35 protein-coding genes and 2 pseudogenes are annotated in these 44,247 nt (G+C 50.2%); 8 read left to right on the top strand and 29 right to left on the bottom strand.

Annotation, left to right across the window (positions count from 1 at the left end):
• Nucleotides 1–221: 221 nt before the first annotated feature.
• Entirely contained in the window at nucleotides 222–839 is a 618-nt protein-coding gene (locus A3849_RS26005) for a nitroreductase family protein (protein ID WP_074113997.1), read from the top strand.
• Nucleotides 840–923: 84 nt separating this feature from the next.
• On the opposite strand, the gene A3849_RS26000 is transcribed toward A3849_RS26005, so the two are convergent.
• The 4 genes from A3849_RS26000 to A3849_RS25985 all read right to left on the bottom strand — a co-directional run bounded on the left by A3849_RS26000 (nucleotide 924) and on the right by A3849_RS25985 (nucleotide 6,213).
• Nucleotides 924–3,113 carry an alpha-galactosidase gene (locus A3849_RS26000; RefSeq protein ID WP_074113996.1) on the bottom strand — a complete coding sequence of 730 codons (2,190 nt, stop codon included), beginning with the start codon at nucleotides 3,111–3,113 and terminating at the stop codon, nucleotides 924–926.
• A gap of 248 nt (nucleotides 3,114–3,361) precedes the next feature.
• A complete protein-coding gene (locus A3849_RS25995; protein WP_074113995.1) occupies nucleotides 3,362–3,982 on the bottom strand; it encodes a hypothetical protein in 621 nt (206 codons plus the stop codon).
• 601 nt (nucleotides 3,983–4,583) lie between these two features.
• Entirely contained in the window at nucleotides 4,584–5,276 is a 693-nt protein-coding gene (locus A3849_RS25990; protein ID WP_074113994.1) for a class I SAM-dependent methyltransferase, read from the bottom strand.
• A gap of 37 nt (nucleotides 5,277–5,313) precedes the next feature.
• Nucleotides 5,314–6,213: a LysR family transcriptional regulator gene (locus tag A3849_RS25985; protein ID WP_372237797.1), complete on the bottom strand. Its 900-nt coding sequence runs from the start codon at nucleotides 6,211–6,213 to the stop codon at nucleotides 5,314–5,316.
• Between the two features lie 136 nt (nucleotides 6,214–6,349).
• On the opposite strand from A3849_RS25985, the gene A3849_RS25980 reads away from it, so the two are divergent.
• Entirely contained in the window at nucleotides 6,350–7,090 is a 741-nt protein-coding gene (locus A3849_RS25980) for an SDR family NAD(P)-dependent oxidoreductase (protein ID WP_074113993.1), read from the top strand.
• A 179-nt stretch (nucleotides 7,091–7,269) separates the two neighbouring features.
• Here the strand turns inward: A3849_RS25980 and A3849_RS34035 are convergent, their stop codons facing one another.
• From A3849_RS34035 to A3849_RS25915, 15 genes and pseudogenes are all read right to left on the bottom strand, one after another.
• Nucleotides 7,270–7,707, bottom strand: a complete 438-nt coding sequence (locus tag A3849_RS34035) for a cellulose binding domain-containing protein (protein WP_372237798.1) — start codon at nucleotides 7,705–7,707, stop codon at nucleotides 7,270–7,272.
• A gap of 60 nt (nucleotides 7,708–7,767) precedes the next feature.
• Nucleotides 7,768–7,992: pseudogene (locus A3849_RS34120) on the bottom strand (X2-like carbohydrate binding domain-containing protein); the annotation flags it as partial.
• A 30-nt stretch (nucleotides 7,993–8,022) separates the two neighbouring features.
• Nucleotides 8,023–10,887, bottom strand: a pseudogene (locus A3849_RS25975) (X2-like carbohydrate binding domain-containing protein); the annotation flags it as partial.
• 452 nt (nucleotides 10,888–11,339) lie between these two features.
• On the bottom strand, nucleotides 11,340–11,999 hold the full coding sequence (locus A3849_RS25970) for a YcnI family protein (RefSeq protein ID WP_256700911.1): 660 nt from the start codon (nucleotides 11,997–11,999) through the stop codon (nucleotides 11,340–11,342).
• Nucleotides 12,000–12,046: 47 nt separating this feature from the next.
• Nucleotides 12,047–12,712, bottom strand: coding sequence for a response regulator (locus A3849_RS25965; protein WP_074108212.1), 666 nt, complete (start codon nucleotides 12,710–12,712; stop codon nucleotides 12,047–12,049).
• A complete protein-coding gene (locus A3849_RS25960) occupies nucleotides 12,709–13,506 on the bottom strand; it encodes a sensor histidine kinase (protein WP_074113990.1) in 798 nt (265 codons plus the stop codon). Before A3849_RS25960 ends, A3849_RS25965 begins: the two co-directional genes overlap by 4 nt.
• Nucleotides 13,507–13,749: 243 nt before the next feature.
• Nucleotides 13,750–14,691 (bottom strand): hypothetical protein, encoded by a 942-nt coding sequence (locus tag A3849_RS25955; RefSeq protein ID WP_074113989.1) that lies wholly within the window; start codon nucleotides 14,689–14,691, stop codon nucleotides 13,750–13,752.
• A 26-nt stretch (nucleotides 14,692–14,717) separates the two neighbouring features.
• On the bottom strand, nucleotides 14,718–15,641 hold the full coding sequence (gene cysK / locus A3849_RS25950) for a cysteine synthase A (RefSeq protein ID WP_074113988.1): 924 nt from the start codon (nucleotides 15,639–15,641) through the stop codon (nucleotides 14,718–14,720).
• A 211-nt stretch (nucleotides 15,642–15,852) separates the two neighbouring features.
• Complete coding sequence (locus A3849_RS25945) at nucleotides 15,853–16,296, bottom strand: flavodoxin domain-containing protein (RefSeq protein WP_074088480.1); 444 nt, start codon at nucleotides 16,294–16,296, stop codon at nucleotides 15,853–15,855.
• Nucleotides 16,297–16,439: 143 nt separating this feature from the next.
• On the bottom strand, nucleotides 16,440–17,024 hold the full coding sequence (locus A3849_RS25940; RefSeq protein WP_074100525.1) for a TetR/AcrR family transcriptional regulator: 585 nt from the start codon (nucleotides 17,022–17,024) through the stop codon (nucleotides 16,440–16,442).
• A 183-nt stretch (nucleotides 17,025–17,207) separates the two neighbouring features.
• Entirely contained in the window at nucleotides 17,208–21,053 is a 3,846-nt protein-coding gene (locus A3849_RS25935; protein ID WP_074113987.1) for a galactose-binding domain-containing protein, read from the bottom strand.
• Nucleotides 21,054–21,378: 325 nt separating this feature from the next.
• Entirely contained in the window at nucleotides 21,379–22,437 is a 1,059-nt protein-coding gene (locus A3849_RS25930; RefSeq protein WP_143191902.1) for an HAD family hydrolase, read from the bottom strand.
• A gap of 253 nt (nucleotides 22,438–22,690) precedes the next feature.
• Nucleotides 22,691–24,385, bottom strand: coding sequence for a methyl-accepting chemotaxis protein (locus A3849_RS25925; protein ID WP_074113986.1), 1,695 nt, complete (start codon nucleotides 24,383–24,385; stop codon nucleotides 22,691–22,693).
• A 243-nt stretch (nucleotides 24,386–24,628) separates the two neighbouring features.
• A complete protein-coding gene (locus A3849_RS25920; RefSeq protein ID WP_074113985.1) occupies nucleotides 24,629–25,324 on the bottom strand; it encodes a Crp/Fnr family transcriptional regulator in 696 nt (231 codons plus the stop codon).
• Between the two features lie 117 nt (nucleotides 25,325–25,441).
• The gene (locus A3849_RS25915; protein WP_074113984.1) at nucleotides 25,442–26,977 is read right to left on the bottom strand and encodes a DUF4153 domain-containing protein; all 1,536 of its coding nucleotides are present in this window, start codon (nucleotides 26,975–26,977) and stop codon (nucleotides 25,442–25,444) included.
• 112 nt (nucleotides 26,978–27,089) lie between these two features.
• Here A3849_RS25915 and A3849_RS25910 point away from each other — a divergent pair, with 112 nt between their 5' ends.
• Nucleotides 27,090–28,763 (top strand): ABC transporter substrate-binding protein, encoded by a 1,674-nt coding sequence (locus tag A3849_RS25910; protein ID WP_074113983.1) that lies wholly within the window; start codon nucleotides 27,090–27,092, stop codon nucleotides 28,761–28,763.
• An 89-nt stretch (nucleotides 28,764–28,852) separates the two neighbouring features.
• On the opposite strand, the gene A3849_RS25905 is transcribed toward A3849_RS25910, so the two are convergent.
• The 6 genes from A3849_RS25905 to A3849_RS25880 all read right to left on the bottom strand — a co-directional run bounded on the left by A3849_RS25905 (nucleotide 28,853) and on the right by A3849_RS25880 (nucleotide 35,651).
• Nucleotides 28,853–29,344, bottom strand: coding sequence for a DinB family protein (locus A3849_RS25905; protein WP_074113982.1), 492 nt, complete (start codon nucleotides 29,342–29,344; stop codon nucleotides 28,853–28,855).
• Nucleotides 29,345–29,482: 138 nt separating this feature from the next.
• Nucleotides 29,483–30,307, bottom strand: a complete 825-nt coding sequence (locus tag A3849_RS25900; RefSeq protein WP_074113981.1) for a carbohydrate ABC transporter permease — start codon at nucleotides 30,305–30,307, stop codon at nucleotides 29,483–29,485.
• Entirely contained in the window at nucleotides 30,307–31,191 is an 885-nt protein-coding gene (locus tag A3849_RS25895; protein WP_074113998.1) for a carbohydrate ABC transporter permease, read from the bottom strand. Before A3849_RS25895 ends, A3849_RS25900 begins: the two co-directional genes overlap by 1 nt.
• A gap of 115 nt (nucleotides 31,192–31,306) precedes the next feature.
• On the bottom strand, nucleotides 31,307–32,626 hold the full coding sequence (locus tag A3849_RS25890; protein ID WP_074113980.1) for an ABC transporter substrate-binding protein: 1,320 nt from the start codon (nucleotides 32,624–32,626) through the stop codon (nucleotides 31,307–31,309).
• Between the two features lie 158 nt (nucleotides 32,627–32,784).
• A complete protein-coding gene (locus A3849_RS25885; protein WP_074113979.1) occupies nucleotides 32,785–34,602 on the bottom strand; it encodes a cache domain-containing sensor histidine kinase in 1,818 nt (605 codons plus the stop codon).
• A 5-nt stretch (nucleotides 34,603–34,607) separates the two neighbouring features.
• A complete protein-coding gene (locus tag A3849_RS25880) occupies nucleotides 34,608–35,651 on the bottom strand; it encodes a helix-turn-helix transcriptional regulator (RefSeq protein ID WP_074113978.1) in 1,044 nt (347 codons plus the stop codon).
• A 588-nt stretch (nucleotides 35,652–36,239) separates the two neighbouring features.
• Here A3849_RS25880 and A3849_RS25875 point away from each other — a divergent pair.
• From A3849_RS25875 to A3849_RS25865, 3 genes are read left to right on the top strand one after another with little or no spacing between them, the layout of a single operon-like run.
• A complete protein-coding gene (locus A3849_RS25875; RefSeq protein WP_074113977.1) occupies nucleotides 36,240–37,055 on the top strand; it encodes an ABC transporter ATP-binding protein in 816 nt (271 codons plus the stop codon).
• A 20-nt stretch (nucleotides 37,056–37,075) separates the two neighbouring features.
• Nucleotides 37,076–37,906, top strand: a complete 831-nt coding sequence (locus tag A3849_RS25870) for an ABC transporter permease (RefSeq protein WP_074113976.1) — start codon at nucleotides 37,076–37,078, stop codon at nucleotides 37,904–37,906.
• Nucleotides 37,907–37,914: 8 nt separating this feature from the next.
• Nucleotides 37,915–38,706, top strand: coding sequence for an ABC transporter permease (locus tag A3849_RS25865; protein ID WP_074113975.1), 792 nt, complete (start codon nucleotides 37,915–37,917; stop codon nucleotides 38,704–38,706).
• Nucleotides 38,707–38,793: 87 nt separating this feature from the next.
• Here the strand turns inward: A3849_RS25865 and A3849_RS25860 are convergent, their stop codons facing one another.
• The 3 genes from A3849_RS25860 to A3849_RS25850 all read right to left on the bottom strand — a co-directional run bounded on the left by A3849_RS25860 (nucleotide 38,794) and on the right by A3849_RS25850 (nucleotide 41,407).
• Nucleotides 38,794–39,237 carry a GNAT family N-acetyltransferase gene (locus A3849_RS25860; protein ID WP_074113974.1) on the bottom strand — a complete coding sequence of 148 codons (444 nt, stop codon included), beginning with the start codon at nucleotides 39,235–39,237 and terminating at the stop codon, nucleotides 38,794–38,796.
• Nucleotides 39,238–39,349: 112 nt separating this feature from the next.
• Nucleotides 39,350–39,892 carry an ATP-binding protein gene (locus A3849_RS25855; RefSeq protein ID WP_074113973.1) on the bottom strand — a complete coding sequence of 181 codons (543 nt, stop codon included), beginning with the start codon at nucleotides 39,890–39,892 and terminating at the stop codon, nucleotides 39,350–39,352.
• 105 nt (nucleotides 39,893–39,997) lie between these two features.
• Complete coding sequence (locus tag A3849_RS25850) at nucleotides 39,998–41,407, bottom strand: NAD-dependent malic enzyme (RefSeq protein ID WP_074113972.1); 1,410 nt, start codon at nucleotides 41,405–41,407, stop codon at nucleotides 39,998–40,000.
• A 162-nt stretch (nucleotides 41,408–41,569) separates the two neighbouring features.
• Between A3849_RS25850 and A3849_RS25845 the strand changes: the two genes are divergently transcribed.
• Nucleotides 41,570–42,511 (top strand): tyrosine-type recombinase/integrase, encoded by a 942-nt coding sequence (locus A3849_RS25845; protein WP_074113971.1) that lies wholly within the window; start codon nucleotides 41,570–41,572, stop codon nucleotides 42,509–42,511.
• A gap of 29 nt (nucleotides 42,512–42,540) precedes the next feature.
• Complete coding sequence (locus A3849_RS25840; RefSeq protein WP_074113970.1) at nucleotides 42,541–43,779, top strand: aminotransferase class I/II-fold pyridoxal phosphate-dependent enzyme; 1,239 nt, start codon at nucleotides 42,541–42,543, stop codon at nucleotides 43,777–43,779.
• Here the strand turns inward: A3849_RS25840 and A3849_RS33380 are convergent.
• The coding region (locus A3849_RS33380) for a hypothetical protein (RefSeq protein WP_218619259.1) at nucleotides 43,763–44,247 on the bottom strand (485 nt) is incomplete at its 5' end. The two genes, A3849_RS25840 and A3849_RS33380, sit on opposite strands and share 17 nt — an antisense overlap.

Genomic DNA, 44,247 nt, shown 5'->3' with positions numbered 1-44,247 from the left:
TTTTTGTCTCTATACCCTTATTTTGTGTTTAAAATCACTTCTTTTCTTCTGAGTTCGATATACCCCTCGTTTGTGTAAAAAAATTTAGTGCTGCGTTACATTTAGTCATTTACGGAGGCAAAATGCCGTGATATGTTTAGCAAGTAACAAATAGTAAGTTTATTTATTAATATTAGCTATTAATAATTATTAACCACTACATACACAATGGAGGAATACACATGAGTACTTTTTCAGAATTGGTTCAAGCACGGAGATCGGCAAATAACTTCATAGAGGGCATCAAAATTCCCCAGAGTGAGCTGGAGGAAATGTTCTCGCTGGCCCGTCTTGCCCCTTCAGCCTATAATTTGCAACATGCGCATTATAAGGTGGTTGCCAATGAAGACTTGAAAGAAAAAGTCCGCGAAGCAGCCTACGGCCAATATAAAATCCACACGGCATCAGCCGTCATCGTCGTGCTTGGAGACAAGCATGCGTATCTGCAGGCACCGGAAATCTATAGCGGCCTGAAAATGCTAGGAGCCATGAGTGAGGAAGAATTTGACGGCACCATTGAAGCCATCAATGGCGCCTACAGTGGAAATGACGCTTTTCAGCGCGATGAAGCGATCCGCAATGCCTCCCTGTCCGCGATGCAGTTCATGCTGATTGCCAAGGACAAGGGCTGGGATACCTGCCCGATGATCGGTTTCGACACTGAAGCCCTCAAGGCAACCCTAAGCCTGCCTGAGAATTTGGTGCCGGTCATGCTCATTACCATCGGCAAGGACAACAAGCACAAGATCAGACCCCGCGGATACCGTAAGCCGGTGAATGAGTTTGTAGAGTTCTTTTGAGTGATGCACGCAGCAAAAACAGAGCCATCCGGGACACAGCCCGGATGGCTCTTTTGCTTAATCAGCAGTAATAATCTCTAAGCTCTACACTCTGCGGAAACGCCACAGGATACTTTGAAAATCACCATGCAATGCAGGCAGCGGCAATCCCGCATACATCAGATGATCGCCTCCGTATACACCGCCGCCTTCCAGCCATTCATAATCCGCATTAGGATCAAGACCCTTAAGACGCAGGTAATACAGCTTATCATTAGGCTCTGCCAGTGTACGGACATAGACGACTACAGCCTCTGACTGATCTTCTGCCGCAATCAGCCACGCCGTCTCATTCCCTTCAAAGGGGCTCAGGAGCCGGTATTGCTCCCCAAACTGAACAAGCGGACGCAGTTCTTTGTACAGCGCTACCTGTGCTTTTACCGCTGCTTTTTCTTCTTCTGTGAACTTCGTCAAATCCAGCTCATAGCCGAAATTGCCTGACATGGCCACATGGCCACGGAGTTCCAGGGATGTATTGCGCTGAACCTGATGGTTCGGAACCGCAGACACATGACTGCCCATAGCGCTCAGCGGGTAGACCATACTTGTACCATACTGGATTTTGAGCCGGCTGACGGCATCGGTATTGTCACTCGTCCAGGTCTGCGGCATGTAGAAGAGCATCCCGGGATCGAAACGTCCCCCGCCTCCGGAGCAGCTCTCGAACAGCACAGCCGGGAATTCCGAAGTGATCCGTTCAAGCACACTATATAGACCAAGCATATAACGGTGCGCCGTTTCGCGTTGTCTTTCCGGCGGCAGCTGTGCAGATCCGATCTCAGTCATATTACGGTTCATATCCCATTTGACATAGGTGATCGGCGCTGACCGCAGCACAGCAGCAATGCGGTCACCGATCGCCTGACAGACATCCTCGCGTGAGAAGTCCAGCACCAGTTGCGTACGGGCCAGCGTTCTGCGGCGGTCCTGTACATGCAGACACCAATCGGGATGCTGCCGGTACAACTCACTGTCCGGCGAGATCATCTCCGGTTCAAACCACAGGCCAAACTGCATGTCGAGCTTATTCACCCGCTGCGCCAGATCCTCCAAACCCTCGGGCAGCTTGTTCGGATCAACCACCCAGTCCCCAAGCGAGCTGCGGTCATTGTCCCGGTGGCCGAACCAGCCGTCATCCAGGACGAACAGCTCCATGCCCAGCTCACTGCCAGCACGGGCGATATCTTCAATCTTACCGGCAGTGAAATCGAAATATGTAGCCTCCCAGTTATTCACAAGCACAGGACGCGTACGGTCACGGAAGGTGCCGCGGGCCAGCCGCGTACGATACAGCTTGTGATAGGTTCTGGACATCGCGCCAAGGCCAGCCGCAGAGAAGACAAGCACCGCCTCAGGAGTCTGGAAGGATTCTCCCGGCTTAAGCAGCCAGTTGAAATCAAAGGGATTGATGCCCATGGACACACGGGTTGTCTTATACGGCTCAACCTCTGCCTGAGCGGTAAAACTGCCGCTGTAGACCAGACTGACGCCATATACCTCCCCATGATCTTCATCTGCCCCCTTGGAAAGAAGGGCTATAAACGGGTTATGGGCATGGCTGCTTGCCCCTCTGCGACTCTCCACTCCTTGCATCCCGGAAGCGAGCGGCCGGCGTTCTACATAGCGTTCTCTTGCCCATGAGCCTGACAAGTGCAGAAGATCGTAGCTGGAATCGCGCAGGTCTACACTCATACTGAGTCCGCGCAGCAGCTTCAGCTCCCCTGCACCTTCATTTATGAAACGCACTGATCGTGTGATCGCATTCAATTCATTAAATACAGTATAACTAAGGATGATCCGCAGCCCGGCTACCGCATCAAGCAGCTCCAGCTCCAGAGTCTCCGCTTCATCCTCATGCTCGGCATAAGTCGCGGGGAGGCCTTCAAGTGCAGGTTTGCCGTGATATATCCGATGGGTATCGTACACAGCCTCAGAGGCTGTCGTTCCGTCAGGAACCTGAATCTGGTAGGCGGGATGCCTGAAATCCCCAACACCATAAGATGGATATTCCTGCGAAATCGTGTCAAAGGAGATCGACATATCTTCAGGATAGGGGCTTGGCGAGAAGGAGCAGCGCTCCGTCCGCTGCAGGATAGAAGATAGCGCCGTTGCCCGGATAGCTCTCCCCCAATAGACATGAACCGGAACTCCTGTTGGCAGGAGCTGGAGAACATAGCTGGTTGCACGGCTCTGAATATGAAATATACGTTCCCCCGAATGATATTGAATTCCCATCTGATCCTCCTAAATTAGCTGGCGAGGCTTCGCAGTAATTGTTCCAACTTGCACCGGAAGCATCGGCCTGGATTTGTTAGCATTCAATCTTTACAGAACACTTAATTCATAAGCACACATCTCATTTTTGTTAGCAAAATTCATGCGAAAGTTCAACGAAATGGGCTTATCCCGCAAGTGTAGACTGAATTTTGTTAGCGCTATCTTAGTATACTATGAAATCGTTTTAATTTCATTAGTGCCTGCGATCATTTTGCATACTGCAGGATGGCGATTGCCGCCCGTTCCCTCCGCTCCGCGTCCTCACTCTGCAAAGCAGCCTTCAATACTGTGAGAGCCTCGGCAACCAGCTCATCCTCCACATATCCTATTTTCCCACTGACAAGACCTTCAGTTGTTGACTCTGTGATCCATAAATCAAGCCGGGCGCCGGGCAGTATCCCTGTGTATTGCGAAACAACCGCCGCCTCTGTTAACCACTCTCTCAGCGTGTGATGAAGCATCGCAAGGGGTACGCTTTTTAGCCAGGTTACTCCCCGTCTGTGGCATCGCCCATCTTCAGCCGAATCATACGTATCCGCATAAAAGTAATCGCCCAGATCGCCCAGATAAGCCCACTCTTCATCCGTTATCAGCACATAATCCCCATCCTGCATATCGTGAACGAAGATTTGAAGATGATCCAGCGCGGCATCCAGCTCAGCACCTTCCGGAGTCCCGGTAAGAACCAGACGCTTACGCATCTCCTCCTTGCCTGCATTCTCCAGATCCCCCACACCGGTATAACCGATGCATACATAATTGTCCTCTAAAAACTCCTGAACCCGCTCCACACCCAGCGGCTCCGTTTTGACCTGAAACAACTTCATCGTTGGTCATCCTTCCCTTAAATCTCCGCAAGCCTAAGTATAATTAATTATACCTCAAGAAACTAAGGATACCGGAGTATAATAGCGCTTACATTAGATTGTTTTTCAAAACAGCCCCAAATTTAAAGGTTTCGCCTTTTTACGAATCGGGGAAATGACGGTATAATTCAGGTATCAACTCAAGGAACCATACACTGCTGAAAGGAAGCCGGAGGGCAGAAACATTCTCTCCGAAAATAATCTTTGGCAGATGTACTCCCTGAGATTGAGACTATATCTTTGATCCTGTTGCTGAAACTTTCAATCCATCCCGGGACGAAAGGGTATGAGCTTCTTAAAGCTCAAACATTGAACCATGAAACCAATCGTTAGCCAGCGGATGAATTAGAGAAGAATCATAAGCAGGATAGGCAAATTGAATGCCGCCTCGGACGATTTCTACCCGGCTGAGAACAAGGATAGGATAAGGAGTCTGAGAATAACATGGGTATAGTATCTACACCATAAACCCCTATTATTGATGCAAATCAATAATAGGGGTTTATGTGTGTTCCAGTCTTAGGTTCAGCCTAATAAATCCATGGGTACTGCGCAGGTCCGCTTAAGCACGCAGCAGCCGTAGCATAGAGTCCGCTCCCCTCTGAAATTCATAAGGGACCAACCTCTCTTCAGCAGTCCAGCCTTGGTCCTTAACCGCACAGAGCAGTCTCTCCAGCTCCTTGTATCTTTGGCAGGATAAGTCCACCAGCGGAAAGATCCGAATCTCCGACTTCGTAACTCTCATCAATTCCTCAATAGTCCTGAGATGGAAATCATAGTCCAGCCGGTCCCCGTACATAAACAGAAAATGTGCGGACAATGTAAGATCAAAGGTCTGGTCGGCAAACGGAAGCATCGGCAGCTCGACCGGAACATACCGTTCACCAAATTGTTGCCGGTCCAGGGTACTGATCGTTAAGGCTGACGTCCTTGCCTGCTGTAATTCCTGCACTGAAGCGAACTCTTCCCACACAAAGCTGTCCTTGACCTTACTCAGCTGCTGCACGGTGTGATCAATATCTCTCAGCCCTTTGTCCCTCAGCACTTCAGCGGAATAATCATACGCAATGTCTGCGGCAACTGATGCCGCACCAAGCTTGTTTGCCCCGGCAGTAAAAGAGCAGGCTCCCGCCGGGCAGTCCAAAATACTCCGTCCCATCAGCTCCTCACGCTGAAGATCGAACATCCGTAAATACTCCTCAAACGTGCGGCCAATAAAAACAATACGCTCCAAATCCAGTTTGTTTCTGCTCATCTCCGCTCAGCTCACCTTTCCTGGTTCCTATTCTCGGCTAAATGACCGGCAGCACCGCCAGTTCCTGCCTAATGAAATCATACAAGCTGCGGATGGCTGGTTTCAAGGGATAATCACCGATCCGGCAAATGATGCCGCAGGTCATGTCCACAGCTTTGCCCTCCAGCCTTCGGAATACAGTTCCGGGAGGGACGGGGTCGAGAGTAACCTCGGGTACAAGCGCAATTCCAAGGCCGCTCTGCACATAGAACTTCAGTGCAGACATGCTGCCGATTTCCATCGTATTCAGCGGCGGTCCGGCAGATTCCCTCAGCACGCTCTCCAGTTTTTTGCGGTAGGGGCATGTAGGTGCTGTAATCAGCAGGCGGTGGCCGCGCAGATGATCCGCAGTAATGACGGGCGCGGAAGCCAGCGGATGGCCTTCCGGCATTAACAGCACAAATACCTCTGTAAACAGCGGTTCGAAATGCAGCTCCTTCCCTAGCTCCGGAGCGGAACAGAGCACAACATCCAGTTCCCCGCGCAGGAGCCGCTCACAAAGCGCACCTGAACCGGAGATATCCACGGACAGCTCCATTTTGGGAAACCGTATCAAGAATTTCTTCAGGATGACAGGCAAACGGTAGCTCGCTGTGGGATCAGCAGCGCCGATACGGACATTCCCTGCTTCACCTGATTTTAAATCCGTAATGCTGCTCTGGAGCCGTTCCATATCCTTTACAATTCTGAGGCTCTGTTCATGAAACAACCGTCCCGCTTCGGTGAGTGTAATACCCTTGCCCCGTTCCAGCAATTGAACACCCAGATCCGACTCCAGCTTCTGAATTTGCATCGTGACCGTAGATTGGGCATAATTCAACTCTTCCGCTGCCCGGTTGAAGCTACCACTCTGGACGATTGCTTGAAAGGTTTTTAGAGTTTTCAGATCCAGCTTCATTCCCTCCCTTCACCTCAAGCCTACGCATTAATTCAACCAAATTGAACTTATCCTTCAATTCATTCAATTATACAAAATCGAACGTGTTATATAAACTGTTGATAAGGATAAAAACACAATCAAGGAGTGAATACGAATGGAATTGTCAGGAAAAGTCGCACTGGTTACAGGTGGAGGGACAGGGATTGGCCGAGCGACAAGCCTCGAACTGGCTGCACGCGGAGCTATAGTCGCCGTCAATTACTCCCGCTCGGAAGTAGAAGCGCTGGAAACGGTTCAAAGAATCATTGAAAAAGGCGGAAAGGCCCTTGCGGTTCAAGCAAATGTAGCCAGGGATGCAGAGGTACGGAATATGGCTCAGCAGATCGCCGGAACCTTCGGAACCATCGACTTGCTTGTGAATAACGCGGGCATCACCAGGCACATCCCTATGGACGATCTGGAAGCGGCCACGGAGGAGGTGTGGGATGAACTGTATGATGTCAACGTCAAGGGTATGTTTTTCTGCGCTAGAGCAGCGGCGGTATATATGAAAAAGTCCAAGCAGGGAGCCATTGTCAACCTCGGCAGCATTGCGGGGAATACAGGAGCCGGCTCCTCCCTTCCCTATGCTGTATCGAAAGCGGCCATTCATGGTTTAACCCGATCCCTGGCCCGCGCGCTCTCTCCTGACATTCGGGTCAACTGTGTAGCGCCGGGGGCAGTCGCTACCCGATGGTGGACTGGGCGGGAAGCACAAATGCGCCAGCTCGCGCCGAATCTGCTGCTCCAGCGGATTGCCGAACCGGAGGATATCGCCGGGTTCATCTGCGCCGCTCTGGAGCAGGAAGCCATGACCGGGCAGATTATTACAGTGGACAGCGGACAGACATTGTAAATGCCGAAGCAGTATCAACATAAGTGCTTCGTGTGGCGCAAAGCTGTGTGTAAAACCGCCAATGACCCAAAAATGCAGAGCAGTGATCCTCCCCGATAACGGGATGATCACTGCTCTGCTCCTTTTTCCAGCTATAACCCTCTCAGATAAACCTCTTCTAATTCAGGTATGCGGTTGAGTTATGAAGGTTCATTTCCCCACACCAGATTGCCGGAAAGATACGCCGGAGCTTTGGTCCAGTCTGCATAATTGGTACCCGCCCCATTGAAGGAGTAGTCCCCTGTCTGCGTATAGGTGCTCCAGTTTGATTTTACAGCCTGCATCTGGATGTCAATGCTTGCCCCAGCCGCCAGAGATCCTGCTGCGCTGGTAAATCCAATTTCCAGGTAGTAATCTGCACCTGTCTTGGCAGACGGCATTTTGACAAAGCTGCCTGTCACATTCGCACTGCCGACCTGGGACCAGTCACAGAAGAAGTTCTGTGTCTGCTCACCGTCGATAGTGTAGTAGTATCTTAATTTCACATCTGACAGCGAAATACTGCTAGTCCCTGTATTGACCAGCTTAAACCTTGGATTGAGGGATTGCACCGATGCTGCTGTAGCACCATTAAACATCTGTACTTTAAGCGCTCCGGCAGGTGCGGCGGTTGTATCCACGACACTTACGGCCAACGATTGCGCAGCTCCGGCACTGAAATTGAAGCTGAGTGTAGTTGTGCCTACCGCCTGTGCTGCCAGATACTCCTTCTTGATCGTTACGATTGTCCCGCCCAGTGTATAATCCGTTCCGGACACCAGGGTGGCAGCACCGTTCTTGATCGAGCTGAGGCTGTTGCCATTCAGTGTCAGTGTGACTGGAACATCGGCCTGGTTCCCAGCTTTCTTATCGAAGCTGGCGCTCACCGGAGCAATGGCCGAATTGGCTGCGACGGTTGTATCTGCAATAGTCACAGCCAGTGATTGCGAGGCACCGGCGCTAAAGTTGAAACTCAGCGTAGTCGTGCCCACCGCCTGTGCTGCCAGATACTCCTTCTTGATCGTTACGGTTGTCCCGCCCAGTGTATAATCCGTTCCGGACACCAGAGTGGCAGCACCGTTCTTGATCGAGCTGAGGCTGTTGCCATTCAGTGTCAGTGTGACTGGAACATCGGCCTGATTCGCTGTCTTCTTGTCAAAGCCCGCGGTGACCGGTGTAATCACCGAATTGGCCGTTCCAGTTGTATCAACGACAGCTACGGTCAGCATTTTTGCAGCACCCGCACTGAAATTGAATGTTAGCTGGGTAGTGCCCACTGCCTGGGCAGCCAGATAAGCCTTCTTAATCGTTACCGTTGACCCGCTTACGCTGTAATCCGTTCCAGCTGTCAGTGTTGCCGCACCGTTCTTAATGGAGCTAAATGTAGTGCCGTTCAGTGTCAATGTGACTGGGATATCGGCCTGGTTTGCAGTCTTCTTATCGAAACTGGCGCTCGTTGGTGTAATCGACGCGCTGGCAACTGGAGGATTTACCGGATCCGCATAAAGTGTGCCTCTGCCGTTCGTCCCAAGATAGACACGGCCGTATACTCTGGGGTCACCGGTAATTGCCATGTTGATTTTGGCATATTGATGGGCGTCATCATTAATCCGTACCCATGATGCACCGGCATCATCGGAACGGAAGACACCTCTGACGCCATCGATTTTGGCTACCGTGTAGAGGGCCATGTAGCTCTGGCCTGGTGCGGCCATGCCGAAGCCGATCAGATCGCCTTCCTCAACGTTCGGCAGCTTGGTGAAGCTTGTACCTGAATTCGTAGAGTGCCATATACCATATTTGCCCTCAACTGCATTGCCGCCGGCAAACCAGATATCGCCTTCGATGCCGGGCATGGCCTTCATACTGATCTGTGCCTGATTCGGCTGGAGACCAGCTACATTATTAGTTGGGAACCCCGTTGCCGCAGTAGCGCTGAAGGTAGCTCCGCCATCTGTACTGATATAGAAGGTTCCGGCATAGAACGCATAGAATTTGTTCGGGTTCACCCGATCAGATGCCACTTTGGCGCCTGCCGGAACGCCGGTGCTTGCGGTCCAGGAGTTGCCTGTAGTTTTGGAATAGTAGACTCCGATATCCGAAGTGCTCCACAGGATGGAATTGCCGTTAGCCGATACCGCAACCTGTCCTTGTCCTGCAGTCGTCTTGGTTCCGTTCGAAGGCTCGCCATTCGGCATATACCAGTTAACACCGCCGTCATTGGAGATTCCGATTGACTTCATGCTTGGAGACTTCTCTTTATCAGCACCTCCTACACGCACAACATAAGCAGGGCTCAGCTCCGCATAATCGATACCTGTTGTTGTTGCCCAGGACGGGCTCGTCTGGAACTTAACGGGTGCCTGGGTTACATCTTCATAGCGGAATCCGGAAACGTCGCCAAGAGCCGTAATCAGGTGGGCGGTTCCCGATGGAGGGCTGATCAGGCCAAGGACTGCCGTTTCTTCCACTCCTTTGGCCATCACTGAAATATTAACTTTGCCCCCGGTATCCCAGGAGCCCAAATTGTTCGTTCCGTAGATGGTGGCTCCGGTCCCGTACATCATACGATTTGAGTTGAAAGGGTCAATCTCCAGATCCCCCATCATCCAGCCGAGCTTCGGTGATGGATCTATGGAAGTAGGGTTGGTGATGCCATGATCAAGCCAAGGTGCTGCGGTAATGTCCATAGCAAATTTATACGTGCGCTCAGGATAGCTGCCCCAGTCCCAGATCCGGCTCCAGGTAGCACCGCCGTTCGTGCTGCGGAAAACCACCTCATCCGGCCACCATGCATTTAGACTTGAAACCATAACGGTGTTCGGGTGCTGGGCGTCTACAGCCAATCCGCCGAAGCCATACCAGTTATCTGTTCCGGTGCTTGGGCTGATATTGGTCCAGGCCCCGCTGGCGGTATTCAGCTTCCACACTTCGCCCTTGCTTCCATCATAAGGACCGACACCATTACTGTAGGTGATGTACAGGTCTCCTGTGGATGACAGCACCCCATGATGGGGCAGGAAGCCAGTTGGCTGTCCGGGAACTGCCGTCCACGTTGCCCCTCCGTCAGTACTGCGGTAGACGCTGCTGGCAGTATCGGCAACACCGACATAGATTGTTTGAGTGGCGCTGCCTAGTGTGCCGGTGCTTTTATCAAAAGTAATCCAGGATAATCCGACCAGATCATTGCCGTAATCCAGTGTCGGATTCTGAATATAGGTGCCCACATTCGGGAAGGAGCTTACCTTCGACCAGGTTACCCCCGAGTCTATACTCTTCCATAATCCGTTGCCGCTGCGTGCCCCAAAAAAGAGAATGCTGTTCTTGTTGGGGTCGATAACCAGTCGCTCCCCTGCGGACCGGCCGGGCATATTGCCCCCAACCTTAAACGGCAGCGGAGTAGACTGCCAGGTATTCCCCCGGTCGCTGGAGCGCATAATCTGCCCGTTATCATCCCAACTGTTGGTATACGTGCCTGTAGCCATATATACCTTGTCCGGATTGATGGGGTCCGTGGCGAGCGCATCCACACCGTTCTTGTTCCAGTCTACCCAGCCTACTGCATCACTGATGGATACCCAGCTGCCAGTAGTCTGATTCCAGCGGTATGCGCCGCCAATATCAGTGCGTGCATAGATTAAATTCGGTTCACTCTGATTAAAAATAATGCCGGGCACAAAACCTCCGCCTGCGCCGGTGACAACACTTTTCCAGCTGTAGGCTTCACTTGCCGCTGCACGGGTAATCGCTGGAAAGGCGGTGAATAACGAGCTTGTCATAGCGGCCAGAAGCACAACCAGGCCCAGTTTCCGGATACGTTTACGTGTCACAATTTACGCCTCCTATGATTTGATTTTTCCCAGTCCATTCCTTGTGGTTCTTGGGCTTTTCCCGTTTCCTTGCCCCTCCTTCCTGATCCCCGATCTGATCCGGCAAACAGCAGCATGTACATCTGATAACGCTTACATTATAATTGGTAAATATTATAATATGATATGGAAAATGGTTGATTTTGCGGGAAAATCGTCGTCTGTTTTTGTACCATTTTCTCGCTAATAATTACATATTAAGTATAAAAAGATAAAGCAGTTCTGCCCTGCGCCTCAAGTCATCCGGTTTCGATTAAAGATAATTAAAAAAAGCTATTCCTTGCTGCAATATAGCTCTACAGCAAAGGAATAGCTTAAGGATCAACGTTGCCCGGTCTCTTGTCATGTGTACCCGCTTGGCGCTATGCCCGTCCCCGCAGCAGCCCGATTACCGCCAGCAAAAAAGACAGCAGAGAAATGCCCAGTGCTATGTACAACAGAGGGGAAACGCTGGACGTTGAATTCTGATCCTCCATAATCGCATTGTGCTCATCCATGCTCATTGAATCCTTGGCACCCGTGTCCATGTTCGACGAACCATGGGAATGGCTGCTGCTCCCTATGGCTGCTTGCACAATCTCGGTGATGGCATGAGGGGTATCCGTACCTTCATCACCGGACCACTGGACCAGACTGCCGTCGGCATAATGCTGGTAGGCATCCCAGGCGATTTCGCCTGCGGTATCCGGATTCTTGGCCGTGAAGTAAAAGCGCTGGAACTGCCCGGCCTCTATCCCTGCACCGGTCGATGTCCAGCTGATTTTATTGCCGTCAATCGTCACTTTCCAACCCGGTACAGCCTCGTATTGTTTGAATTCCGCCCCTTGGGGAATGCGCAGGTCGATCTGCACAGTGGCAGCCTCTTTTTCTGAAGGTACTTTCAGCGTATAAGTCTCCCATGCACCTGTGGTTGATTCTGCCGGAGCCACGGTCACATGCGCACTGGCAGCCGCAGCGAACAACATCAGGGCTGCGGCCGAGGGTGCGGCTAAAACTGCGATTTTACGGAAAAGTTTATGCAAATTAAATCCCCCCCTTTTCATGAAATCACTGAATCTTTCGGTTCGTTCTATTTCTTCTTGGGGAAATCCCTTTCCCGTGAAGCCAGTCCCTGTTCCAGGGCATACCGCGTCAGTTGTGTACGGTTCTGCAGCTGCAGCTTCTGGAGGATGTTTTTGAGATGGTTTTTGACCGTATGCTCCGAAATGCCAAGTGTTGCCGCAATTTCCTTATTCGTAGAGCCGGAGGAGACACAGCCCAGTATTTCCTTCTCCCTCGCCGTTAATGCCTCCCGCTCTTCCTTAACGGAAGTGACAGCAAATTCCTTCAGAATCTGAAAAGCCAGCTCCCGGCTCAGCGGAACCTCCTCACTGACAATCGCCAGCAGATATTCGATCCAGGTGGACGGGGCCAGATTTTTCAGCAGATACCCTTGTGCCCCCTGCTTCAGTGCTTCGAATAAATAGGAGATTTCGTCGGAAACGGTTACGATCACGATTTTGACATAGGGATATTCCTGTTTGATCCGCCGTGTGGTCTCCAAGCCATCCATCTCCGGCATCTGAATATCGATCAGGATCAGATCGGGCATCCACTGACCAGTCCACTCTATTGCCTCAGCACCACTCCCCACGGCACCGATGACCTCAAAGCGCTCATCCATCGCCAGAATCTCACACATCGCCTCACGGGCATGGGCGTGATCATCCACTACAAGCACCCGGCAGCGGTTCATACGGAGGTCCCCCTTTTGGCAATTTCTACAATGGTCCCGGAATCCCCGGATTTCAGCGTAAGCGTCCAGCCCATGCCTTCCGTACGTTCCTTCATAATCTGCAGCCCATAGCTGCCGTTTACGGCAAAAGGGTCCTCATGCCGGATTCCGGCACCGTCGTCGGAGACTGCAACCCGCCAGCCCTGCTCATCCGCCCGGCCGGAAATCGCAACCTTGCCCGCCCGTGTATGCTTGCGTACGTTAATCATCGCCTCTCGGATACAGGAGAGCAGCTCCGCTTGTTCAGAAGGACTGAAGATTTCCTCCCGCAGATCCCAGTCCAAGGCTACGTCAATTGAAACCTCACGGGCAATCTGCGCGAGCTGCTCCTGTACCGACAGCTTAAGTAGAGACGCCTGCGGACCCGTAACCGGAACCTTCAGATTGGATATAGCCTGCCGGACATAGCGGTTAACCTCATGTACGGTTTTTTTCAGCTGGCCAATCATTTCCCCGTTCATCTCGCCCTGCTCGTGCTTCTGTTCCAGGCGGTCAATCCGTACCGACAGCAAGAATAAAGACTGCGCCATCCCGTCATGCAGCTCTTTCGCCAGCGCCTCCCGGGCTTCCATAGCCGTCTTAAGCACACGTTCCTGTTCCAGCTCCTGTACATTCTTTTCCATGAGGGAGAACAGCGGTAACAGCAGGACTATACTGAACAGGAACACCAGTACAGGGGTTAAGTAATTGCCCATGTTCATGGAGAGATAAGGCATCAGGAACTGATGGCGCACAATCTCCCAAATACCGACCATGACGGTTGGCAGCAGCAGAATAAGCAGCTTAATTCTTGTATACGTTGCTGTCCCCTCCCCATTCTCAAGGATTACATTAGCATTCTCCCGCTAACCCGGGCATGACTCTTTAGGGCTATGACTAGGCTGTAAATGTTACAAAAATAAGTATTTAAAATTCCATAAAAACAGATGCGGCTCGCACCACATCCGTTCATTCCGTATATTATCCATTCAATCCGCCGTTTACTGTTACTGAGTGGTCTACAAAGGCGAAGTGTACCGGCTATACCGCACATCCATTTCCTTCAGGTCTGTGCCCTGCTGAAGCAGGAAAAACGAATTCACACCTTCCGCTCCCCACCAGTTGATACCAAGTGCCACACCGGTTGCTGTCCTAGCCGCAAAAAGCAGTGAGAACATCTCCGGGAGGATTTCGCCTCCGTCATCGACGCGCCAGACTGAATAATCATCTTCCTGGATGACAGCAGGATAGTCCGCGAAGCTGAGCTCTGCATTCTTTTGCAGAACCAGACTAAAGAGCATATTCTTATCCTGTCTAGCGAACTGAACCAGATACAAATGCAGCTCTCCGGACGGGTCTGACGAAGCCGACACGTCTGCCAATTTCCAAATCGATTGAATCTTCCGCTGCTTACGCGCCAAGATTTCCTTGCGCACCGGATGATCGGCTCCCAGCTGCTGCGGCTTGTCTCCTGCCGGCTCTACCTTAAGCAGCGACCCGGGAGCAAATACTGCAGAATCTGCCAAGTAGTAGGTTTCATCTGATGCGGCACGGCCTTCCTCAACAGTAAAAACATATCCGGACAGATTGGCAAAATTATTCGCCAGATCTCTGCCGTTGCTGTTTGCGGTGCCATGCTGCCACTTCTCAAATCTCACGGTGAGTAACTGACCGCCTTGACCAACAGCCATATTTAGCGATTTCATTTCCGCCAGCTTGCTGTCATCTTCCGATGCCGCCAGGATGCGCTTGCCTGTAAGGTCTGCAAACCCGAAGCCTGCGTTCAGACTCGCGGGATCTAGTGTTGCCAATGGTGACGGCTGCGCTGGCGGATCGCTCTGTTTTGCCGAGGCTGCTGGTGACGTCCCCGGATTACGCCCGTTCGTAGAGCCCGCTTCCTGCAAAGAGCATCCGGTGATCAGCAGAAAGACCGTTACAGCAATCCCAAGCCGCTTCAGCATTGAAGCACCTCCCAGACCAGTCATTATCATATAAATATACCCATGCTCAGGTAACGTTCACCTGTGTCAGGAGCGATGCACAGCACCCGTTTGCCGGTCCCCAGCCGCCGTGCTTCCTGCAGCGCCGTCCATACCGCCGCTCCACCGGAAGGCCCAATCAGGATTCCCTCTATGCTGGCCAGGCTTCTGACCATTTCCAGTGCATCCTCATCGGAGACCTGGACAATTTCATCATAAACCCGGGTATTCAGAATTGCAGGTACGAACCCCGGGCTGGTTCCCACCAGCTTATGCGGTCCGGGCGTTCCGCCGGAGAGCACCGGCGAGCCCTGAGGCTCCACTACAACAATGCGGATATACGGCAGCTGCTGGCGCAGCACCTCTCCTGTGCCCGTAATCGTACCTCCCGTCCCTGAGGTAGCTACGAACACATCAAGCCGTCCATCCATTTGCGCCATAATCTCCGGGGCTGTTGTGGTCCGGTGAATATCGGGATTCGCTTTGTTCTCGAACTGCTGCGGAATGAAGCTGTCCGCGATTTCCTTACCCAGCTCCAGCGCCTTGGCAATGGCTCCCGGCATCCGATCCGCTGCAGGAGTCAGAACAACTTCCGCTCCGTATGCTTTTAGTATATTGATCCGTTCCTTCGTCATATTATCCGGCATTACCAGTATGGCTTTGTAGCCTTTGGCCGCGGCATTCATGGCTAGTCCGATACCGGTATTTCCGCTCGTCGGCTCGATAATCGTTCCGCCCGGCTTCAAGCTTCCGGCAAGCTCGGCCTGGAGAATCAGATTATAGGCTGCGCGGTCTTTCACGCTGCCGCTCGGGTTGAACATTTCCAGCTTCACGTACAGCTCGGCATCCTGAGGCCCGGTCAGACGGTTCAAGCGAACCACCGGCGTATCGCCGATCAGTTCCGTAATATTGTTGACTACTCGGGATGACATCGATAAGCCTCCTCATTACTTATGCTATTTATCACCCCATTGTAGCGCTGTAAGGCAGCTCTTGTCGATTGCCTGGAGCAAGGCTTCAGAAGAACGGAATATTTGTATACTCCCGCTTGAGGTACGAATAGATATATTATGGCCTGCATCAGGCTTCCCGCCGGAAAGCACTGCAAAGTCAGGTTGCACCCTTCCGCTAGAAGTTACCGCTTCATTGCTGCAAGTCCACAAGACCCTGTGCAAATTGCCGCGCACGTTTCAAATCGTTCTCATCGGGATGTCCTTTTTTATCCAGATTGAATCCGAGCGGACTGAACTCACCAGAGCAGTTGAACTCTGCTACGATGGTGCAGCCCTTCAACTCCAGCTTTTCTGTGATCAGCTCTTTCTTTTTAAATTCGCCGGACCCGGATGTGCAAAAAATAAATACTTTCTTGTCTGTGGCAGGCATTTTCCGGATGAATTTGAATAGCTTGTTATGAAGCTTGGATGCATAAATCCCTGAACCAAAACCGATCAGATCATAACCTTCCAGCACCTCCGGCCGGACATCCTCCACCTTCGCCACATCTGCGTTCATAACCTCTGCCATCACCTTGGCCAGCTTTTCCGTATTCTTTCTGTGGACCGACTTGTAGATAATCAATGTTTTCATAAGTGCACCTCTTTCTTCAAACCTATATTATATAATATGAATGAACTAATAAATATTCATTCATTTATAGAAAAAAATAATGCGCATGAAGCTTAAGCTGCATTCACCCGCATGGTTCATCTTCCCACCCGTGTTCATTTCATTTATTTCGGCACATCTGTCAGACCTTTCATCACAAACTCGACGAAATAATCCAGGATATGCGGAAAATGCTGTATGCCTATCTCCTCTTTGTGGATATCGATATAAGGAATGGCACTGAGCAGCGCGTGTATCAGATCGTCGTCCAGATCTGCTCTTATTTTGCCTTCTGCCTTCCACTTCCTAATCAGCTCGAGCGTACCACTGTTCGTGAATTCATCAATGCTCTCGATGCCGCCTTTTTCATAAAATTCCTTCTCCAGCTTGCTGAAAAGCTCCCGGTTGTACCATTCCTTCAAAATCGGATTCGAAATCATGCCGCTGTAATTCAGAGCCATAACTTCCTTGAGCAATTTCACAGGTTCATCGTCCGGGTTCACCGTTTCCATGATGCTCTGCTTCAGCTTCTCATTTTCTTTCAGATAGATCTCTATGAACAGCTTCTCTTTCGAGGCGTAATAATTGTAAAAGGTGCCCACTGCCACCCCGGCCAGCTTCGTAATATCGGACACATTGGTATCCTTGAAGCCTTTGGAGCTGAACAGCTCTTTTCCGCGATTAAAAATCTCCGTTTTCTTGTCTTCCATGGATGTAGACCCCCAAAATTATGAATGAATATAAATATATTCATTCGAATTGTAGCATAGCAATCACTCCCTTTCAAGCTGGGGGTCTGGAGATAGGATGTTTTTAGTTGGCAGGCAACAACCGCCTCTTCCATAAAAGAAGAGACGGTTGTGTCTGGAACTAAAGCACCTCTATAAACCGGACTACGGATTAACGGTGATCGTAAAGGTAGACGTCGTATTTTTAATTGGCGTCACGGTGTTCGTGATCTTCAGGTTATTGAAGACTACCGAGCCCACAGCCGGGCCTTGGCCGGGCTCAGCCGATTCGTTGGCCCAGATGCCTACACCCGACTTGGTGTCAAAAGCGTCTCCGCTCTTTTGCGCGCCGGAAATGGTAATGTTCGTGAAGATCGTATCGGCTACCGGGAACTGCGGCGAAGAACCGACATAATTGGTTTGGAACATGATGCCATGGTACGTTGGATCCATAATATCGACATCGCTGACCCGTATGCCCTGGAAGATCTTTGAGGCTGAAAAGACCCAAATGGCCGGGAAGGTCTGGGAGCCCCAGAAATGGCCGCCTGCCCGGACAATCGAAATATTCTGGAAGTCCGTTGTCGGTGAAGCTCCAAACCCGTTCATCGGATATCCGAAGTCTAGCGAGCTGATCGTAATCCCGGAATAGCAGAGCGTGTCAGCAATGTAAATGTTGCGGAAGGTGTTGGCATAGCCGCCATAGACCGCCACCCCGGCTGCACGCCAGGTCAGGATTGAGGTCAGATTCTCATACACATTATCCCTCATATCAGAACCGCCGGAATCAATCGCCGAGAATAGCGCAAAGCTGTCGTCGCCCGTAGCCCGGGCTTCATTGTTGGAGACAAGATTGTTCGTACTGCCGTTAGTCATATTGATGCCGTCGGCAAAGGTGTTGCGGATGCGCGAGTTTCGGATCACCATGTAGTCGGTGTTCGCGCCCCAATACATACATACCTGATGTTCGGCCCAGATGTTGTCGATGGTAATGTTCGATACATTGGAGAAGTCGAACACTTTGCCGGGTCCGTCGATCCGTGAGGTATAGTTGCCAAAATAGGCAAAGTTGGCAAAAGTGGACCCGTTCGCAGAAGCTTCCGCCCGGAAGCCGACATCTGTGTTATCCTGGTTAGCCGGTGCCATGAAACGGGTATACCAGGGTCCTGCGCCAATCACCTTCACAGCCTTGCCATACACCTGAAATTTGCTCGCTGTCTGATATGTTCCGGCAGGGAGATATACCCCTACAAGGCTGCCGGTAGTGTCCATACGGACTTTGTCGAGCGCATTCTGCACATCCTGGTGCGTGAACCCGGCCGGAACAGTGTATTTGGCCGGGTCCGGGTTGGCAACCGGCGATACCTGCTCCAGACTGATGAAGTCTATCGCATACTGCGAGGTGTTCGCAGCATCCTTTTGAAGGCGGATCGTGCTTCCAGCCGGAATCGTGCTGTCGAACATCATATTGGCTTCGTCATAGATGTGGCGCGGCGAGCCGGCGCTTGGCGAATTGCCGGGGCTGGTCTCCGAACCATACAGCCAGGCGTATTTAGAGGTCAGGCTGATGGCCTTCGTGAACACCCCGTTGACATACACGTTCAGCGTAGCATTGGTTCCATCGCCACTGGCTGAATCAGGAATGGAAAAACGGGTGACGAGCGTGTTGGTGCTGGCTTTGGTGGTGAATTCCACATAGCTGCCTGTCGAGTTCAACGTAACGGCTCTTCTGCCCGAAGCTTCACCTGCCAGGTCGCCGATATTACGGTTCGGTGCAAGCTTGATGGCTCCACCACCAGTCACTCCGTCCTCTGCCTCATACATGTCGTAAGGCATGTTAGCCCCGCGGCCGATGTACAGCGGTTGAGTCAGAATGTTGTTGGCTCTTTTTACCGCAAGCTCATTGGCATCTGCGGCAATTTCACTCTTCACTGTGTATTTACCGTTTGCAGCCGTCCAGGTGCCAAGTGTAACCGGTGTTGTCGTAGCTCCGCTGGCAATGATCCCGCTGTAGGAGCCGGTCAGTGTTTTGACGACGGTATTCGTTGCAGTATCCGTTACGGTTAGCGTAAGGTTATGCGCCCCACTGGCGGAGGGGGCTGTCCCCTGGTTTTTGATAGCGATCTGGAAGGTTACGGTATTGCCTCCGGCCGGATTGCCCGGCGTCCAGCTTACCGGAGCAGCGATCAGATCCGAGCTGGATACCGGATTCACTGTAAGGGAAGAAGGATTGGTGTAGCTGTTATTCCCCTCATTGAGCTCGATGACCGCATTGCTCTCATCAACCTTGGTGCTCAGCGCATACGTTCCTGCATCCTTAGCACCAATGTTCAATGACACATTGCTTGAAGCGCCGGCGGCCAGAGAACCGACCGGCGCGGTTCCCGCCAGGGTTGTGCCCAGGTAGAAGCTGACATTTGTCGCGGCGGAAGCAGCGCTTCCGGCGTTTTTGACAGCAGCAGTTAATGTAATGGCATCTGTCTCAACCGGAGCAGACGGCGACCATGACATTGATGTTACGGTCAGATCCGGATTGGCTGCCGGAGTACCGATAATCTGGAATTCAGCCACCTGTCCGGCGCTTGAACCGGAATTAGAGGTGATTTTCAGCTGAAGCTCACTCACGGTGGCAGTAACCGGAATGGTCACGGAATTGCCGTTAGCCGGATTAAATGTATACATAGCTGCCTGAACCAGACTAGTGAAGGTGGAGGCTGCCTGATTATGCCCGAGCACCTCAATCGTTTGGGTACGTGTAGACCAGGCGGAAGCGGGATTCAGCTTTACGATAACCGAGGTCACACTGGCATTAGCACCAAGATTGACGCTCAGTGTATTGGGATAGCTTCCGCCCGCACCTTCCCAGTAAGTTGTCACATCGCCGTCATTGGCATTTGTTGGTACGAACGTATAGATGGAGGAAGACGCATTAACGCTTTTACCAACAGCCAGATTGGACCCTGGGCCTGAGCTTGGTGTGACTGTTGGCGAAGCAGATGGCGTTGGTGTTGGTGTCACTGCTGGCGTTGCTGTAGGAGTCACTGCTGGTGTTGCTGTAGGAGTCGCTGTTGGCGTTGTGGTGGGTGTAATTCCCGGCGTAAGGATCAGTTGATCCAGATTTACGTTGCCGGAATCCGTAGGATCATATTTGTAAGCAATCGTATTGGTTCCGGCAGCTAAGCTGAGTGTTTCCACTTTGGTTGACCAGGTATCCCAATTCGTCAGATTCGTAAGCGAAGTCTGCTTGACCTTTGTGCCGTTAACGTACACACTGAGCGATTTGGTGCTGCCCGAGGCATTGGCGTATCTCAGGGCGGCGTCGTAGCTGCCTGCAGAGGCGGCGGTAACCGTAAAGGCTGTGGATGCTCCCTGTGTAAGATATCCATCAACAAAAGCTGATCCGGTATAACCGCTGTGGTCGGTATTTGTCTTGGCTCCGCCGGATAATACTGCTGCTTCCGCTTCATAAGTCCCGTTAGGAGAAGCCGATGTGCCGTACACCTCAAATTCTGATACCTGTGCCGCCGGCCAGCCTGTATTCGCGGTGAAATTCACTTTGAGATAGCGGGCTGTGGCAGACGTGAAATTAATGGTTACCGTGTTAGAGTTGCTGGAAGGATTGAATGTGTAGCTGGCTGAAGCCGCAATATCGCTGTAAATGGAGTCATCGGTACTACCCTGAACCGAGAGTGTTTGCGTTCTTGCCTCCCAGGAAGCCGGGAGCTTTAGCACCACCTGATTCACACTGTTATTTGCGCCAAGATCCACTTTGATCCAACCGGGAAAAGCATTACTGGCACTCTCCCAATACGTTCCCTGATTGCCGTCATTTGCATTTGATGCAATATACACATCTCCGACCGAACTTGCCGTAATCGTCTTGCCTGCTGCCAGATTTCCCGCCGCCGAGCTGACAGCCGGAAACAGCGCCAGCTGGCCTACGAACAGAACTGCGATCAGGCAGTACACGAGAAATGTTTTTCGGGCAGATGCTTTTTTTCCTGTTAACATGGACAACCACCTCCCATAATTATAGGATCTGCTTGCAGAAGTATGCGCTTACATTTTTTTCGCGCGCTTGGCCTTCTTCCTGGATTTCACATCCCTCCTCTTTTATAAGTAGTCTGCTAATTAGCCAGTTGTCTGTTCTCCTGCACCCTGCGAAACCCTGCAAACTACAAACCGGAAACGCAAGACATGTTGACCGAACCCGGAGACTCCTTCAATAACTAACTAATTATGGTAATAATATAAGATATCGCTAGATTTTGATCGAGGGCTTATTCTATGAATAATATGTGCAATAGTACGATTCGTGGGTATTCTGATGATATTATTACAGCCCCAGCAGCTCACGGAGTTCTGCAAATGTACTGACAATGGCTTCAGGCCTATTTCCATTCCCTGACACAGCCTGCAAAGGATTGAACCAGATCGTATGCCATCCTGCCGCGCTTGCTCCGGCGATATCCTTCGGCCACGAATCCCCAATGTAGAGTGAGTCTTGGGCCTTCATCCCTGTACGGGTATTAGCTAATTGAAAAATACGCGGGTCGGGCTTCGAGAAGCCTACCGTACTGGAAATCATTATTCGTTCTTCAGGGACATAGCGGTTCAATCCGAGTGTCCGGAGCTTACTCTGTTGATGCTCTTCATTGCCATTCGTAATGATGCCTACAGTCATTCCAAGTTCATTCAGCGAGGTCAGCAGCTCACCAGCCCCCGCGGAGAGCCGCATTTCTCCCTGCAGGCGGCTATATGCTTGCTGTATTCGAGCTCCCTGTTCTCGGCTAATAGGTATGCCAAACTCAGCCAACCCCTGTATGAAGCGGTCTTCCCTCATCCGGGAGGCCCGTTCCCCCTGCGGTGAAGCCTGGAGCAAATCTCCCTCAGCTGAGAATTTCCCGCTATAATAACCAATTCGCCGGTAGGCCTCAATATACGGAAAGTGCTCCGGAAGCGTAAGCACCTCCTTCAGCGCTATGCAGGTCAAGTCAAACTGGCTGTACAGGGTATCATCCACATCGAAGAATACACACCGTATACCTTTGCGGCTCAGCCAATTACCTGAGGCACCCGCAGAATAAGGTACAGCCCTGTCCTCAAGTACCCAAGGATTCTCTATCCGTCCAAAGCTGACCTTGCGGGGAACACCATCTTCTGACTGGCCCCATTTGCCTTGAGGAATATCCTGCACCGCATGATTCGTCAGAACAAGTCCGTTAACCGTATCACGGATGATTAGGAGCTCGTGATGCTCCAGCATAGCCAGCGCTTCCGGCGTCAGACTCTGCGGTTTCCCAAAATAGCTGGAGACCGCATCTGTAACGGACCACTGCTGATGTAAGGATAACGACCGGTGTAAAGCTGTAATCTCCTGGATCAACGTTTCCATGCTTCATTCCTCCTGTAGGACCAGGATATCCCCGCCCATATCTTAATATCTTAAGCCATTCCGTACTTCTATGAATCATCATGTCACCGAAATATGGAAATGATTAATCCGGTACCTTTCAGACAAAAAAAGAGCCCCGCCGTCTCCGGCAGAGCCAAGGTCTATTATAAGGGGGGTCATAGGATGACTATAACCTCTGAAGCTTAAATCTATATGAACAGAAGATAAAGCTTTGCTGAAAAAGCTTCAATTGCTATACATTGAACCGGGCGACCAATCCTTGCAGCCCTTGAGCCATTGAGTTCAGGACACTTGCGGAGGAGGCGATTTGTTCTACCGATGCCATCTGTTCCTGCGAAGCGGCAGACACCTGCTGGGTGCTCGCCGCAGTAGTCTCAGAGATTTGGACTACAGTGCGGATAGACTCCACGATTTCTTCTGTCGCTGCTGTAATTTCTTCCACCGCTCCGGATACTTCCTGCACCTGGCCAGCCAGGGAATCGATAGAAATGCGGATTTCGCCGAAGGATCTGCCGGCTTCTTCAATAACCGCTGTCCCTCCCTGCACCTCGCTCATGCTGTTCTTCATGATCTTCACCGCATCGTCGGCATCGGATTGAATGCCGGCTGCCATCACGGCAATGAGATTGGCTGATTCACCGGACTGCTCGGCCAGCTTGCGGACCTGATCCGCGACCACAGCGAACCCTCGCCCCTGCTCTCCGGCCCGTGCCGCTTCAATGGTTGCGTTCAGCGCCAGCATATTGGTCTGCGAGGCAATGCCTTTGATAACATCGACAATGCTGGCGATCTCACGCGACCGGCCCACAAAGCTCAGCACCTGTCCGGACAACGTCTGGATGGAATGGTTGATTGAAGCCATTTGCTGCACTGCCGCCTGCAGGCATTCATCTCCCGTAACAGCGTATTCGCTTGAACGGATCGAAGCTTCAGAAATATCCTGCACACTGGAGGCGATCTGCTGAATGCCAATGGACATTTCTACAATCGTGGTCATATTGGTCTGCAGGTCATTCATCTGGCGGTCATTGCCGGAAGCAACCTCACCCATAATACCCGCGATCTTCTCTGTAGCCTCAGCAGTCATTCCACTGTCAGAGGTAAGTTTGATGGAGGAGGCTGCTAATCCGCTTGCCGATTCTGTCACCTGCCCAATCATTACTGCCAGATTATCCGTCATCTTGTTGAAGTTCATCGCCAGCTCCCCAATTTCATCCTTACTCCGTACCGAGAGCTTACGGGTCAGGTCCGCATCGCCTTCAGCTATTTCCTGCAGTTGCACGTTGACACTGCGGAGCGGCTTGAGGATCCGCGCCGACAAGAGCAGTGCAATTACTGCGGCCAGCAGCACGGACAATCCTGTCATACCCAGGCTGACGTCCATCGCGAAGCCGCGATGATTGTCGGCCTCGCTCTGTTTCTTCTGGATTTCTTCAGCCAGCACATTTTGAAGCACCAGCTGGGAATCAATAATTTTATCCAGGGAGAGCGTGGTGAACGCTTTTTGGGCAACAGGGAAATTCCCCTCCTTCGCTTGTGCGAAGGCACTTTCCAGCACCGTCAGATAATTAGTCCATTCGTTCTGCAGATTGGTAATTCCGGATTGCTCCGCTTCGCTAAGCCCGGTGGCCTGGAGTTCCTTAACCGCCGCTGTAATCTCAGGAATCTGAGCTTCATAGCTGCTAAGGTATGTCTTCCGTTCCTCATCCGTGTTGCTCATCACATACCTTGCTGCCAGCCCGTCGGCTGTGCGGATCTTGTCCGTCAGACCCTGTACCAGCGACAGCTTGCTGTAATTGCGGTTTATCTGATCCGTAAGCATGCTGGCCTTGCTTTGGAAGAAGGTATTGCCGGCAATAGCGACAAGAAACACAATAATGACTGCGGCAAAGCCGAACAATATTTTGGCGCGTATCTTGGTGAACATAAGTATTCCTCCGTATCTGTATGTACTTTTGGGTTGGCTGCAATGGTGATCCGTTATGTAGAGCTTAATCGCTAAGACGGTCTCTCTGCTCTCCTTCCTTATACTGAAGTTAAGTATTTCCTGATACGTTCATCCTACTTCTCCAAGCTTAAATGAAACTGAAGTAAGGCTAAGAGTTATCTTAGTTTCCTTTACAACAAAAAAACCGCCCTCCTGCCCTAACGCAGGAATTGACGGTTTGGATTATTCATACAGATTGCCGTTCGCCAGCAGAGCCAGCTTGTTCTGGTCCAGCACACTGAGGCTTCCTTTTCTGCGCTCAATGATACCCTCCTCTACAAAACGGCGTACGATCCGGTTCAGATGCCGGTAGCTGGTTCCGAGCAAATCCGCAGTTTCAGCAAGTGTAGCTGTACGGATCTCTTCCACGCGTTGGCCGCCGCTGTCTGCAAACAGGGACAGCAGATAGCTGGCAAAGCGGTTTTCCAGCGGATATAGCAAATTTAGCGCCGTAGTCTGGCCAAGCGTATACATTTTGTGGCTAAGCTCTCCTACCAGATAACGCAGAAGTGCCGTGTTTTGCTCAAATTCCTTAAGAACCAGCTCGCGTCCGGCAACCAGCAGCAGGCTTTCGTCCACCGACACCACTTCATTCTTGACCGGATATTGCCGCAGCAGCTCCACATCCCCGATCAGCGACATCGGTCTCGCAAAACGTACCAGCAGCGATTTCCCGTTAGGCAGCAGTGTATGAATCTTGAGCCTGCCCTGCACCAGAATATACAGATACTCCAGGTGGTCACCCACTGAACAAATAGCCTCCCCGTCACTATACCGCCGCAGCTCCATTCCGGAAATCGCTCCGCTGCTGAATATATCCTTCAGACCATTTTGCCCGGCCAGAGCACTGACCTGATCACGATCCGCAATCCATTGCATCCGCCGCTTCCTCCCTACCTCTGTCACGAATGAACTAAATGTAACACAGCAGCGGAGAATCAGCCAACACCCGGCTCACCACATAGTGAAGATATCTCTGCATCTTGGCGGATCATTCTACTTGCCATAATCATGCTCCAGGGCCCGCTCGGCACGGAACTTCGCCACATTGAAGGCTGGCCATTTCTGCTTGGTATGCGGCTGAGCTTCCCACTTTTCACGGAGGACCGTATCCAGCTTGCCGTTCTCCTGCTTATTGAAGCTGATCAGCAGCGGCAGGACGTCCGGCGACAGCCGGGATAAATAGCTGGTGTCAAGGACGCCGCTCTTCTCATAGCGCTGGATATTCTGCTTGGCGATAATTTGATCCATGCCGATATAGTTCACCAGTACATACGATAGTAAACCTAAGGCGAGACAGCACTGCGCGAGCGGGAACTGCACCCGGCTGATCCGTACCGCTGCCAGCACCAGTAACAGTCCGAGGAAGATCATAAATGCATGCACCAGAAACCGGATATACGTGTAGCCATAAGCCTCTTCATACAGCATCAGCCGGGAATAGGCGGAGTACAGCATGATTACAGAACACAGTACGAGGATATAGAGCAGAATATGAACAGTTGTACGCAGCAGGCTTCTCTCTGGATGATCCGAATGCAGGGACAGCAGCAGCAGAACGAAGTTAATCGAAGTCACCAGAATCAGCTCCAAAAAACCGCTCCGCGCATAGTCGGCATATGTGCTGCCCTCCGGCAAAATGCCATCCCAGGCACCGAAGAGGTAGGAGAATTGCACGCTGACGAACAGCACATACACCGTATTGATGACGGTGAGAATGGTAGTAAGGATCACCGGGTCCACTTTCAGCGTCAAAGGCTCGGGAAGCAGCTCCAAGGCAGAATCCGGGGCAGGTACGATTTCCATATTCAGCTCCGGCTTAGGATTCCATATATACACCTTGTGATCGACAAAGCCCCAGAGGAGGCCAAACATTCCCAATCCCAGGAGGATCACCCACAACAGACGCGCAATCCCTTCGCCAAAAGAAATCCGTGCCAGCATCTGCGGGAATTTCGCCAGCATCTCATGAAATACCCCGTCTGCCGAGGAGAGCAGTGAGGTTACAATGAGCAGCAGCGGTAAAGAGATTCCCAGTCCGATTAACACCTTGATCAGCACTTGCTTGCGTTCGTCCTTAATTTTCTCCCCGCCGAAGATTCTGCGGATGATCTGCGGAGCGGTTCCCCAGTGCCGCAGACTTTGGGCAAAAAAATGCTCTGCAGCCGTCCCTATAATTCCGATCCTGCTCCAGGAGGGCTGCTTATAGCTCAGCATATAGGTCATATGTAATAAAATCAGCGCCGGTATAACGAGCAGGTTCAGCCCGAAGAAAACCCAATTTGCAAACAATGCATAGGTCAAGGAGAGAAGCACAATCGCTCCGAGCCAGATATAGCTGACCGCAGAAGGCTTGCGAAGCTTGTCTTTGGCAAAATAAAACACAAACCCGTAAAACAAACACACAAAGATCGGATAGGATACCCCCGGCACTGTACCGTAAAATAGATACTGGTTCAGGACCGCCAGCAGAATAGCCGCTCCCAGAGCCTGGAGAGCCCGTTCCGGTTTCGGTGCGGATGGATCATTCATGGTAAATACCTCCATCTTCTTACTTTCATATCCTGATTTTAGCTGATAAAATAAGAAGAAAAAGAGAAAGATTATACGGTTTATTTCCTATTTTAAAAAGGAGACCCGACCCATGAAGCTGCACAGCCAATTTCTGATGCTCCATTCGCACCATGGAGGACCGGCTGAAATCTCTGTTACTCTGGATGAGCTGGCTGCAACCTTTAACTGCACTCACCGCAATGCGCTTCATATTGTCCATAAAATGGCCGGGCAGGAATGGATCACCTGGACCCCCAGCCGCGGCCGGGGCAAACGTTCAAAGCTGGTGTTTCTTGTGGAAGCAGAGGACATTGCCCTGCAGTCTATGAAGCAGGCCATCAACAGCAAAGACATTGGAAGTGCGATTGAGGGTATACGCGGACATACAAGGTCCTCCTCGCTTCAGGATACGCTGCAGGGCTGGCTGCTAACCTATTTCGGGCATCATTCAGAACTCCGCAGCAATAAGGTCATTGATACACTGCGGCTTCCGGTCACTCAGAAGCTTCATACTCTTGACCCGCTGTATATGAATCTGCTGGCCGAGTCCTTCGTCTCCAGCCATGTATTTGACGGATTAGTTGGGAGAGCCGGGGAACGGGGCATTGTTCCGGGCCTGGCCCACGCCTGGGATGTGGATGACAGCCGCACAGAATGGACATTTCATCTGCGGAAGGAGGTCCTATTCCATCACGGAAAAGTACTGTCCGCCGAAGATGTGGTTTATTCGCTGCAGCGGCTGATGCAGACCCCACAGCGGACCCTATACAGTTCTATTTTCAAGGAGATCACCGGGGTCGAAGCATTGAATACCACCACGGTGCGCATTGTGCTGCGGAATCCAAATGAGCTGTTTCTCCCGTTCCTCTGCACCAGCCGGGCGGCGGTGGTTCCGCGTGAGTTAGTGTCTGCAGCAGGGAGTGCCTTTGGCCGCAGACCGGTCGGCACCGGACCCTTCAAGCTGGTAGAGCTGAATGAGGATCTGTGCGTGCTGGAGGTATTCCCTTATTACTATCAGGGCCGGGCACATTTAGACCGTGTGGAAATTCTTCATGTCCCGTTCGGCAACGGGAAGATACAGCCGGACACGGTTTCCGCTTTCCATATTATTCACAATCCCTCGGCAGGGGACTCCTCCTCGTGGAGTCAGATTCATTCCGAATCCTGTGTGCGCAAGTTTGTCACCTGCAACACAAAGAAAAACGGACCCTTAAGCGATCCCCTGCTCCGTGCAGATATTCTGTCTTGCCTGAATGAAACAACACAAGCACCTGCCCCCGATTTCCAAGTCACGCAGCCAGGGGTTTTGCAAATTGCCACCATTCCGCAATATCTCGGGGATGCAGAGCATATTGCTTCCCGATTGTTACAGCACGGGTATGCCTGCAGCGTTTTGGCGGTCTCGCCGGAGGAATTCAAAGGCCCCGTGCGCCTGCAGGCCGATCTCATTGTCTTCTCCCTGCTCCGGGATCAGGACGAGCAGCTTCGGCTGTTCGATCTGTATACGACGCTGTCTCAGCATGTGGATCCCGGGACAAGGGCGGATATTGAAGGCACACTGAACCTCATCTCAAGGGAGCCCGATCCCGCAGCAAGAACCAGCAGCTTCACACGGATTGAGGACAAGCTGACAAGGGATCATCAGCTGTACATTCTGTACGAAAAGCCGGTCCAGACTGCATATCTCCCTTCCGTACGCGGGGTGGCCTTCAACAGCCAGGGCTGGGTAGACCTTCGACATCTGTGGTTTCCTCGCGGCATGTAAAACAGCCCCGACGGAGGTTCCGCCGGAGTTATTCGTTCGTACGACTGTTGGAGTCAGTTCCGGGACAACTTCCCGCTTGAGTAAGGTCTCTATACCTTGCCAGGGAGATTGTCCACAAGCCCTTTGCCGATTACATTGGCGGAAGGCGGTTTCTTACCGGCTTCTCTGGCCCACACGGAGAGCTGACCGATATGATGAATTTCGTGGGCAATCATATGGCGCATGATCTCGCCCCAGGCATAGATCACCACTGATCCATCCTTCCGCGTATCCGTAAAGACATTCCGCTCCATCCCCTCATTCCAGCTCAATACAAAAGGCTCCACCTCCAGCCGGAAGCGTGCAGCAAGCTTTCTCACCTTCTCCAGACTGCTGAACTCGGCAAAATCCTCCTGGAAATCAGGCTTGCCCTGCACCGTCATGATCCAGCTCCACTCCACATCGGCAATATGAAACAATGTCTTCAGGATTCCGCCAACCCCGCCAACCCGCGGCTTGAGCAATTCCTCCTCCGACAGGTCTTCACACCACTTGTACCATTCCTCCCGAACCATCCAGTTATAGCGGAAAAACGTCTGCATGAAATCCCTCCAATAAAAAGATATGAGAACGGCAAACAATTGTTAAATAGATCACAGTTGTTTCCAGTTTATCACATCAGGGCAGGGACACGGGATGTAAAAAATACATATAGCCGACTTTACAGCCTACACAGCTAATTATTTCACCGATCCCACCATACCGGCTACGAACTGCTTCTGCATCAGGAAGAATACCAGTGCGGTCGGGATCGTACCGATCACAATTGCAATCATGATCATGCCAAAGTCCGGAGCATAACCGGAACCCAGCGTGGAGATCAGAAGCGGCATAGTCTTCGTCTCCGGGGTCTGCAGTACAATCAGCGGCCAGAGATAGTTATTCCAGCTCGACATGAAGGTAATGATGGCACCGGCTGCATAAGTGGTTTTCATCGTTGGCAGATAGATCCGCAGGAAGATCCCCAGCTCGCTGAGTCCATCCATCCGTCCCGCCTCCAGCAGCTCTTTGGGGAACATCTTTGTACTCTGCCGGAAGAAGAAGATCAGAAACGCCGTAGTTACCGTAGGCAGAATCACCGAAGTCATCGTATCAATCCCCATCCAGGGGAAGACATTGGAGATTTGCCCGAACATCCGGTACAGCGGAACCATCAGGGCGGCAAAAGGAATCATCATCGACAGCAGTAAAATGTTGAACACGATGTCCTTCGCACGGCTGCGGAACACCTCAAAGCCATAACCGGCGAGTGAGGCGATCAGGAGTGCCAAAATCGTAGTCGTAATCGAGATTTTCGCCGAGTTAATCAAAGCCTGCTGCAGATCGGTGGTTTCCAGCAGATTACGGAAGTTCTCCAGCAGATAAGAGCCGGGTAACAGCCGCCCGCGGGTAACATCAACAGAACGGTTTGTAGAGCTCACGACCATCCACAGAAAGGGGAAAATGGAAATGGCGGCAGCGATACTTAGAAGCAGATATGTGAAGAAACGTTTACTTTTAGCCATTATTTTTCACCTGCCACTTTGAACTGGATGAACGACAGCAGTGCAATCATAATCACAATGGAATAAGACACTGTAGCCGCATAGCCGAAGTCTGCCGAATACTTGAAGGACAGATTATAAATATATTGGGAGATCGTCTGTGTCGCGTTACCTGGACCGCCCTTCGTAATATTCATAACCTCGTCGAAGAGCTGCAAGGTTCCGATTGTAGAGGTAATAGAGGTAAACAGGATGATCGGCTTCAGCAGCGGTACGGTAATTCCGAAAAACTGCCGCGTCGCGGAAGCCCCATCAATTCTGGCTGCCTCATAGATAGAATTGTCGATATTCTGCAGTGCAGACAGATAAAAAATCATATTGTAACCCGTCCACCGCCAGGTAATCGCGATAATAATGGTGATTTTAGCCCAGAACGGATCGGTGATCCACTGAATGGGAGTGTTGATCAGATGAAGATTCATCAGGAAAGTGTTGACCAGCCCGTCTCCGGCAAACAAATATTTGAACACTACTGAGTACGCAACAAGCGAGGTTACGCAGGGCAAGAAGATCGCTGTCCGGAAAAAGCCTTTGAATTTCAGCTTACTGTCATTCAGCAGCACCGAAATAAACAGCGCCAGAATAATCATCAGCGGTACCTGAACCAGCAAGAAGATAAATGTATTTTTAACCGAAGTAATAAAAGTCTTGTCTGACAGCAGTCTTGTATAATTATCAAAACCGGTGAAGGAAAGGTTGGTTCCTGTCCCCGTCTGGAATGATAATATCAAAGCCTGGAGCATTGGATAAAAGTAAAATACAAAGATTAGGATGACAGCCAGCAGGACAAAGGACCATCCTGTGAGCGCGCTTTTTCTGCGAATGCTAAGGTTTGCTTGTTTCACCAAGGTACAGCCCCTTTGAAAGTAAGAGTATAATTAAAAACCCCGGGCGCACTTTCGTCTCCAGACGTCAGGAGCAGCAAGTTACGCCCAAGGGTAACGGTAAATCTCGTTTCAGCTATTTGATCTGTGATTCGGCCTGCGTCTGGGCATCACTCAGGACCTTGTCGATATCCTTGCCGTTCAGGTAATTTTGCATTTCCACGATCAGAATATCCTCAATGGCATATGTGTTAATACCATAATTAACGCTTGGAATCTGCTCTGTCCACGAGGCAAAATCAGATACAACCTTTTGGCCGCCAAAGAATGCATTGGGCTGACTGTAAGCCTCCCCGCTCGATGCCGCTTTGAGGGTACCAATCACACCAATATCCTTAAGCAGCTTTTGGTACAATTCTGTATTGGAGCCAAAGGTCTTGGCCATAAAGTCTGCTGCAGTTTCTTTGCCGTCGACGTTCATCACGTACCACGAGCTGCCGCCAAGGTTCGAAGCATGAACCGATTTATTGTTTGTCAGCTTCGGAAGCGGAGCAATTCCCCATTTGCCGGATTGGGTAGCCTCAGCAGTGATCGAAGGTGTAATCCAGTTTCCGGTAGGTACAGAGGCTACGGCCCCGCTGTTCAGGGCAGCCACAAATTGGCTCCAGTCTGCGTGAACATTGGCCACATTGGCTTCGGTGAGCGCTTTGTAGGTTTCAAATGCTTCCTTAAGAGGCGCATTACCGGCAATGTTCGGTGTCTTCCCGTCATCTTTCAGGTACCAGGAGCCGGCGGATTGTATCATCATGCGAATCAGGCCAAGGTCGTTCGGATCTAGTGTAATCAGTGCCTTTCCGGTTTTCTCTTTCACGGTTTTGCCGATTTCAATATATTTCTTCCAGTCGATATCCTGCAGATCAGACAGCTTGTAGCCGGCCTGTTCCAGGTAATCGGTTCTGAAATATAGACCGGTTACACCAGAGTCGAACGGAATCCCGTATTGCTTGCCGTCCAGGCTGGTCGGGCCGCTTTTGTAATCTGCAAAATCAGCGCCTTTAATATAGCTGCTCAGATCGAAGAAGGAATCCTTATAGGCTTGAAGGAAGCTTTGGGACCGGTAATCCTCAATCAGTACAATGTTCGGCAGCCCCTTGGTTGTACCCGAGTTCAGGCCGGTGTTCAGCTTCTGAATAATATCATTTTGTGCATACTCGACAATGTTGATTTTTACATCCGGGTTGGTTTTGGCATATTCAGCTTTTGCTGCTTCCAGTGCGGCAATATTAAAGGCAGGGTCCCACGCCCAAATTGTAATTTCCTTGGCCTGCGCGGTGCTACCTCCAGCATTCCCCGCATTCTTCCCGGTGTTCGCCGGATTTCCGTTATTCTTGGAATTCGAACCGCAGGCAGTTAACAGCAGCATACAAATCAGTAGTAAGGCAAAGCTCTTTTTCATTTGTTATCCTCCCTTTTTGTGTGTGCGTGAGTGATCGAATGCGTTTTTTCTGTAAGCGCTTCCTGATTACATGGATAATCTTATCATCCGTCCTGCGGGTTCTGTTAGAACTTACTTTATGCAGATTTGTCATTCTATCGCCTGTTTGTAAGCGTTACCTAACCATCCATTTGTTCTTTCTTTGGAAATTGGTATTCATGTTGTCTCCGCAGCAGCGGCAGGCGGATTTTGACCACTGTGCCTTCTCCCGGACGGCTCTTGATCTTAATCCCGTATTCCTCGCCATACAGCAGTACAAGGCGGTCATGCACATTCCTGATCCCGATGCCGGTGAACTGCTGACGTTTGCCCTCTGGCTCGGATAGCGGGAGATCCCGCTCATCGATCTCCATACCGTCTCCATTGTCGACGACTTCACACACCAGGGAGCCGGCATCCCGGGAGATCAGCACATGAATGTAGCCTTCGCTTTTCTTCGTAAACGCATGAAAAAAAGCATTTTCAATAAATGGCTGAATGATCAGCTTCGGCAAATGGAACTCCATACAATCCGGTGAGATAAAGAAATTGACCCGGATCCGCTCCCCGTACCGGACATGGTTGATAAAGACATACGATTTGAGATTCTCCAGCTCCTGGGTCACCGTGATGCTCTCACTGACATTGCTGAGCGCATTTTGCAGCATCGAAATCAGGGCATGAATCGTATGCACCGCCTTGTCTTTGCTGCCCTGCTGCACCAGAAAATTAACCGAAGCCAGCGTATTGTAGAGAAAATGCGGGTTGATCTGATGCTGCAATGCGGCGAGCTCTGCCTGGCGCTGATCTTTTTGGGTCTGTACCAATCGGGCAATGTAAGCATTTAATTCATCAAGCATGTAGTTGTAAGTATGCCCAAGTTCCTGGAATTCAAAGCTGCCGGTCACAGTGATGTAATTGTGGAAATTCCGGTGAGTGATTTTGGACATCTGCCGGGTCAGCAGCGTTAAAGACCTTGTAAGCTTGCGGGAGATTAAAAATACAATAATCAGCGCCACGATCACGATGGCTGAGCAGATCCATATGACCGCTTTCTTATCCACCATCTGGCCGAGAGCCGTTTGTTTATCAATCAAATTGACGATATAAAAATCGTAGGAAGACAAATAATCGGCGATCAGGATGGAATCCGTGCCCCGGAATGCAACATTCTTATAATCGAGCTTCCGGGCCTCAATAGCCTTGGCGAATCCCAGCAAATCCTTTGCCTCCTGTCCCATCAGGTCACTACGGTTACTGGAGACAATGACCCCATCCATGTTCAGTATCGCCACATCGTTTCCGGTGCTGACGAAGCTGGCGTAGAACGGCCGGAAATCCTTTTCATGAATTGTAAAATACAAGGTTCCATAAATATCGCTTGTCGTCCGCTCCATAAGCGCTTTGCTGCCTACGATTACCCCGTCCTTTTGGTTGACCCCCGGCTTGGACTCTTTATAGAATTGGTACATCAGTCTTTTGGGTTCAGCCATCGTATTACGCGTCAGCTCATGCTCCCGCAGCTCCGTATCGGTCATCAGCAAATTTTGGGTATTGGTTGAATAGCTGCGCCCGTTTTCCCCCATGATTTTGATCCCGACCTGGTAAGTGTCCAGTGTGGATTGGATTTTCTTCATCTGTGTCGTCATGTTGTAGAAGGTTCTCAGCTCACGCACGGAGGTGGAATCCTTATCCGTCAAAAAGCTCTTAATCGTACCGCTCAGCTGTGCATTATTGGTAGCCGTAACGATGGAGTAATGGAAGGATTCGAAGTTCTCCTTAATCTGGTTCAGCACCTTGGAATTCGTAATGCTGAAAGTCTCCATGAACAGCTTCTCCGACATGCGGACTGTGGTCCACGATGTTGAAATCGCTACAGTGATGATGCTGATGACCATAACAATAAAGATTTTGATAAATAAACTGTGAAATTTGTAACGCTCCCAATACCTTCGCATAATGTTTACTCCTGCCCGTAAAATTGACGTCTATAGCCGCTTGGGGATTGTCCGGTATATTTCTTGAATACTTTGCAAAAATAGCTGTGATCCCCGTAGCCGACCATACTGCTGATCTCGGAAATCGGGGTCTCCCCCTCCCGCAGCAGCACCGCCGCTTTATCGGTACGGATCGTATTGAGATGCTCCTTAAATCCTTCCTGGTTGTGCGCCGTGAACAGACTGGACAAGTAGGAGGGGTTGAAATGGAAATGGCGGGCCAGCTCTGTCAGGCTAAGCGGCTCCGCATAATGCTCCTCGATATATTCCAGAAGCTTCTTCATATTGGTATGACTGCCGGATGCGGGGACTGCCGAGGATGCCAGCTCCATTACCCGGTCCAAAAAGCCTTCCAAAATCCCCGCTGCCGCATCCGCATTCGGAGCCTCATCAATCGAGCGGAAAAGGTCATACTTCTCCTCCTCCAGCACCTTTAGATGGCTGAACTGATGGGTCACATTGAAGATCATGTTTCCCAGAAAGGATTTGAACTGAAAGACATCATTGTCGTAATACGAGCAGAGTGCAGCCACATGCTGGCGAAGCTCCGCAAAAGCCTCCTCCAGCTGAAGCCGCTTAAGCTGCTCGGTGAACTGGCCCGGATTAAATTTCGGAAGTTCCGCTGTGAGCGTTGGCAATTCATCCGGAATCAGCACCATCTTGCCGGGAAAATAAAACCTGTATTGCCCGAGCTTCATATAGCTGCCCTGGTACACCGCCGCCGCCTCATCGAGCCCGGGAAAGGCTATGCTCAGACAAATCTGGAACTCCGGTTCATGTTCAGATCTCTTCAAGGCAAGCTCATATAGTACCCGTACAGTATCGCCCCACATTGCAGCCTCAAGATTAATCAGAAAAAGCCCTGTGTCCGTCTGCACTCCAGATACGGATACAGCAATCAGGCCGGGAACACTGCGTTCCAGGGCTTCAATTATAGGTGTATCGTCAAGATGTTCTTGTGAAGATACTCCCAGAAATCTGAATTGTCCATGCGGAAAATGCTGCTTCAAAGAGTATCCCCGCCTTCTTCCGTTATGATATTTAATAGCCTGCCACATAAGAAGGGATTATAGAGCGCTATCACGGATATGGTCAAAGGATAATTATTCCGTCGAAGGATTAATGGCGTGAAAATTATGAATCCTTTTTTGACTCAAACCCAAACCCCTGTAACTCTCCGCTCTATCCCGCACGTAAGCCACCCCTTTTTCACAAAAAAAGGCTGCACCGTCCTTCACTGGACAGTACAGCCGTTATAAGTTGAGGATGCCGGAGGACTTTGCTTCTTCAATTCGCTTTGTAAAGCAATACAAAGCAGGAAAGTCCTTTTTCAACAAAAAAAAACCGGTGAAATCATCACCGGTATCAAAGAGCTTATTTGAGATACATATGTAAAATAAAACCCATTTTTCCTGCGTCAACTATAAAATTAATATAGCACGGAAATGTCAAGATAGCAAGCATTTTTATGGAAATTGAAGCAAATCCATAGCATATCCCCACCCCAGCGGCAAAGTTGGATCTACAGATGGCGTAATTCCATTTTATCTCAGCCATAGGACAATGTTATGATCTTCTGCACGAAGGAGGTGCACTAGATGCAGATTGAAGTCAAAGATATCCGGAAAACGTTCAAGGTGTACAAACGGCCCGAAGGAAAATGGGGGATGCTGAAGGGAGCTTTTATGCGCAATGTGACTCAAGTGGAAGCACTCGGCGGAATCAGCTTTGGGATTAATGAAGGTGAGCTAGTCGGGTACATCGGGCCTAACGGTGCAGGCAAATCCACAACGGTCAAGGTGATGAGCGGCATCCTTACGCCGGACAGCGGTGAATGCGCCATTATGGGCAAGATTCCCTGGAAGAACCGTGTGGAGCATGTATCCAAAATTGGTGTCGTGTTCGGGCAGCGCTCCCAGCTGTGGTGGGATGTACCGGTGGCCGACTCTTTTGATGTGCTCAAAGATATCTACGCCATTCCCCCGGGTGATTACAAGACAAGACTTGCCGAACTGACGGCAACCCTTGGTGTGGAAGCGCTTCTAAAGACGCCAGTCCGGCAGCTCTCACTTGGACAGCGGATGCGTTGTGAGTTGGTGGCCGCTCTGCTGCACCGCCCCAAAATCCTCTTCCTGGATGAGCCTACCATCGGCCTCGATGCGGTATCCAAGCTTGCGCTCCGGAACTTTTTGAAGGAGGAAAACCGTAAGTACGGGGTAACCATGGTGCTGACCACCCATGATATGGACGACATTGAAGCGCTCTGCGAACGGGTGATGGTCATAGGGCATGGACAACTGCTGTACGACGGACCGCTGGGCGGCCTGCAGGAGAAATATGCTCCAGAAGTGATTATGAAAGTAAATACGGATGCCATGATCGCTGCGATGTATAACGACCTGTCGCTGGTATAACAACTTTTAGGAGGTGTGAAATGAATTTTCGGAATACCTGTAAAGCCTGCAGTTCCCTCTTCCGCATCCGTATGGCCGAAGGGCTGCAATACCGGGCTTCTGCAATATCCGGCGTGTTTGTAAGTGTCTTCTGGGGTTTCCTGGAGTGCGTACTGTTCACCGTATTTTATACATACAGCGATAACGGAGCCTGGAATAATAACGGTCTATCCTTATCCCAAACCATATCCTACGTATGGCTGGCTCAGGGCCTGTTTATCTTGCAATCCATGAACATTGACGGCGAGATTATGGCCAAAATCAACAACGGTGATGTCGGTGTGGAGCTGTGCCGCCCGATGAATCTGTACACGCATTGGTTCGTCAAAAGCTCGGCAGGCAAGCTTGGAACCTCCTGGCTCCGCAGCCTCGCCACCATCCTGGCCGGATTGCTGATGCCTGTCAGCTACGCGCTGGGAGCTCCTGCATCTGCCCTTGGATTTGCCTGTTTTCTCTTGTCGGTTGTGATGGCCTTTGTGCTATGCTCCGCCTTTGCCATGTTCGTCACCGCCATACGCTTGAACATCACCTGGGGTGATGGCCCAACATATATGCTATTGCTGTTCAGCGGGATATTGTCCGGCACTTATCTTCCCCTTCGTCTCTGGCCTGACTTTATGCAGACCTTTCTGTATCTCCAGCCCTTTGGCGGGTTCGCAGATATACCGGTTCAGCTGTATGTCGGCAGTCTCGCACCATCGGGTGCCCTGCCTGCAATCGGTTTACAGCTATTTTGGAGTGCCCTCTTTATATTTGCCGGACGTTCCATCATGACCCGCAAGCTAAAAAGTATTATCGTGCAGGGAGGGTGAATTGAAGGATGATCGATGAAAGCAAAATCTATTTCAAATATTTGCGGATGCACCTGTTGTCGGGAATGGAGTACAAAGGCTGGTGGCTGATGCTAATCCAGGTGTTTGTTGTGGTCATTTCGGACCCCATCTCCACCGTCCTGCTCTTCTCACGCTTCGGCAATATCGGGGAATGGACGGTCGCCCATATTATTCTGGTCTATTCCCTGGCTGTGGCTTCCTTTGGACTCGCAGAGAGCCTGTGCCGCGGCTTTGATTATTTCCCCTGGCAGATGCTGCGCTCCGGTGACTTTGACAGATTGCTACTCCGTCCCCGCTCCCTGTTCGTCCAGGTCGCAGCGTCCAGGTTCCATCTGCACCGTCTGGTCCGTCCCATCACAGGAATCTGCGCGGCAGGCTGGGCGCTCTCAGAGCTTGGCGTTTCACTAACCCTGGGGAAGATCGGCATCCTAACCATGGCCCTGGCAGGCGGGTGCATTATGTACTGCGGGGTATTCGTGCTCACCTCGGGGCTTGCATTCTTTACCATCAAAGGCCTGGACTGGATCTATATCCTGACCAATGCCAGCTATCAAATCACCCGCTGCCCCGAGCCCTACATGCCTAAGGCGCTGAAGTCCATATTCAGCTTTGTGCTGCCTATGCTATTTATCAGCTTCTATCCTGCGGCTGCGGTGTGCGGCTGGGGTTATCCGCAGTGGCTGGGCTATCTGTCCCTTCCCGCCGGAGCTGCGTTCCTGGGCGTGTCGCTGCTGGTCTGGCGTTTCGGGGTAAGACATTATAAGAGTACGGGGAGCTGATGTTTCGAGAGTATGCTATCCAAGACATAATTACCCCACTGTAGGTTCATAGCAAATAAACGGGTGAACGAACCGCAAGGTTATCAACTAATGGGAGCTCAAATGCTTGCGGTATCCCTCCACCTTTTCCTCCCGGTAGCCCATCGACTCATAAAAGACATGCGCTTCCTTACGCTTCTCACCCGAAACGAACATGATGTAATAGCAGTCTTTTTCGTGAGCGATGGACTCCAGGGCAGATATAAGCTTGTTGCCGAGGCCCTGGCGCCGTGCCCGGGAAGAAACAACCACATTCTCAATCACCATGAACGGCCGGCAATCGCCAACGAGATCCTGGCACACGATGCCCATCATTGAACCCAGCAGCTCCCCGTCCACATAAGCACCCAACAGTATGTAACGGCTATCCGCCTGAATTGAACGAAATGCCTCCTCGAGCTTCTTCGGGTCCGTAGGACGATCGATCAGCTCATGGTAGAGCTTGTTCAGTGCATCAAGGGATTCGAATTCAATTTCTTTAATAATGACCATATGGAGGTCCCCCGCTTTCTGTCGATGGATCAGGCTATTCTTTTTTATACATATATAGTTTTCCATTCGGGGATATAGCATCCTTCTGCCCTTAAATCCCCTTCGCCGCAGCTCACGTTCCAGCAGCAATATATTCTTTAAGCACAGCCTCCACTCGCTCTTCGACAGTCATATCCCCTTCCAGTCTCAATACAGGACATTGCAGCTGCGACATCCATTCCTCATGAAGGACTCTGCTTCTGACTTCCGGACCCGCTGTATCGTACAAAGCCGCCCATTCCATAAAGGTCTGTACCTCATTGAACATGCTGCCGCCAGGCAGACTTTCCGCACCATACCTCTCGACTTCCCTTGTTAGCAGGCGTTCGAGCCGGATTTCCCCGGGAATCCACAGAAATACAACCAGATCAAACCAGGGATGAAGCCCGTCACCCCAACCACATACGGCACCAGACAATATCCATGGCTCCTTCTGGACGAGATCACGCCGGATCGTACGCAGCCTTTCATTAATCTCTGTCTGTTTGGTATATTTATGCGCCCAGAAATAATCGTCGCTGTCCAAATGCACATGCGGCAGATGCTCAGCCAAAGCCCGGCCCAATGTACTGGTTCCAGAGCCTGACGCCCCCATAATATGAATTTTGCTGTACATATACCCTCCTAAATATGCGCTAAGTAGACCGTGTAACAAATCATGCATATATTCAAAAAAAGATACAGCGATACTTCTCACTGTACCTTTTGGTATATCCCGGTCTCACTCCGAAATGTCTGGTGGAATTCTCCGCGCGATACCCGTTGCGATTGCGGCCCGAATCACCGCGTCCCGTATCTCTTCAACCACTTTCTCATTAAAAATACTCGGGATAATATACTGCTCATTTAGCTCGTCCGGGTGAACTACTGAAGCTATCGCCTGCGCAGCAGCCAGCTTCATCTCCAGATTGACCGTTTTGGCCCTGCAATCCAGTGCCCCGCGAAAAATCCCGGGAAAGCAAAGCACATTATTGATCTGATTCGGATAATCACTTCTTCCGGTAGCCACTACCCGGGCATAAGGCTCGGCCAGCTCCGGCTCAATCTCAGGGGTCGGATTAGCCATGGCAAACACGATATTATCCTCCGCCATACTCTGAACATGCTCTACTTTCAGGATACCTCCGCTAGAGACGCCAATGAACACATCCGCCTCCGCAATAGCCTCCGTCAGTCCTCCAGTCAGCCCCTCAGGATTAGTTGCCCCAGCAAGCCAGCTCCACTCCGCATTGTCATAACTCTGCTCCTTGTGCAGAATGCCCGCCCGGTCAACAGCATAGATCTTCTGTGCACCCGCTGCCAGCAGCAGACGGCAGATCGAAACGCCTGCTGCTCCGATGCCAACAACGACAATCCGGCAATCCTCTACTCTTTTCCCAACCACTTTAAGCGCATTCAACAGACCGGCCAAAGCCACAACTGCCGTCCCATGCTGATCGTCATGAAACACCGGAATATCCAGTTCAGCAGACAGCCGCCGTTCAATCTCAAAGCAGCGGGGAGAGCTGATGTCCTCCAGGTTAATCCCGCCAAACCCGGCAGCAACCGCTTTCACAATACGAATGATCTCCTCTGGATCTTTGGTATTCAGGCATAGCGGAAAAGCATCGATCTCTGCCAGCTGCTTGAACAGCATCGCTTTGCCTTCCATCACAGGCATCGCCGCCTCCGGCCCAATATCGCCGAGACCCAGTACCGCAGTACCGTCGGTGACAACAGCTACCGTATTTCTTTTCATCGTTAGTGAATAGGCTCTCCCCGGGTCCTCAGCAATAGCCATACAGACACGCGCCACACCAGGTGTGTAGACCAGCGACAGATCCTCGCGGTTCTTGATCGGCATCTTTGGGGTGATCTCAATTTTGCCGCCAATGTGAGCAAGAAAGGTTCTGTCCGATACATTGATGACTTTAATCCCCGGCATGTCTGTAAGTACCGTAATAATCTTGTCATTTGAAGCATCCTGCACATTTACCGTAATATCCCGCGTCGTTACATCCTTGCCTGCGCGAATCACGTCAATGGCCACAATATCGCCACCAACCGCAGCCAGCCTCGAGGCCACATCCCCAAAGGTCGCAACCGGTTTGCGGATTTCCAGCCGGATAATCATCGTTGTTGCAATCGACATAGAGTTACCCTCCTTGATCTGAGCAATCTATGTCCAATATACTACAGTTCACACTTTATACATAATTGTATTCTAAAATTTCGGATTCCCACGTTTTACCGTTTGCCTTTGATATAATCTGAACATCTGACCTTAGAAACTATACATCCAGGAGGAATAGCATTGGCCGTTTCCGTATCCGAATTCACTGAATACTTAGAGAAATATGTATCCTTTTTGATTATTGAAAAGAACCTCTCCCCAAAGTCCATCAAAGCCTACATGTCCGACCTCAACATGCTCCACAACTGGTTAACCGAAAATGAGGTGGATGCTATCACAAGTGACATCCTTCATCATTACTTCCATAGCTTCAACAGTGCAGGCATGCTTAAGGATTCTACGATCAAGAGAAAGTACATATCGATTAAGTCATTTTTTTTATTTTTAGTCCATAAAAATTGGATTGAACAATCCCCGCTCCACAACTTCGGGAAAAAGTTCAAGACCGCCAAAAGAATTCCCAAGACACTGGCCGTCGAAGAAATTGAACGCTTGCTGCAATCTCCGTTGATCGACCGGAAGCAATTGACCACGCCGTTTCGCACCCGTCTGTCCATCCGAAATGATGCCATTATCGATTTATTATTTTCAACTGGTATTCGTATTGGAGAGCTTGCGCAAATTCATCTGCAAGATATCGACTTGAAGAATCAGGTGGTTGTTATTTTCGGCAAAGGGCGCAAAGAACGGCTGCTCTACCTGTCCAGCTCCGAGCTAATCGGCAAGCTCAACGACTGGATGGAGATCAGAGAGCAGTTCCGTCCGAAGAACGATACCTTGTTCCTTAATAAATACGGCCGGGCCTTATCGATATACGGAGTGGAAGATATCTTTGCCAAATACAGAAAGTTAGCCAGCATTAACGAAAAGGCAACACCTCACTACCTCCGCCATTCCTTCGCCACTCAGCTGCTGGAGAACGGAGCCGACCTCCGCGCCGTCCAGGAAATCCTCGGCCACTCCAGCGTAAGCACCACCGAAATCTACACCGAAGTCTCAGTCAAACGAAAGCGGGACGTCCTCTCCCAATTCAACCCCAGAAACCGGCTGGAGACCTCCTAATAACTACGAATTATTTGGGGGTTAATGGAGTGTATTTATTAAAAGGTTTTCTTGGAGATAAGTATCAACGTGTAAACAGAATAATAGATTCCTATCATTCTGTTCAAAATAATTACATAAATATGGAGGCTTGCTGTAGTTATCCCTTCGAAAGTGTTATGGAAGCTCAAAGATATCCCATTTTCACATTGCCTACAGAAGGAGTAAGTGGAGCAAGATTTTTCCCAGCATTTGAATGTATCGAGGACATTGATATATATTCCGAAGAACTAGTAAGAGCGCTCTTCCATCTTGATACCAATTATAAAGTTTCAACTCAACCGCATTCCGGTACTCAGGCTAATCAAATAGTATATAATGCAGTATTATCAGAAAATGACGTTGTTCTAAGCTTAAGCCCTAAAGATGGTGGTCACATCTCACACAATAAAATATCAAAGAATCAAAATAAAGTATTAAACTATCACCTTACTTCTGAATTTGAGTTTAATTATGATGAAATCGAAAGACTAACTCAAAAAAACAAGCCAAAACTAATAATTGTTGGAGCTTCCTCATATCCATTACAAATAGACTACAAACGAATTGCTCAAATAGCCCATAAGTATAACGCTCTCTTATTAGCCGACATTTGTCATACTGCTTTATATATTCTTGGGAAGACTTATCCTGATGTATTTCCGCACGCAGACTTTGTAACATTTACCATGGATAAAACATTAAGAGGCCCGCAAGGTGGCATCCTCATTTATAAAAGCGATTTTAACAGGCTAATATCTTATTCAATTTTCCCAACATCACAAGGGGGACCTCTCCAATCAATTCAATTCGCAAAGATGATAGCATTGGTTGAATTAAGCTCAATAGATCTAGAAAAGTATGCAAAAGTTGTTCAGGACAATTCTAGAATTATATGTAGAAAACTAGTTGATCAAAAAATACCTGTTGTATCTGGAACTTCAGATACTCACTTGATACTAATAGATGTTGGAGCTTTAAAAACTACAGGAAATTTAGTAGAATCTATATTTTATGAAAATAACTTGCTTGTAAATAAGAATTTAATACCAGAAGATTTAGCTTCTCCTGAAATCACTTCCGGTATTCGTCTAGGTACAGTTTGTATAAGCAACTTAAACTATTCTAACGATGATGTGATCCTCCTCGCAGAAATGATTGCAAACATTCTTCTTAATCCAACAAGTAGAAATGAAGGAATAGGTTATTTAAGTGATAAATATCATAAAACCATTAATATCTCCAATTAGGAGATAAACTTAGAGACATTGGTAAGTCTAAACCGTCCAAGTGTACTTTAACTAGAACCTCAAAACATGTTGTATTTCTTTTATGATTCTTGTCAATATAGTATTCTCTAGGATGCTCAGTAATGCTAAGATTTAAGACTAACTCTAAGTTATAAAGATTGTAAACGACCTGAAATCTCACCCAAGGGTCTTTAGTTATTACAGGATTATTATATATTTCCCAAATTTCTTGATGAACCCTTAGTAGGGATATCTCCTTAGAATTCAAGTCAATTATTAAACTATTGAGTTGTAAAATTATATGATCTAAAGAGAGGCTCTGAGGTACTGTCTCCTGGGCCTTCTTTGTGTAGATTCTAGCTTCTTCAAGATTACCTTTTAAAAATTCAAGTACACCAAAATTACAGAAGACTTCAAATATTTCGTTAGAATTTATTGATTTGTGGATGTTTAGTGCTTCATTTAAAT

The organism is Paenibacillus sp. P46E (assembly GCF_001909095.1).
Classification (GTDB): Bacteria; Bacillota; Bacilli; order Paenibacillales; family Paenibacillaceae; genus Paenibacillus_AQ; species Paenibacillus_AQ helianthi.
The sequence above is the reverse complement of the archived record's forward strand: the minus strand, read 5'-3'. Positions and strand labels throughout refer to the sequence as shown.

Coding starts and splice junctions, on each gene's coding strand:
- A3849_RS25875 (WP_074113977.1), top strand. CDS start 36,240: ATGCAGATTGAAGTCAAAGATATCCGGAAAACGTTCAAGGTGTACAAA.
- A3849_RS25900 (WP_074113981.1), bottom strand. CDS start 30,307: ATGGCTAAAAGTAAACGTTTCTTCACATATCTGCTTCTAAGTATCGCT.
- A3849_RS25960 (WP_074113990.1), bottom strand. CDS start 13,506: ATGGTCGGTATTTGGGAGATTGTGCGCCATCAGTTCCTGATGCCTTAT.
- A3849_RS25985 (WP_372237797.1), bottom strand. CDS start 6,213: ATGAAGCTGGATCTGAAAACTCTAAAAACCTTTCAAGCAATCGTCCAG.
- A3849_RS25930 (WP_143191902.1), bottom strand. CDS start 22,437: ATGGAAACGTTGATCCAGGAGATTACAGCTTTACACCGGTCGTTATCC.
- A3849_RS25865 (WP_074113975.1), top strand. CDS start 37,915: ATGATCGATGAAAGCAAAATCTATTTCAAATATTTGCGGATGCACCTG.
- A3849_RS25870 (WP_074113976.1), top strand. CDS start 37,076: ATGAATTTTCGGAATACCTGTAAAGCCTGCAGTTCCCTCTTCCGCATC.
- A3849_RS34035 (WP_372237798.1), bottom strand. CDS start 7,707: ATGTTTAATGGTGCTACAGCAGCATCGGTGCAATCCCTCAATCCAAGG.
- A3849_RS25905 (WP_074113982.1), bottom strand. CDS start 29,344: ATGCAGACGTTTTTCCGCTATAACTGGATGGTTCGGGAGGAATGGTAC.
- A3849_RS25860 (WP_074113974.1), bottom strand. CDS start 39,237: ATGGTCATTATTAAAGAAATTGAATTCGAATCCCTTGATGCACTGAAC.
- A3849_RS25935 (WP_074113987.1), bottom strand. CDS start 21,053: ATGTTAACAGGAAAAAAAGCATCTGCCCGAAAAACATTTCTCGTGTAC.
- A3849_RS26000 (WP_074113996.1), bottom strand. CDS start 3,113: ATGGGAATTCAATATCATTCGGGGGAACGTATATTTCATATTCAGAGC.
- A3849_RS25850 (WP_074113972.1), bottom strand. CDS start 41,407: ATGTCGATTGCAACAACGATGATTATCCGGCTGGAAATCCGCAAACCG.
- A3849_RS25995 (WP_074113995.1), bottom strand. CDS start 3,982: ATGAAGTTGTTTCAGGTCAAAACGGAGCCGCTGGGTGTGGAGCGGGTT.
- A3849_RS25925 (WP_074113986.1), bottom strand. CDS start 24,385: ATGTTCACCAAGATACGCGCCAAAATATTGTTCGGCTTTGCCGCAGTC.
- A3849_RS25910 (WP_074113983.1), top strand. CDS start 27,090: ATGAAGCTGCACAGCCAATTTCTGATGCTCCATTCGCACCATGGAGGA.
- A3849_RS25920 (WP_074113985.1), bottom strand. CDS start 25,324: ATGCAATGGATTGCGGATCGTGATCAGGTCAGTGCTCTGGCCGGGCAA.
- A3849_RS25915 (WP_074113984.1), bottom strand. CDS start 26,977: ATGAATGATCCATCCGCACCGAAACCGGAACGGGCTCTCCAGGCTCTG.
- A3849_RS25980 (WP_074113993.1), top strand. CDS start 6,350: ATGGAATTGTCAGGAAAAGTCGCACTGGTTACAGGTGGAGGGACAGGG.
- A3849_RS25940 (WP_074100525.1), bottom strand. CDS start 17,024: ATGGAAGACAAGAAAACGGAGATTTTTAATCGCGGAAAAGAGCTGTTC.
- A3849_RS25855 (WP_074113973.1), bottom strand. CDS start 39,892: ATGTACAGCAAAATTCATATTATGGGGGCGTCAGGCTCTGGAACCAGT.
- A3849_RS25890 (WP_074113980.1), bottom strand. CDS start 32,626: ATGAAAAAGAGCTTTGCCTTACTACTGATTTGTATGCTGCTGTTAACT.
- A3849_RS25965 (WP_074108212.1), bottom strand. CDS start 12,712: ATGAACCGCTGCCGGGTGCTTGTAGTGGATGATCACGCCCATGCCCGT.
- A3849_RS25885 (WP_074113979.1), bottom strand. CDS start 34,602: ATGCGAAGGTATTGGGAGCGTTACAAATTTCACAGTTTATTTATCAAA.
- A3849_RS25955 (WP_074113989.1), bottom strand. CDS start 14,691: ATGCTGAAGCGGCTTGGGATTGCTGTAACGGTCTTTCTGCTGATCACC.
- cysK (WP_074113988.1), bottom strand. CDS start 15,641: ATGTCATCCCGAGTAGTCAACAATATTACGGAACTGATCGGCGATACG.
- A3849_RS25945 (WP_074088480.1), bottom strand. CDS start 16,296: ATGAAAACATTGATTATCTACAAGTCGGTCCACAGAAAGAATACGGAA.
- A3849_RS25990 (WP_074113994.1), bottom strand. CDS start 5,276: ATGAGCAGAAACAAACTGGATTTGGAGCGTATTGTTTTTATTGGCCGC.
- A3849_RS26005 (WP_074113997.1), top strand. CDS start 222: ATGAGTACTTTTTCAGAATTGGTTCAAGCACGGAGATCGGCAAATAAC.